The sequence below is a fragment of the Microbacterium sp. RURRCA19A genome (assembly GCF_900156455.1).
In the GTDB taxonomy this organism is placed as follows: domain Bacteria; phylum Actinomycetota; class Actinomycetes; order Actinomycetales; family Microbacteriaceae; genus Microbacterium.
This window is the reverse complement of sequence record NZ_FTNQ01000003.1, coordinates 167,661-223,741: the sequence shown is the minus strand read 5'-3', so window position 1 is coordinate 223,741 and position 56,081 is coordinate 167,661. Positions and strand designations below refer to the sequence as shown.

At 70.2% G+C, this 56,081-nt stretch carries 53 protein-coding genes and 2 tRNA genes (2 of these 55 cut by a window edge); 37 read left to right on the top strand and 18 right to left on the bottom strand.

The window, feature by feature from the left end; all coding sequences use genetic code 11:
• Positions 1 to 459, top strand: partial view of a DUF3027 domain-containing protein gene (locus BW982_RS13450; RefSeq protein WP_076494083.1) — the 3' portion only. 168 nt of this gene lie to the left of the window's left edge; the window shows 459 of its 627 coding nt (coding positions 169-627); its start codon lies off the left edge, out of view; the stop codon is at positions 457 to 459.
• Between the two features lie 144 nt (positions 460 to 603).
• On the opposite strand, the gene serC is transcribed toward BW982_RS13450, so the two are convergent.
• Positions 604 to 1,725 carry a phosphoserine transaminase gene (gene serC / locus BW982_RS13445; RefSeq protein WP_076494082.1) on the bottom strand — a complete coding sequence of 374 codons (1,122 nt, stop codon included), beginning with the start codon at positions 1,723 to 1,725 and terminating at the stop codon, positions 604 to 606.
• Positions 1,726 to 1,821: 96 nt separating this feature from the next.
• On the opposite strand from serC, the gene BW982_RS13440 reads away from it, so the two are divergent.
• The 8 genes from BW982_RS13440 to BW982_RS13405 all read left to right on the top strand — a co-directional run bounded on the left by BW982_RS13440 (position 1,822) and on the right by BW982_RS13405 (position 11,875).
• Positions 1,822 to 2,520: an iron-dependent transcriptional repressor DtxR gene (locus BW982_RS13440; protein WP_076494080.1), complete on the top strand. Its 699-nt coding sequence runs from the start codon at positions 1,822 to 1,824 to the stop codon at positions 2,518 to 2,520.
• A gap of 355 nt (positions 2,521 to 2,875) precedes the next feature.
• The gene (locus BW982_RS13435) at positions 2,876 to 3,667 is read left to right on the top strand and encodes a M23 family metallopeptidase (protein WP_254845600.1); all 792 of its coding nucleotides are present in this window, start codon (positions 2,876 to 2,878) and stop codon (positions 3,665 to 3,667) included.
• Positions 3,668 to 4,008: 341 nt separating this feature from the next.
• Positions 4,009 to 4,506, top strand: coding sequence for an HNH endonuclease (locus BW982_RS13430; protein ID WP_076494077.1), 498 nt, complete (start codon positions 4,009 to 4,011; stop codon positions 4,504 to 4,506).
• 71 nt (positions 4,507 to 4,577) lie between these two features.
• The gene (locus BW982_RS13425; protein ID WP_076494075.1) at positions 4,578 to 5,135 is read left to right on the top strand and encodes a cysteine hydrolase family protein; all 558 of its coding nucleotides are present in this window, start codon (positions 4,578 to 4,580) and stop codon (positions 5,133 to 5,135) included.
• An 84-nt stretch (positions 5,136 to 5,219) separates the two neighbouring features.
• Positions 5,220 to 5,951, top strand: a complete 732-nt coding sequence (locus tag BW982_RS13420) for a hypothetical protein (protein ID WP_254845599.1) — start codon at positions 5,220 to 5,222, stop codon at positions 5,949 to 5,951.
• Positions 5,951 to 7,495, top strand: coding sequence for a DNA polymerase Y family protein (locus BW982_RS13415; protein WP_076494073.1), 1,545 nt, complete (start codon positions 5,951 to 5,953; stop codon positions 7,493 to 7,495). The genes BW982_RS13420 and BW982_RS13415 overlap by 1 nt, the downstream gene beginning before the upstream one ends.
• A 39-nt stretch (positions 7,496 to 7,534) precedes the next feature.
• The gene (locus BW982_RS13410) at positions 7,535 to 10,969 is read left to right on the top strand and encodes an error-prone DNA polymerase (RefSeq protein ID WP_076494071.1); all 3,435 of its coding nucleotides are present in this window, start codon (positions 7,535 to 7,537) and stop codon (positions 10,967 to 10,969) included.
• A 66-nt stretch (positions 10,970 to 11,035) separates the two neighbouring features.
• A complete protein-coding gene (locus tag BW982_RS13405; RefSeq protein ID WP_076494070.1) occupies positions 11,036 to 11,875 on the top strand; it encodes a DUF2510 domain-containing protein in 840 nt (279 codons plus the stop codon).
• Positions 11,876 to 11,887: 12 nt separating this feature from the next.
• Here BW982_RS13405 and coaBC read toward each other — a convergent pair whose 3' ends face one another.
• Complete coding sequence (gene coaBC, locus BW982_RS13400; RefSeq protein WP_076494068.1) at positions 11,888 to 13,090, bottom strand: bifunctional phosphopantothenoylcysteine decarboxylase/phosphopantothenate--cysteine ligase CoaBC; 1,203 nt, start codon at positions 13,088 to 13,090, stop codon at positions 11,888 to 11,890.
• Between the two features lie 67 nt (positions 13,091 to 13,157).
• Here coaBC and BW982_RS13395 point away from each other — a divergent pair, with 67 nt between their 5' ends.
• From BW982_RS13395 to BW982_RS13340, 12 genes are all read left to right on the top strand, one after another.
• Positions 13,158 to 13,892 (top strand): NRDE family protein, encoded by a 735-nt coding sequence (locus tag BW982_RS13395; protein WP_076494067.1) that lies wholly within the window; start codon positions 13,158 to 13,160, stop codon positions 13,890 to 13,892.
• 16 nt (positions 13,893 to 13,908) lie between these two features.
• Positions 13,909 to 13,984, top strand: a tRNA-Arg gene (locus tag BW982_RS13390).
• A gap of 34 nt (positions 13,985 to 14,018) precedes the next feature.
• Positions 14,019 to 14,882: a DUF4436 family protein gene (locus tag BW982_RS13385; protein WP_076494065.1), complete on the top strand. Its 864-nt coding sequence runs from the start codon at positions 14,019 to 14,021 to the stop codon at positions 14,880 to 14,882.
• 120 nt (positions 14,883 to 15,002) lie between these two features.
• Positions 15,003 to 15,740 carry an enoyl-CoA hydratase/isomerase family protein gene (locus BW982_RS13380; protein WP_076494063.1) on the top strand — a complete coding sequence of 246 codons (738 nt, stop codon included), beginning with the start codon at positions 15,003 to 15,005 and terminating at the stop codon, positions 15,738 to 15,740.
• The gene (locus BW982_RS13375) at positions 15,737 to 16,579 is read left to right on the top strand and encodes a 3-hydroxyacyl-CoA dehydrogenase family protein (protein WP_076494061.1); all 843 of its coding nucleotides are present in this window, start codon (positions 15,737 to 15,739) and stop codon (positions 16,577 to 16,579) included. The genes BW982_RS13380 and BW982_RS13375 overlap by 4 nt, the downstream gene beginning before the upstream one ends.
• Positions 16,579 to 18,648, top strand: coding sequence for a phenylacetic acid degradation bifunctional protein PaaZ (paaZ, locus tag BW982_RS13370; protein ID WP_083696695.1), 2,070 nt, complete (start codon positions 16,579 to 16,581; stop codon positions 18,646 to 18,648). Before BW982_RS13375 ends, paaZ begins: the two co-directional genes overlap by 1 nt.
• Entirely contained in the window at positions 18,645 to 19,601 is a 957-nt protein-coding gene (paaA, locus tag BW982_RS13365) for a 1,2-phenylacetyl-CoA epoxidase subunit PaaA (protein ID WP_076494058.1), read from the top strand. The genes paaZ and paaA overlap by 4 nt, the downstream gene beginning before the upstream one ends.
• Positions 19,601 to 19,906: a 1,2-phenylacetyl-CoA epoxidase subunit PaaB gene (gene paaB, locus BW982_RS13360; RefSeq protein ID WP_076494057.1), complete on the top strand. Its 306-nt coding sequence runs from the start codon at positions 19,601 to 19,603 to the stop codon at positions 19,904 to 19,906. The genes paaA and paaB overlap by 1 nt, the downstream gene beginning before the upstream one ends.
• Positions 19,903 to 20,730: a 1,2-phenylacetyl-CoA epoxidase subunit PaaC gene (gene paaC, locus BW982_RS13355; protein ID WP_076494055.1), complete on the top strand. Its 828-nt coding sequence runs from the start codon at positions 19,903 to 19,905 to the stop codon at positions 20,728 to 20,730. Before paaB ends, paaC begins: the two co-directional genes overlap by 4 nt.
• Positions 20,724 to 21,203 (top strand): 1,2-phenylacetyl-CoA epoxidase subunit PaaD, encoded by a 480-nt coding sequence (paaD, locus tag BW982_RS13350; protein WP_076494054.1) that lies wholly within the window; start codon positions 20,724 to 20,726, stop codon positions 21,201 to 21,203. The genes paaC and paaD overlap by 7 nt, the downstream gene beginning before the upstream one ends.
• The gene (gene paaE, locus BW982_RS13345; protein WP_076494052.1) at positions 21,203 to 22,324 is read left to right on the top strand and encodes a 1,2-phenylacetyl-CoA epoxidase subunit PaaE; all 1,122 of its coding nucleotides are present in this window, start codon (positions 21,203 to 21,205) and stop codon (positions 22,322 to 22,324) included. Before paaD ends, paaE begins: the two co-directional genes overlap by 1 nt.
• Complete coding sequence (locus tag BW982_RS13340) at positions 22,321 to 23,091, top strand: enoyl-CoA hydratase/isomerase family protein (protein ID WP_076494050.1); 771 nt, start codon at positions 22,321 to 22,323, stop codon at positions 23,089 to 23,091. The genes paaE and BW982_RS13340 overlap by 4 nt, the downstream gene beginning before the upstream one ends.
• 61 nt (positions 23,092 to 23,152) lie before the next feature.
• On the opposite strand, the gene BW982_RS13335 is transcribed toward BW982_RS13340, so the two are convergent.
• On the bottom strand, positions 23,153 to 23,437 hold the full coding sequence (locus BW982_RS13335; RefSeq protein ID WP_022879049.1) for a (Fe-S)-cluster assembly protein: 285 nt from the start codon (positions 23,435 to 23,437) through the stop codon (positions 23,153 to 23,155).
• 117 nt (positions 23,438 to 23,554) lie between these two features.
• A complete protein-coding gene (locus BW982_RS13330) occupies positions 23,555 to 24,406 on the bottom strand; it encodes a response regulator transcription factor (RefSeq protein ID WP_076494049.1) in 852 nt (283 codons plus the stop codon).
• A gap of 139 nt (positions 24,407 to 24,545) precedes the next feature.
• On the opposite strand from BW982_RS13330, the gene BW982_RS13325 reads away from it, so the two are divergent.
• Complete coding sequence (locus tag BW982_RS13325) at positions 24,546 to 24,896, top strand: DUF485 domain-containing protein (protein WP_076494047.1); 351 nt, start codon at positions 24,546 to 24,548, stop codon at positions 24,894 to 24,896.
• Entirely contained in the window at positions 24,893 to 26,509 is a 1,617-nt protein-coding gene (locus BW982_RS13320) for a solute symporter family protein (protein WP_175611106.1), read from the top strand. Before BW982_RS13325 ends, BW982_RS13320 begins: the two co-directional genes overlap by 4 nt.
• 88 nt (positions 26,510 to 26,597) lie before the next feature.
• Here the strand turns inward: BW982_RS13320 and BW982_RS13315 are convergent, their stop codons facing one another.
• Positions 26,598 to 27,125, bottom strand: coding sequence for a methylated-DNA--[protein]-cysteine S-methyltransferase (locus BW982_RS13315; protein WP_076494046.1), 528 nt, complete (start codon positions 27,123 to 27,125; stop codon positions 26,598 to 26,600).
• A gap of 200 nt (positions 27,126 to 27,325) precedes the next feature.
• On the opposite strand from BW982_RS13315, the gene BW982_RS13310 reads away from it, so the two are divergent.
• Positions 27,326 to 31,033 carry an AAA family ATPase gene (locus BW982_RS13310; protein ID WP_076494044.1) on the top strand — a complete coding sequence of 1,236 codons (3,708 nt, stop codon included), beginning with the start codon at positions 27,326 to 27,328 and terminating at the stop codon, positions 31,031 to 31,033.
• Positions 31,030 to 31,266: a hypothetical protein gene (locus tag BW982_RS13305; RefSeq protein ID WP_076494043.1), complete on the top strand. Its 237-nt coding sequence runs from the start codon at positions 31,030 to 31,032 to the stop codon at positions 31,264 to 31,266. The genes BW982_RS13310 and BW982_RS13305 overlap by 4 nt, the downstream gene beginning before the upstream one ends.
• 164 nt (positions 31,267 to 31,430) lie before the next feature.
• Here the strand turns inward: BW982_RS13305 and mscL are convergent, their stop codons facing one another.
• Genes mscL through BW982_RS13290 form a run of 3 tightly spaced genes read right to left on the bottom strand, consistent with a single transcriptional unit; the run spans position 31,431 to position 32,783 of the window.
• Positions 31,431 to 31,847 carry a large conductance mechanosensitive channel protein MscL gene (gene mscL, locus BW982_RS13300; protein ID WP_076494041.1) on the bottom strand — a complete coding sequence of 139 codons (417 nt, stop codon included), beginning with the start codon at positions 31,845 to 31,847 and terminating at the stop codon, positions 31,431 to 31,433.
• A gap of 42 nt (positions 31,848 to 31,889) precedes the next feature.
• A complete protein-coding gene (locus BW982_RS13295) occupies positions 31,890 to 32,168 on the bottom strand; it encodes an FmdB family zinc ribbon protein (protein WP_076494040.1) in 279 nt (92 codons plus the stop codon).
• 18 nt (positions 32,169 to 32,186) lie between these two features.
• A complete protein-coding gene (locus BW982_RS13290) occupies positions 32,187 to 32,783 on the bottom strand; it encodes a 5-formyltetrahydrofolate cyclo-ligase (protein ID WP_076494038.1) in 597 nt (198 codons plus the stop codon).
• A 66-nt stretch (positions 32,784 to 32,849) separates the two neighbouring features.
• On the opposite strand from BW982_RS13290, the gene galU reads away from it, so the two are divergent.
• The 4 genes from galU (at position 32,850) to BW982_RS13270 (ending at position 35,757) form a co-directional block, all read left to right on the top strand.
• Positions 32,850 to 33,740: a UTP--glucose-1-phosphate uridylyltransferase GalU gene (gene galU / locus BW982_RS13285; protein ID WP_076494036.1), complete on the top strand. Its 891-nt coding sequence runs from the start codon at positions 32,850 to 32,852 to the stop codon at positions 33,738 to 33,740.
• 14 nt (positions 33,741 to 33,754) lie between these two features.
• On the top strand, positions 33,755 to 34,378 hold the full coding sequence (locus BW982_RS13280; protein ID WP_076494035.1) for a GNAT family N-acetyltransferase: 624 nt from the start codon (positions 33,755 to 33,757) through the stop codon (positions 34,376 to 34,378).
• Positions 34,379 to 34,556: 178 nt separating this feature from the next.
• Positions 34,557 to 35,603, top strand: a complete 1,047-nt coding sequence (locus BW982_RS13275) for a hypothetical protein (protein WP_076494033.1) — start codon at positions 34,557 to 34,559, stop codon at positions 35,601 to 35,603.
• A gap of 78 nt (positions 35,604 to 35,681) precedes the next feature.
• A tRNA-Ala gene (locus tag BW982_RS13270) sits at positions 35,682 to 35,757 on the top strand.
• Positions 35,758 to 35,926: 169 nt separating this feature from the next.
• Here BW982_RS13270 and BW982_RS13265 read toward each other — a convergent pair.
• Positions 35,927 to 36,529 carry a TetR family transcriptional regulator gene (locus BW982_RS13265; RefSeq protein WP_076494032.1) on the bottom strand — a complete coding sequence of 201 codons (603 nt, stop codon included), beginning with the start codon at positions 36,527 to 36,529 and terminating at the stop codon, positions 35,927 to 35,929.
• Between the two features lie 73 nt (positions 36,530 to 36,602).
• Between BW982_RS13265 and BW982_RS13260 the strand changes: the two genes are divergently transcribed.
• Positions 36,603 to 37,538, top strand: coding sequence for an aldo/keto reductase (locus BW982_RS13260; protein ID WP_076494030.1), 936 nt, complete (start codon positions 36,603 to 36,605; stop codon positions 37,536 to 37,538).
• Between the two features lie 150 nt (positions 37,539 to 37,688).
• On the opposite strand, the gene BW982_RS13255 is transcribed toward BW982_RS13260, so the two are convergent.
• Positions 37,689 to 39,719 (bottom strand): alpha-L-arabinofuranosidase C-terminal domain-containing protein, encoded by a 2,031-nt coding sequence (locus BW982_RS13255; RefSeq protein ID WP_076494029.1) that lies wholly within the window; start codon positions 39,717 to 39,719, stop codon positions 37,689 to 37,691.
• A 178-nt stretch (positions 39,720 to 39,897) separates the two neighbouring features.
• Here BW982_RS13255 and BW982_RS13250 point away from each other — a divergent pair, with 178 nt between their 5' ends.
• Positions 39,898 to 40,833 carry an alpha/beta hydrolase gene (locus tag BW982_RS13250; RefSeq protein ID WP_076494027.1) on the top strand — a complete coding sequence of 312 codons (936 nt, stop codon included), beginning with the start codon at positions 39,898 to 39,900 and terminating at the stop codon, positions 40,831 to 40,833.
• Between the two features lie 61 nt (positions 40,834 to 40,894).
• Here the strand turns inward: BW982_RS13250 and BW982_RS13245 are convergent, their stop codons facing one another.
• Positions 40,895 to 41,845: a LacI family DNA-binding transcriptional regulator gene (locus tag BW982_RS13245; protein WP_083696694.1), complete on the bottom strand. Its 951-nt coding sequence runs from the start codon at positions 41,843 to 41,845 to the stop codon at positions 40,895 to 40,897.
• 199 nt (positions 41,846 to 42,044) lie between these two features.
• On the opposite strand from BW982_RS13245, the gene BW982_RS13240 reads away from it, so the two are divergent.
• Positions 42,045 to 43,364, top strand: a complete 1,320-nt coding sequence (locus BW982_RS13240; protein ID WP_083696693.1) for an MFS transporter — start codon at positions 42,045 to 42,047, stop codon at positions 43,362 to 43,364.
• A gap of 37 nt (positions 43,365 to 43,401) precedes the next feature.
• The gene (locus tag BW982_RS13235; protein WP_076494024.1) at positions 43,402 to 45,459 is read left to right on the top strand and encodes an alpha-L-arabinofuranosidase C-terminal domain-containing protein; all 2,058 of its coding nucleotides are present in this window, start codon (positions 43,402 to 43,404) and stop codon (positions 45,457 to 45,459) included.
• Between the two features lie 173 nt (positions 45,460 to 45,632).
• Here the strand turns inward: BW982_RS13235 and BW982_RS13230 are convergent, their stop codons facing one another.
• The 5 genes from BW982_RS13230 to BW982_RS13210 all read right to left on the bottom strand — a co-directional run bounded on the left by BW982_RS13230 (position 45,633) and on the right by BW982_RS13210 (position 51,119).
• The gene (locus BW982_RS13230) at positions 45,633 to 46,370 is read right to left on the bottom strand and encodes a TetR/AcrR family transcriptional regulator (RefSeq protein ID WP_139327452.1); all 738 of its coding nucleotides are present in this window, start codon (positions 46,368 to 46,370) and stop codon (positions 45,633 to 45,635) included.
• Positions 46,371 to 46,399: 29 nt separating this feature from the next.
• Positions 46,400 to 47,686 (bottom strand): ABC transporter permease, encoded by a 1,287-nt coding sequence (locus tag BW982_RS13225; RefSeq protein WP_083696692.1) that lies wholly within the window; start codon positions 47,684 to 47,686, stop codon positions 46,400 to 46,402.
• Positions 47,686 to 48,456 (bottom strand): ABC transporter ATP-binding protein, encoded by a 771-nt coding sequence (locus BW982_RS13220; protein ID WP_076494020.1) that lies wholly within the window; start codon positions 48,454 to 48,456, stop codon positions 47,686 to 47,688. The genes BW982_RS13225 and BW982_RS13220 overlap by 1 nt, the downstream gene beginning before the upstream one ends.
• Positions 48,453 to 49,499: a permuted SH3 domain-containing protein gene (locus BW982_RS13215; protein ID WP_076494018.1), complete on the bottom strand. Its 1,047-nt coding sequence runs from the start codon at positions 49,497 to 49,499 to the stop codon at positions 48,453 to 48,455. The genes BW982_RS13220 and BW982_RS13215 overlap by 4 nt, the downstream gene beginning before the upstream one ends.
• 120 nt (positions 49,500 to 49,619) lie before the next feature.
• Entirely contained in the window at positions 49,620 to 51,119 is a 1,500-nt protein-coding gene (locus tag BW982_RS13210) for an amino acid permease (protein ID WP_076494016.1), read from the bottom strand.
• A 161-nt stretch (positions 51,120 to 51,280) separates the two neighbouring features.
• On the opposite strand from BW982_RS13210, the gene BW982_RS13205 reads away from it, so the two are divergent.
• From BW982_RS13205 to BW982_RS13195, 3 genes are read left to right on the top strand one after another with little or no spacing between them, the layout of a single operon-like run.
• Entirely contained in the window at positions 51,281 to 51,628 is a 348-nt protein-coding gene (locus BW982_RS13205; protein ID WP_076494015.1) for a histone-like nucleoid-structuring protein Lsr2, read from the top strand.
• A gap of 52 nt (positions 51,629 to 51,680) precedes the next feature.
• The gene (gene budA, locus BW982_RS13200) at positions 51,681 to 52,397 is read left to right on the top strand and encodes an acetolactate decarboxylase (RefSeq protein WP_254845598.1); all 717 of its coding nucleotides are present in this window, start codon (positions 51,681 to 51,683) and stop codon (positions 52,395 to 52,397) included.
• The gene (locus BW982_RS13195; protein ID WP_254845597.1) at positions 52,390 to 52,818 is read left to right on the top strand and encodes a histone-like nucleoid-structuring protein Lsr2; all 429 of its coding nucleotides are present in this window, start codon (positions 52,390 to 52,392) and stop codon (positions 52,816 to 52,818) included. Before budA ends, BW982_RS13195 begins: the two co-directional genes overlap by 8 nt.
• Before the next feature lie 57 nt (positions 52,819 to 52,875).
• Here the strand turns inward: BW982_RS13195 and BW982_RS13190 are convergent, their stop codons facing one another.
• Entirely contained in the window at positions 52,876 to 53,949 is a 1,074-nt protein-coding gene (locus BW982_RS13190) for a Glu/Leu/Phe/Val dehydrogenase family protein (RefSeq protein WP_076494011.1), read from the bottom strand.
• Between the two features lie 118 nt (positions 53,950 to 54,067).
• Here BW982_RS13190 and BW982_RS13185 point away from each other — a divergent pair, with 118 nt between their 5' ends.
• A complete protein-coding gene (locus BW982_RS13185; RefSeq protein ID WP_076494010.1) occupies positions 54,068 to 54,544 on the top strand; it encodes a YbaK/EbsC family protein in 477 nt (158 codons plus the stop codon).
• A 99-nt stretch (positions 54,545 to 54,643) separates the two neighbouring features.
• Here the strand turns inward: BW982_RS13185 and BW982_RS13180 are convergent, their stop codons facing one another.
• A protein-coding gene (locus BW982_RS13180) for a glycogen debranching N-terminal domain-containing protein (RefSeq protein WP_076494008.1) crosses the window boundary here: on the bottom strand, positions 54,644 to 56,081 show its 3' portion. The gene runs 515 nt beyond the window's last position; only the last 1,438 of its 1,953 coding nucleotides appear in the window; the start codon falls outside the window, past its right edge; the stop codon is at positions 54,644 to 54,646.

The following is a 56,081-nucleotide window of genomic DNA, read 5'->3' as shown; positions in this document are numbered from 1 at the left end:
GGCTACCCCGGGTGGTACTGGACGGTGACGGTCGCCCTCGTCGAGGACTCCGAGCCGACCGTGCTCGAGGCCGAGCTCCTGCCCGGCGACGGTGCGCTGCTGGCGCCCGACTGGGTGCCGTGGGCCCAGCGTCTGGCCGAGTACCAGGCCGCCCAGGTTGCTGCGGCGGCGGCGGGCGTCGAGTCCGACGACGACCTCGACGACGACGCTGACCTCGACGACGACGCCGATCTCGATGACGACACCGACGACGAGGACGACGCCGACGACGACCAGCCGAAGGCGCGGCTGCACGCGGGCGACCTCGACGGCGTCGACATCGATGAACTGGACGACTCGGCCGACGCCACGGACGACGAAGCCGAGTACGACGACGACTCCGAGGACGACGACCCCGACGAGGACGACGACCCCGACGCGGACGACGACTTCGACGACGAGCACGAACGCAGCTACTGACGCGACGTGCGCTCGGACGTTCCCTGGCCGATGCGGCCGCGGGGGACGGCGCCGTGCGTCGCGCGCCTCGGATCGCTCCGGAAGTGACCTTCGAACGACGGAAGCCGCCCCGCGCGAGTCGGGACGGCTTCGGTCGAGAAGGGCTCAGGCCCCGGGAAGGTGTTCGATCGTGTAGTCGATCGCGCCGATGAGACGCCGCACGTCCTCGGGCTCGATCGAGACGAACGTCGCGATGCGGAGCTGGTTGCGGCCGAGCTTGCGGTAGGGCTCGGTGTCGACGATCCCGTTCGCGCGCAGGCTCTTCGCGATCGCGGCGGCGTCGATCGATTCGTCGAAGTCGATCGTGACGACGACGGGCGAGCGATCGGCGGGATCCGCGACGAACGGCGTCGCGACGTCGCTCGCCTCGGCCCACGTGTACAGCGCGGACGACGACTCCGCCGTGCGTGCGGCGGCCCACGACAGGCCGCCGTTCTCGAGGATCCAGCCGAGCTGCTCGTCCAGGAGCAGGAGCGTCGCCAGCGCCGGGGTGTTGAGGGTCTGCTGCAACCGGGAGTTGTCGACCGCGTTCTTGAGGCTCAGGAACTCGGGGATGTACCGATCCGACGCTGCGATCCGCTCGATGCGCTCGATCGCCGCCGGTGAGACGGCGGCGTACCAGAGGCCGCCGTCCGAGCCGAGGTTCTTCTGCGGGGCGAAGTAGTAGACGTCGGCCTCGGCGACGTCGAAGTCGATCCCACCGGCCGCGCTGGTGGCGTCGATGACGGTGAGGGCCCCGGCATCCCCGTGCACACGGGTGATGGGAGCGGCCACGCCGGTCGAAGTCTCGTTGTGGGGCCACGCGTAGACGTCGACGCCCTCGACGGCGTCGAAGGCGGCACGGGTGCCGGGTTCGGCGCGTCGCACGTCGGGGGCCTGCAGCCAGGGAGCCGCGGCCGCGGCGGCGAACTTGCCGCCGAATTCGCCCGACACGAGGTTCTGGCTGCGGTTCTCGATGAGACCGAAGGCGGCGGCATCCCAGAACGCGGTCGATCCGCCGTTGCCGAGGATGATCTCGTACCCCTCGGGCAGGCGGAACAGCTCGGCGAGCCGCTCGCGCGTGCTGGCCACGAGGTTCTTCACGGGAGCCTGACGGTGCGAGGTTCCGAGGATGGTGGCCCCGCGGGTGACGAGCGCTTCGAGCTGCGCACCGCGCACCTTCGAGGGGCCGCACCCGAAGCGGCCGTCGGCGGGCAGGAGGTCGGTGGGAAGGTCCACGTGCGGCATGGGTCGATTCTAGGGCGGGGGTCGGTCGCTCCCGGCGCGTGTGTCGGAGGGGGTCGATAGGCTGGGAACACCGCTACGACGCACGAGGACTGCTGAATGACCGATCTCATCGACACCACCGAGATGTACCTGCGCACGATCCTCGAGCTCGAGGAAGAGAACATCGTGCCGCTGCGCGCGCGCATCTCTGAACGGCTCGGACACTCCGGACCCACCGTCTCGCAGACCGTGGGGCGCATGGAGCGCGACGGCCTCGTCGTCGTGTCCGAAGACCGCCGGCTCGAGCTCACGGGCGACGGTCGGCAGAAGGCCGTCGACGTCATGCGCAAGCACCGTCTCGCCGAGCGCCTGTTGAGCGATGTCATCGGCCTCGACTGGGCCTACGTGCATGACGAGGCCTGCCGCTGGGAGCACGTCATGAGCGAGCAGGTCGAGCGCCGGCTCGTCGAGCTGCTCGGCCACCCCACCGAGTCCCCCTACGGCAACCCCATCCCGGGCCTCGACCAACTGGGAGACGTGGCGGGTGCGACTTTCGAAGAGGGCGTCGTGGGTCTCGTGCGGAAACTGACGGATGCCGGCGAGCCGATCTCCGGTACCGTCCGACGTCTCGCCGAGCCGGCGCAGGTCGACCCGGAACTCCTCCAGCAGCTCAAGGCCGCGGGAGTGCTGCCCGGTGCGCGGGGAAGCTACCGCTTCAACGAGGGGTACGTGCTCGTCGAGATGGACGGCGTCGACGAAGGGCTCGAGCTTCCCGTCGAGGTCGCCTCGCACATCTTCCTCGTCGACGAGGTCTGATCGCGGCGTCGACCGAGGTCGTACCCCGGACATCGTCTGTACACCACGTCGCTAGGCGTGACAGTTTCGTTATCTTCGGGTAGCCTCTGAGGGTCCACAGGCGAGAAGCCCGCCGTCGGACCCCTCGCGGTTTGCCTCACCGGCTCGTCGTCCGCAGAGGGTGAAGCCCGCACATCGTGCCCCCAGATCGAGTGCTGACGAGCCAGCGTGACAACGCAGAGGCGCCGGAGGAAATTTGGCTGAACACACCGATCCCGTTGCGGACCTGCCCGAGGTCCCTGCGGCGGGTCAGACTCGAAAGAGCGCGCGTGCCGCGGTCTCCCGACCCGCTCGCCGCACCCCGCAGACGCCCGCCGTGGTCTCCTCGACCGTGGCCCGTCCCGCGCCCACTCCTCGCTCCTCGTCGTTCCGGCGAGGGAAGAAGCCGTTGCGCAGTGCCGTGATCCTGTCGATGGTCGCCGGCCTCGTCGCTACCGTCGCGATCCCCGCGTACGCGGCGTCGATCCCGGCCGCCGAGACGATGACGCTGCAGGAGATGTCGGCTGCCGACAACCAGTCCCTCGTCGTCGCATCGAACGCGAACGCCGAGACCCTGGACCGCAGCAGCTACTCGGCCACCACGGCCGAAGAGATCCAGAAGAAGAAGGATCAGGAGGCCGCCGCCGCGGCCGCCGCCGAGCGTGCTCGACAGCTCGCCGCCAGCGCGAACGTCGCCGTCTCCTCGATCAACCTCAATATGACCGCGCCCGGTTCGGGCGAGGTGCGCTGGCCGATCACGAACTACGTCCTGGGCCGCGGCCTGTGGGACTCCGGCTACCACCAGGGCGTCGACCTCCTCGCCCCCCAGGGGCAGCCGATCTTCGCCGCCGCCGCGGGCGTCGTGAGCGTGTCGTCCGAGAGCTACGGCGGCTACGGCGTAGGCATCGTGATCGAGCACGTCATCAACGGCCAGAAGGTGTCCACGACCTACGGTCACATGACGTACGGCAGCCGGCAGGTCCAGGCGGGTCAGACCGTCGCCGCGGGCCAGCTCATCGGCCTCGTCGGTTCGACCGGCAGCTCGACGGCCAACCACCTGCACTTCGAGGTGCACATCAACGGTTCCGTGGTCGACCCGTACGCCTGGCTCCAGCAGAACGCGAGCTGATCGCCGATCTCCTCAGACGGCGTGCCGGAGACGATCGTTCTCCGACACGCCGTCTGTCGTTTCCCTGTGGAGCGGACCCCGGGCGTGTCGCGGTGGGTTAGCCTGTTCGCGACGTCGGGAGAACCGAAGGGAACGCTGATGGACACCATGCCTCGCATCCGCACCATGGATGCGCTCGGGCTGCTCGTCCTTCGGCATCGTGTGAGCGGATGCCGCGGGCTCACCGCGACTTCCAGGGCGCTGTCTGCTTAGACAGCGCCTTTTTTCATGCCCCTGCGCCTCTTCCCCTGTCGCGAGTCGAACATCCGAGAAGCCGTCTCGGCCATTCGAGAGGAAACGGAATGCGCACACTGGTGCTGAACGCGGGCTATGAGCCGCTCGCCGTCGTGTCGTTCAAGCGGGCCCTGGTGCTCGTGATGAACGAGAAGGCCACCGTCGTCGAACGCGTGGACGGTGATCCCGTCTGGGCGGCGGCCGGCACGTACGATCGCCCCGCGGTGATCATCCTCACGCGCTATGTGCGCGTCCCGGGCGCCCGCCGCGTTCCGGTGACCCGGCGGGGGGTGCTGCGTCGTGACGGGCACCGTTGCGGTTACTGCGGGAAGGCCGCGTCGACCATCGACCACGTGCTTCCCCGCTCGCGCGGCGGAAAGGACACCTGGGAGAACCTCGTGGCCTGCTGCCTGCGGTGCAACAACGTGAAGGGCGATCGCACGCCCCAGGAGATGATGTGGGAACTGCGTCTGATCCCGGGGCCTCCGCACGGGTCGTCGTGGACGGTGCGCGGTGTCGACAAGTCGGATCCTCGGTGGGAGCCCTATCTCGCGCTCGCCGCGTGACGGCGGTTTCCTGACGCAGGTCGTCCGCATCGCTCCGCCCGCGGCATCCCGGTCGGTGGTGTGATGGAGCCATGACTCGTGCTCTTCTCGTGATCGACATGCAGCGTGGTTTCGACGACCTCGGATTCTGGGGTCCGACGGCCAATCCGGACTGCGAGGCCCACGTCGGTGCGCTCGTGGACCGGTGGACGGCCGACGGGGAGCCCGTCGTCGTCGTACGCCACGACTCGCGGTCGGAGGGGTCGCCGCTGCACCCCGCGTCGCCGGGGAACGCCCTCGTCGATGTCGTCGCCGCGGTCGAGCCGGCACTCCTCATCACCAAGGACGTCAATTCGGCGTTCTACGGCGACCCCGACCTGCACGCGTGGCTGGGGGAGCGTGGCATCCGGGAGCTCGTGATCTGCGGCATCCAGACGAACATGTGCGTGGAGACGACCGCACGGATGGGCGGGAACCTCGGCTACGACGTGACGGTCGTGCTGGATGCCACGCGCACCTTCGATCTGTCCGCCGAGGTGCCGGGGTTGGGGACGGTGACCCGCACGGCGGGGGAGCTGATGGCGGACACCGCGCTGGTGCTGCAGCAGGGCGGATTCGCCCGGATCGCGCGGACCGCCGACCTGGTCTGAGCCTCCGGGGACGATGTCGGAGGGTGATCGTATCTTCGAATCACAGGGATTGAGAGCGTAGAACGCATGTTCTAACCTGTGGGAGTGAGGGCGATCGTGCGAGACCAGGCGGAGGCCGTTCCCGACATCCACGCGCTCCGAGATCGCCTCGAGCGGATGCAGGGGCGTCGCATGGACGCACCGGTGCTGCCGACGCATCCCGCCTTCACGTCGCTCCTTCCCGGTGGGGGGTTGCGGTCGGGGTCGGCGTACGCGATCGCGCGATCGATGTCGTTGCTGTTGGCGCTCATGGCCCGTCCGTCGCAAGACGGCGCATGGTGCGGTGTCGTCGGCATGCCCGAGCTCGGGGCGGAGGCGGCCGAGAAGTACGGCCTCGATCTCGACCGGCTGGTGTTCATCCCCGACCCGGGGCCGCGCTGGTTGGCGGTGACGGCCACGATCGCCGAGGTGCTGCCCGTCGTGGCGGTGCGGCCTCCGGCCGGAGCGAACACCGCCCGTGCCGGAGCCGAAGCCACCCGTCTCGCGGCGCGGCTCCGCGATCGGGGCACCGTCCTGCTGGTGCAAGGCCCCTGGCCGCAGGCGGAGGCGGTGATCGATGTCGCCGATCCGCGGTGGGCGGGGCTCGGGCAGGGGCACGGCTACCTCGCGGGACGCGAGCTGACCGTGTCGGTCAGCAGCAAGCGCACCCCCACGGCGCGTCGGGCCCGCATGCTGCTCCCCGCCGCCGATGGATCGATCGAACTGCTCGGTGCCCCGACCGAGAGGCTCGTCCCACGCGAGCGGACCGAATACCGGCCGCAGCGGGTCGCGGGATGATGCGCGAGCCCACCCGCAGCCTGGTGCTGTGGCTCCCCGACTGGCCGGTCGTGGCGTATCGCCGCGAGGCCGTCCGACCGCCGCGGGCCGATGCCCCTCTCGCGGTGTTCGAGAACAACACCGTCGTGGCCTGCTCCGCCGCGGCCCGTGCCCAGGGCGTGCGCAGAGGTCAGCGGCGCCGTGACGCTCAAGCCTTGTGCCCGTCCGTCCTCGTCGTCGCGGCCGACTCCGTACGTGACGCACGAGTGTTCGCTCCCGTGGTGGCCCTCGTGGAGGAGCACGCCCCGGGGGTGCAGATCGTGCGCCCCGGACTCTGCGCCCTCCGCGCGCGCGGGCCGGCACGCTACTACGGAGGCGAAGAAGAGGCGGCGCGCATGCTCGTGCGACTCCTGGTATCCGAAGGGTTCGCCGACGCGCGGGCGAGCGTGGCCGACGGGGTCTTCACCGCCGAACATGCCGCGCGCATCACCCGAGCCGACGAGCCCGTCCGGGTGGTCCCCGGCGGGCAGGCCGCGGGGTTCCTCGCCCCGCTCCCGGTGACCGCGCTCGACGACGTCGACCTCGCGAGTCTGCTGGCGCGCCTCGGAGTGCATACCCTGGGCGAGTTCGCCGCGATGCCGGTCGAACGCGTCCGCGAACGTTTCGCCGAGCGGGGTGCACGGCTGCACGCCCTCGCCTCCGGGCGCGACTCGCAGCCGGTGCAGCCCCGCACGCCTCCGCCCGAACTGCACCGCGAGGTCGCCTTCGAGCCGCCGCTCGAACTCGCCGATCAGATCGCCTTCGGCATGCGCGTCGCCGCCGAGGAGTTCATCGCGCGCCTCGGGGAGCAGAACCTCGTGTGCACCGAGCTCCGCGTGGTGCTCTCGGGTGAACGCGGGGAGCGCAGCGAGCGCGTCTGGCTGCACCCCGGATCGTTCGATGCCGCCGGCGTGGTCGATCGCGTGCGCTGGCAGCTCGCGGAAGACGGCCGGGGCATCTTCGGCAGCGGTGTGGCCGGGGTGTCCATCGAGCCCGAAGCCGTCGACGACGCGGCGCACCACGCCAAGGGTCTCTTCGGCGCCGGTCCCGACGAGCGGGTGCACCACGCCCTCTCGCGGGTGCAGGCCATGCTCGGTCACCGCGCCGTCGTCACCCCCGTCATCGGCGGGGGACGCTGGCTGGCCGAGCGGCAGGTGCTGGTGCCCTGGGGGGATCGTGCGATCACAGCGAAAGACCGTGCTCGGCCGTGGCCGGGGAGTCTTCCCGACCCGCTGCCGGCGACCGTGTACCCCGAACCGCGCCTCGTGGAGGTCACCGACATCGCGGGAGCGTCGGTCACGGTGGGGGAGCGCGATGCGCTGAGTGCCCCGCCGGCGATCCTCGAGGCCGGCGGGCGCCGGGTGCGGATCCGCGAGTGGGCGGGGCCGTGGCCGATCAGTGAACGCGGATGGGATCCGCTGCGGCGACGGCACGCCCACCGGTTCCAAGTCGTCGACGCCGACGGCGGTGCATGGCTGCTCGTCGTCGAAGACGGCGAATGGCGGGCGGAGGGGCGTTATGACTGAGCGCCGACGGGCCCGCCCGCGGCGGACGGGAGAGCGCTGATGGGCTTTCACAATCCGCCGGTGAAATGGTCCGAGCTCGAGCGGGCGCTCAGTGGCGAGCGACGGCCGGCCTCGGCGCCGCCGAACGCGGACGGCGGCGACAGCCCCGCCTGGTCGCACAAGCGCGGCCCCTACGTCCCTCCGACGATCGAGCGCCCCGCCGATGCCGTCCCGTACGCCGAACTGCACGCGCACTCGTCGTACTCCTTCCTCGACGGGGCGTCGTCACCCGAAGAGCTCGTCGAAGAGGCCGAGAAGCTGGGTCTCCACGCGCTCGCTCTCACCGACCACGACGGTTTCTACGGCATCGTCCGATTCGCCGAAGCGGCGGAGGTCCGTGCCGTGCGCACCGTCTTCGGTGCCGAGCTCTCGCTCGAGCTCCCGGGGCCCCAGAACGGCCAGCCCGACCCCGCCGGTTCCCACCTGCTCGTCCTCGCCCGCGGCGAAGAGGGATACCACCGGCTCGCCGCGGCCATCACTCACGCGCAGCTCACCGGCGGCGAGAAGGGCCGACCGGTCTACGACCTCACCGATCTGGCCGAACGTGCCGGCGGCCCCGCGGATCCGCAGTGGGCGATCCTCACCGGATGCCGGAAGGGGATGGTGCGGCAGGGCTTGGCATCCGAGGGCCCGGCGGGAGCCGCCCGCGCACTCGATCGTCTGGTCGACCTGTTCGGTCCCGCCGCCGTGCACGTCGAACTCATGGACCACGGCGGTCCGCTCGACTCGGCCCACAACGACCTGCTCGCCGCGCTCGCGGTCGAGCGGGGGCTCGCCGTTCTCGCCACGAACAACGTCCATTACGCCGCCCCGAAGAAGGAGCTGCTGGCCGCGGCCGTCGCCGCCGTGCGCGCGAACCGCAGTCTCGACGAACTCGACGGGTGGCTGCCCGCGCACGCCGGTGCGCACCTGCGCTCGGGAGCCGAGATGGCCGCGCGGTTCGCCCGCTACCCGGGAGCGGTGGCGCGCACCGTCTCGCTCGCCGACGAGCTCGCGTTCCCTCTGCGTCGGGCGAAGCCGGCTCTTCCGAAGCAGGCCGTCCCCGAGGGGCACACGCCGATGTCGTGGCTGCGGCACCTGGTGTGGGAGGCGGTGCCCCGCAAGTACCCGCGCCTCTCGGCCGACGATCGGCGGCGCATCGAGCGCGAGCTCGAAGTGATCGAGATGAAGGACTTCCCGGGGTACTTCCTGATCGTGCACGGGATCGTGGCCGAGGCGCGGCGGCGCGGCATCCTGTGCCAGGGGCGGGGTTCTGCGGCCAACAGCGCCGTCTGCTACCTGCTCGACATCACCGCGGTCGACTCGATCTTCTACCGGCTGCCGTTCGAACGCTTCCTGTCGAGCCTGCGCGACGAAGAGCCCGACATCGACGTCGACTTCGACTCCGACCGGCGCGAAGAGATCATCCAGTGGGTGTACGAGACCTACGGCCGCGACCGGGCGGCGCAGGTGGCGAACGTCATCCAGTACCGTCCCAAGAACGCCGTCCGCGACATGGCCCGCGCCCTGGGGCATTCACCCGGCCAACAGGACGCCTGGTCGAAGCAGGTCGAACGGTGGGGAGCGACGCTCGAGAGCGGCGCCGATCACGACATCCCCGACGAGGTCATCGAGTTCGCGGCCGAGCTGCTCAAGGCGCCGCGGCACCTCGGCATCCATTCCGGCGGCATGGTGCTCACCGACCGGCCGGTGGGGGAAGTCGTGCCGATCGAGCACGCCCGCATGGAGAACCGCACGGTGATCCAGTGGGACAAGGACGATGCCGCCTGGATGGGGTTGGTGAAGTTCGACCTGCTGGGACTCGGCATGCTCGCGGCGTTGCAGTACTGCTTCGACCTGATCCGGGATGCCACGGGTGAGAGCTGGGAGCTGTCGACGCTGCCGAAGGAAGAGAAGGCCGTGTACGACATGCTGTGCCGCGCCGACTCGATCGGGGTGTTCCAGGTCGAGTCCCGCGCACAGATGGGGCTGCTGCCACGCCTGCAGCCCCGGCGTTTCTACGACCTCGTGGTGCAGATCGCGCTGATCCGACCGGGGCCCATCCAGGGGGGTGCCGTGCATCCGTTCGTGCGGCGGAAGCTCGGGCAGGAGCCGATCACCTACGTGCACGAGAACCTCCGGCCGGTCCTCGAGCGCACCATGGGCGTGCCGGTGTTCCAGGAGCAGCTCATGCAGATGGCCGTCGCCGTCGGCAACTGCACCGCCGAGGACGCCGACCTGCTCCGACGCGCGATGGGGTCGAAGCGCGGGCTCGAGCGCATCGATTCGCTGCGCGAGAAGCTCTACGCCGGGATGGCTCAGAACGGGCTCGTGGGCGCGGTGGCCGATGAGCTGTACGCGAAGATCCAGGCGTTCGCGAACTTCGGGTTCGCCGAATCGCACTCGCTCTCGTTCGCGCTGCTGGTCTACGCCAGCTCGTGGATCAAGCTGCACTATCCGGCGGCGTTTCTCGCGGGGCTGCTGCGCGCGCAACCGATGGGGTTCTATTCGCCCGCGACGCTGACCGCCGACGCCCGCCGCCACGGGGTGCGGGTGCGTCGCCCCGACCTGCTGCGATCGGGCGTCGAGGCCGGGCTCGAGCCGCTCGACGACGAGACCGGGGTGCCGGATGCCGACCGCCGCCGTCCCGCGACCGGGCTCGACGCGTGTGCGCGCGCCGACCAGCCCCCGACGGGGGACTTCGACCGCTCGGCTCCCGACGAGACCGAGGCGCACCGGCGGGACGGGGCGTTCGCGGTGCGGATGGGCCTCGCCGGGGTCACCGGGATCGGGGCGAAGGTCGCCGAACGCATCGTCGCCGAACGGGAGAGCGGCGGTGCGTACCGCGACCTGCGCGATCTGGTGCGCCGCACGGGGCTCGTGACCGCTCAGCTCGAGGCGCTCGCGACGGCCGGGGCGTTCGAGTGCCTCGGGCACTCGCGACGCGAGGCGATCTGGTTGTCGGGGTCGGCGGCGCAGGACCGGCCCGAGTTCCTGCCGGATTCGGTGGCCTTCGTGCAGCCTCCGCTGTTCACCGATCCGTCGAGCTACGAGGTGCTCGCCGCCGATCTGTGGGCGACCGGGCTCTCCACCGACGACCATCCGCTCACGCACTTCCGTTCCGCCCTCGATGCGCGCGGTGTCCTCACCTCGCGCGAGCTCCGCACGGCCGAGACCGACCGTCGCGTCGAGGTGGCGGGCCTGGTCACGCATCGGCAACGGCCGGCGACGGCATCCGGGATCACGTTCCTCAACCTCGAAGACGAACACGGACTCATGAACATCGTGTGCTCGGTGGGGGTGTGGAACCGGTATCGACGGATCGTGCGGGAATCGCCCGCGCTCATCGTGCGGGGCATGCTCGAGAGGTCGGTCGAGGGGGTCACGAACGTGGTCGCCGACGGCTTCACCGACCTCCGCGTGGGGGTGGCCCACGCGTCGCGGGACTTCCGATGACGAGGGGGGCCCTCACTAGACTCGGGGGACACGCACGCCATGCCGATGCATCACAGGGGGAACGACATGACCGATACGCCCACTCCGGCCGACGGCTGGTACCCCGACCCGGCCGGCGGCGGCGGGCTCCGCCGGTGGAACGGCACGGCGTGGACCGACGAGGTGCGACCCGCCACCGCCGCCCCCGAGGCCCCCGCGGCGCCGTCGGCACCGGAAGCGATGCCTGCCGTGACGAGCGCAGCCCCTGAGGCGCCGGCCACGCCCAGCGCCCCCGCCTACCCGTCCGCCCCCGCCTACCCCGGCGCGGCGACACCGCCCGCGCCCGCCGCCCCCGCCTACCCCGCCGCCCCCGCCTACCCGGCCGCCCCCGCCTACGCGGCGGCTCCCGCGGCTCCCGCCCCTTCCCGCGCCGACATCTCCACGAACACGGTCTGGATCTGGCTCGCCGTCGCGCTTCCGCTGCTGTCCGTCGTGGCGTTGTTCCTCTTCGACTGGACGACCTACGTCCAGGAGTCGATCTACGCCTCGGCCTACCCCGAGCAGGCGCCCTATCTGGCGTCGTCGTCGCTGGCGGTGACGGCCGGTACGACCGCTTTCAGCTTCGTCGTCATCGCCCTGACGGTGCTGTTCTCGTTCCTCGACTGGCGTCAGCTGCGGGCCCGTGGCATCCAGAAGCCCTTCCACTGGGCGTGGAGCTTCACCGTGCTCGCCATCTCGAGCGTCGGTGTCTACGTCATCGGACGCGCGGTGGTCCTGCGGCGACAGACCGGCAAGGGACTGGGTCCGGTGTGGGGGTGGATCGCGGTGACGCTCGTGACGATCATCGCCGCGTCGATCTGGGTCGTGATGCTGTTCAACGCGATCATCCCGATCATCGAACAGTTGCAGTACACCAGCGGGTACTGACCCGGCGCGAGGTCAGCGTCCTCGCGCCGCCAGGACCGCGTCGAGGAGGGCGTGGGCGGTATCGTCCTTCGACCCGGAGGCCGTCGCCACGACCTCGCCGTCGTGCCCCACGATCGTGAGGGCGTTGTCGGCGGACTCGAAGCCGCGTGTCCACCCCACGGCGTTCGCGGCGAGCAGGTCGACGCCCTTGCGCGCGGCTTTCGCCCGTGCGCGCTCGACGAGTTCCTCCTCGCTGTCGACGGTCTCGGCGGCGAACGCCACGATCGTCTGTCCGGGGCGGCGGGCGGCGACCAGGCCCGCGACCACGTCACGGTTCTCGACCAGCTCGAGCGTGAGCGCACCGGGGGACTCCTGCTTGCGGAGCTTGTGCTCCGACACCGCGGCGACGGAGTAGTCGGCGACCGCCGCGGCCATGACGATGACGTCGGCGTCGGGGGCGGTGGCATCCATCGCCCGTCCGAGCTCGTCCGCGGTGCCCACCGCGATCACGTCGACGCGCGGATCGGGGCGGACGTCGGCGTCGAGGTGAGCGGCGACGAGCGTCACGGTCGCGCCGCGGTCGGCGGCGGCGCGGGCGATCGCGACGCCCTGTCGTCCGCTGGAGCGGTTGCCGAGGAACCGGACCGGGTCGATCGGCTCGCGGGTTCCGCCGGCGCTGACCAGCACCGAGAGACCGGTCAGATCCCGTGGGCGCTCCACGAGCGCGAGGGCGGCCGCGACGATCTCCTCCGGTTCCGACATGCGCCCCGGGCCGCTGTCGCCTCCGGTGAGCGCCCCGTCCGCCGGTCCGACGACATGAACGCCGCGCGCGCGGAGCACGTCCATGTTGTGCACCGTGGCGGGATGCCGCCACATCTCGGTGTGCATCGCGGGCGCGACCACGACCGGGGCCGTCGTGGCGAGCAGCGTCGTGCCGAGGAGATCGGACGCGAGCCCCGCCGTCATCGACGCGAGCGTGTTCGCGGTGGCCGGGGCGACGATCACCAGGTCGGCGGACTGTCCGAGCGACACGTGCCGCACCCGCGCGACGTCGTCGTGCACCGACGTCGTCACCGGGTTGCGGCTGATCGCCTCCCATGTCGGCAGCCCGACGAAGCGCAGGGCGTCGTCGGTGGGCACGACGTGGACGTCGTGTCCCGCCTTCACCAGCAGTCGGACGACTCCGACGGTCTTGTAGGCGGCGATGCCCCCGGTGACTCCCACGACGACGAACATGGGGCCAGTCTTCCAGGTCGATGCCGCACCCGCCCGCCGCGGCACCCGCGCGGGTAGCGTGGACGGAATGTGCACCGTGGTCGTCGATGTCCCGCGCGAGAGCGGTCAGCCCGTCCGGGTGCTGGCCGTCCGGGACGAGGAGCGGCAGCGTCCCTGGCGGGGTCTCGGACCATGGTGGCCCGGGCAACCGGGCGTGCACGGTGTCCGCGACGACCGTGCGGGCGGTGCGTGGCTCGCCGTCGATCCCGAGGCCCGACGGCTGGCGGTGCTGCTGAATCGCGAGGACCTGTCGCAGCGCTCCGACGCCGAGGTCGTCAGTCGCGGCGGCATCCCGCTGCAGTCCGTCGCCGGGACGCTCCCGCCCGCTCCGCCGACCCGCGGGTTCAATCTCGTGGAGGTGGATGCCGACGGCGCCACGGTCGTGGAATGGGACGGACTCGCCGTCCGGCGCACCCGGCTCGCCCCCGGCACGCACATGATCGCCCACCACGCGCCCGACGATCGGGCGACGCCCCGCATCGGCCGCTGGCTCGACGACTTCCGCCGGGCGGGGATCGTCGCCGGCGACGAGTGGTGGGGGCCGTGGCTCGAGGTGGTCGCGGCATCCACGGCCGATCCGTCCTCCTCGGTGCTGCGGCGCGACGCGCACGACGGGCTCGTGCTCGAATCCCTCCTCGTGTGCGCCGTCGCGGTGGGTCCCGACGGTGTCGACGCACGCGAAGCCGTGCTGTCGGAACCGGGCGAGTGGGACGACGCCCTCGCCGGGCGTCTGCGCGCGGGCATGCCGGTCGGCCCGCAGTAGGCTGGAGGGCAGTCCCGCCTCCGTAGCTCAGGGGATAGAGCGCCGCACTCCTAACGCGGGCGTCGCAGGTTCGAATCCTGTCGGGGGCACCAGATCGTTCCTCCTCCCTCTGCCACACTGACTTGCGTGAGCACGCCCGTCCGGTCCCGTCGTCGTTCCCTCCTCTGGATCGTCGGGAGCGTCGCGGCGTTCGTCGCGCTGTACGCCACGGTCGTCGCGCTCTACGCCGGGAGCGGCGACGTCGTCGGCAGCGGCGGGGAGGAGCCGTCGGGCGACACCGTCGTGCTGTCGCTCACGCCGGAGAAGATGGATGCCACGACCAACCGGCTCGCCGTGTCGGTGGTGCCCACTCAGGGCGAGGGCGGAACCGTCACCGACGGGCTGCAGGCGTTGCGGCCGTTCGGCGTGCTGGTCTCCGCCGTGGCGGGGTCGAAGGCGACGAAGTACGACGACGGCGACCTCATCTCGCCGATCGACGTCTCGCTGGTCATGGACGGTCAGATCGAGAGGTGGCCGTTCGATCGGTACACCGTGCGGTCGGTCATGACGGCCATCGAAGACGACGCCGACGGTGAGTCCACGCCCCTGTCGACCGTCGTGCAGCCGTCGAAGCGCGGCATCCCGGGGTGGGACATCGCGGTCGTGGAGACGCCGTTGGGGCAGGGGATCAACGCGGTCGACGTCACGGTCAGCCGTTCGGGCTCGACGATCGCCTTCGGCATCGTGCTGCTCTCGCTCATGGTGGTCATCCCGGCGCTCGTGCTCGTGGTCGCGATCATCGTCCTGCGGGGGCGACGCAAGGTCGAGGTGACCGTGATGGGGTGGATGGGTGCGATGCTGTTCGCGACGATCCCGCTGCGCAACTTCCTCCCGGGTTCCCCGCCGATCGGTTCGTGGATCGATTACCTGATCGTGTTGTGGGTGCTCGCCGCCCTGGTCGCGGGGCTCGTGATCTTCGTCGTCGCGTGGGTGCGGCGCGGTCCCGCCTGAGCGGTCCGGTTCCGGTCGCCGTTGCCCGGGTGGCATCCCCGTGGCATGATTACTGAACGATCGGTCTGCAAATCACGCGGGCGAGGGACACGACCGCGACGGCGCGGTGAGGAGGCGGCGATGACGGCTGCGATCGGTGTCGACCACGCTGACGACCGCGTCGTCGTCACCCTCGACCGCCCCGACGTCCGCAACGCGATCGACCAGGACATGATCGACGCGCTGCACGCGGTGTGCGGCGACCTCGAACGCCGTCCGCGCGTCCTCGTCCTCACGGGCGCGGGCGGAGTGTTCGCCGCGGGGGCGGACATCCGGCAGCTGCGCGAGCGCTCCGGCGACGACGCCCGTCGCGGGATCAATGCGACCGCGTTCGATCGCATCCGTCATCTCCCGATGCCCGTGATCGCCGTGGTCGACGGGTGGGCGCTCGGCGGCGGAGCCGAGCTCGCCTACGCCGCGGACATCCGTATCGCCACGCCCCGCGCACGGTTCGGCAATCCCGAGCCCGGCCTCGGGATCATCGCCGCCGCCGGTGCCGCATGGCGCCTGCCCGAGATCGTCGGCCACGCGCGGGCCAGCGAGCTGCTGCTGACCGGACGACTGATCGACGCGGTCGAGGCGCAGGCGTGGGGCCTGGTGTCGAGTGTGCACGAGCCCGACGAGGTGATGACCGCCGCCCACGCGCTCGTCGACCGGATCGTCCGGAGTTCTCCGCGCGCCGTGCAGCTGACCAAGCGCGCCCTGCTGGCCGAACGCGCCGCCCACCCGGCGCTCGACGGCGAACTGCAGGCGGAGCTGTTCGACAGCCGCGACAAGCGCGAACGCATGACGGCGTTCCTCGACGGGCGACGGGCATGAGCGCCGCCCCCTCGGTCGTCGGCGTCCTCGGCGGGGGACGCATGGGCGCGGGGATCGCGCACGCGTTCCTGCTCGCCGGCTCCCGCGTGCACGTGGTCGAACGCGACGTCGCGACCGCGGACGCCGCGGTGGCCCGGGTGCGCGCCGATCTCGACCGGTCCGCCGCTCGCGGAAGACGGGTTCCGGATGCCGACGCGCTCACGGTCGGCGTCGATCCGGCCGCGTTCGCCGACGCCGCCCTGGTCGTCGAGGCCGTACCCGAGGACCGCGCGCGGAAGGAAGAGGCCCTGACCCGCATCGAGGCCGTCGCGGCGGACGACGCGGTCGTGGCATCCAATACCTCGTCCATCTCCATCGATGCCCTGGCTGCCGGGCTGCGGTCGCCGGAGCGCTTCCTCGGTCTGCATTTCTTCAACCCCGTGCCGGCCTCGGCGCTCGTGGAGATCGTGCGCGGCACGCGGACGGCGGGGGCGACCGTGGCGCGGGCGACGCGCTGGGTCGAGGCCATCGGGAAGACCGCGGTGGTCGTCCGGGACGCCCCCGGTTTCGCCTCGAGCCGCCTGGGGGTGGCGCTCGGCCTGGAGGCGATCCGCATGCTCGAGGAGGGAGTCGCCTCCGCGGAGGACATCGATCGCGCCGTGGAGCTCGGGTACCGGCATCCGGTCGGTCCCCTCCGAACGACCGACCTCGTGGGTCTCGATGTGCGGCTCGGCATCGCGGAGGAACTGGAGCGCTCGCTCGGGCCGCGCTTCGCTCCGCCCGCGCTGCTGCGACGGCTGGTGGACGAGGGGCGGCTGGGTCGGAAGACGGGTCGCGGATTCTACGAATGGAGTGAATGATGTCGTTTCTCCCGAGCTACGTGCGGGATGCCTGGTGGCTGCCGGAGCCCGATCCCGACGCGGCCGTGGTGCGCGACGCCTCGACGGGGGAGGAGATCGTGCGTGTCACGACGCGCGGCCTCGACCTCGCCGGCGTCGTGGAGCACGCCCGGCGCGTCGGGCAGCCGCGACTGGGCGCACTGACCTTCCCGCAGCGGGCGATGGTGCTGAAGAACCTCGCGATCGCGCTGAACGATCGGCGAGAGGAGCTGTACGCGCTGTCGATGCGGGCCGGTTCCACGCGACGCGACTCGCTCAGCGACATCGACGGCGGGATCGGCGTCCTTTTCACGTACTCCTCGAAGGCGCGGCGTGAGCTTCCCGCCGGCACGGTCGTCCTCGACGGTCCCGTCGAGCCGCTGTCGAAGGACGGCTCCTTCCTCGGGCGTCACGTGTACACGCGTCTCGCGGGTGTCGCCCTACAGATCAACGCGTTCAACTTCCCCGTGTGGGGCGCCCTCGAGAAGTTCGCTCCGGCCTTCCTCGCCGGTCTCCCCACGATCGTCAAGCCCGCCACCCCGACCGCGTACATCGCCGAGGCGTGGGTGCGGATCGCCGCGGACACCGGGCTGTTGCCGCCCGGGGCGCTGCAACTGGTCAGCGGTGGCATCCCGGGCCTGCTCGACCTGCTCGACCTGGGTGACACCGTCGGGTTCACCGGCAGCGCCTCGACCGCCGAGCGCCTGAGGGTCGGCGTCCGCCCGAGCGTGCGGTTCACCGCCGAGACGGACTCGATCAACGCCTCGATCCTCGGTCCCGACGCGCTCCCGGGCACCCCCGAGTTCGACGCGTACATCCGACAACTGTTGACGGAGCTCACGACCAAGGCGGGACAGAAGTGCACCGCCATCCGCCGGGCGATCGTGCCGGCGGGGCTCACGGATGCCGTCGCCCAGGCGCTCCGCGAGAAGATCGGGGCGCGCGTCGTCGTGGGCGATCCGCGCGCGGACGGGGTCACGATGGGGCCCGTCGTCTCGCTCGCCCAGCGCGACGAGGTCCGGCGCCAGGTCGATCTGCTGCGCGCGGCGGGCGGACGGATCGTCGTGGGCGACACGGCCGTGCCCGAGGTGCGCCGCGCGGACGGCACGACCGGGCCGGCGGAGGACGGCGCCTTCCTCTCTCCCGTGGTCCTGGCGTTCGCGGATGCCACGATCCCGGCGGTCCACGAGCTCGAGGCGTTCGGGCCGGTCGCCAGCATCGTCGAGTACGGCGACGTCGCCGAGGCCGCCGACATCGTGGCGCGCGGCGGCGGGTCGCTCGTGACCAGCGTCGCGACGCACGACCCCGGTGTCGCGACCGAACTGCTCACCCGCATGGGCGCGATGAACGGGCGCGTGCTGTTCCTCGATCGTGACGACGCGCGCACCTCGACGGGGCACGGCGCCCCCGTCCCGCACCTCGTGCACGGCGGTCCCGGTCGCGCGGGAGGCGGGGAGGAACTCGGCGGCATCCGGTCCGTGCTCCACTACATGCAACGCACCGCGGTGCAGGGGTCGCCGCGCATGCTGACCGCGCTCACCGGGGTGTGGCATCCCGGTGCCGATGTCGACGCCTCGGGCACCCACCCGTTCCGCAAACCGCTGTCCGATCTCCGGATCGGCGATGCCGTCATGTCGGAGGAGCGGACCGTCACCCTCGCGGACATCGAGATGTTCGCCCGCTTCACGGGCGACACGTTCTACGCGCACATGGACGAGACGGCCGCCGCCGCCAACCCGTTCTTCCCGGGACGCGTGGCCCACGGCTACCTCCTCGTGTCGTGGGCGGCGGGACTCTTCGTCGATCCGGCACCGGGTCCGGTGCTCGCCAACTCGGGACTCGAGAATCTGCGGTTCGTCACCCCGGTCTCGCCGGGAGATCGGATCCGCGTCGCCCTGACCGCGAAGCAGATCACCCCGCGCGAGACCGACGACTACGGCGAGGTGCGCTGGGACGCGGTCATTCGCAACCAGGACGACGCCGTTGTGGCGCAGTACGACGTGCTCACCCTCGTCGCGAAGACATGGCAGCCCCAGGAGGTGCTCGTATGACCACGGTCACGGACGTTCCCGTCTCCGACATCGACGGCGAGGAGCTCTTCGACGCCGTCATCGCGGCCGACGGTCGCATCGAACCGCGCGATTGGATGCCGGAGGCGTACCGCCGCACGTTGATCCGTCAGATCTCGCAGCACGCGCACTCCGAGATCATCGGCATGCAGCCGGAGGGGGCATGGATCACCCGGGCGCCGAGCCTGAAGCGCAAGGCGATCCTGCTGGCCAAAGTGCAGGACGAAGCCGGTCACGGGCTGTACCTCTACTCGGCGGCCCAGACCCTCGGGATCACGCGGGAGGAGATGACCCGACAGCTCATCGACGGCGCAGCGCGTTACTCGTCGATCTTCACCTACCCCACACCCACCTGGGCCGACGTCGGGGCGATCGGCTGGCTCGTGGACGGCGCGGCGATCTGCAACCAGGTGCCGTTGTGCCGGGCGTCGTACGGTCCATACGCCCGCGCGATGGTGCGCATCTGCAAGGAGGAGTCGTTCCACCAGCGCCAGGGGTTCGAGATCCTCCTCACGCTCATGCAGGGCACCGACGCGCAGCGGAGGATGGCGCAGGACGCCGTGGACCGCTGGTACTGGCCGAGCCTGATGATGTTCGGTCCCCCCGACGACGATTCGCCGAACTCGGCCCGGTCGATGGCGTGGAACATCAAGCGATTCAGCAATGACGAGCTCCGCCGGCGGTTCGTCTCGATGCTCGTTCCGCAGGCGGAGGTGCTCGGTGTCACCCTGCCCGATCCCGAGCTGCGGTGGAACCGCGAGACGGGTTCCTACGACATGGGCGAGATCGACTGGGCGGAGTTCCAGGAGGTGCTCGCCGGTCGCGGTGCGCTGCACGCGACGCGTGTGCAGCACCGTCGCAGCGCCCACGAGGACGGCGCTTGGGTCCGCGAGGCCGCCGCCGCCTACGCCGCGAAGAAGCGGGAGGCCGCCTGATGGCCGCACCGGGAAGCTCGCCCGACGAGACCTGGCCGCTGTGGGAGGTGTTCGTCCGGGCGGCGCGCGGACTCAGCCACGTGCACGTCGGTTCGCTGCACGCCCCCGACGCCGAACTGGCGGTCCGCAACGCGCGTGACCTCTATACGCGCCGCGGCGAGGGCGTGTCCGTCTGGGTCGTGCCCTCGGAGGCCGTGACCACGAGCGACCCCGGGGCCAAGGGCGCGTTCTTCGAGTCGCCGGCGGGCAAGAACTTCCGACACGCGGTCTACTACACGGCCGCCGAGGGGGTGCCGCACCTGTGAGCGCCGCCCCCGAACCGCACGGGATCGTCTCCGTCGACGGCCTCGACCTCGCCGCCGAATTCGCCGGGGGAGAGGCCCGCGCCGTGGCGCCCGACGTCGCCGCGTACGCCCTCCGCTTAGGGGACGACGCGCTGATCCTCGCGCAGAACCTCTGCGGCTGGATCGCGCGGGCTCCCGAACTCGAGGAGGACGTGGCCCTCGGGAACATCGCGCTCGACCTGCTCGGTCACGCGCGCTCCCTGCTGCGCTACGCCGGCAGCCACGATGGACGCAGCGAGGACGACCTGGCCTACTTCCGCGACGAGGGCGAGTTCCGCAGCGCCTGGCTGTTCGAACTCCCACCCGGCGACTTCGCCCTCACCATCGCGCGGCAGCTGCTCGCCTCGACCTATCTCCTGGAGCTGTACCGGGAGCTCGTGGCATCCGTCGACCCGGTCCTCTCCGCCGTGGCGGGCAAAGCCGTCAAGGAGGTCGACTACCACCGCGATCACGCCGTGCAGTGGACGCTGCGGTTGGCCGGCGGGACCATCGAGTCGCGCCGACGGCTGGAGATCGCGCTCGCCGCGACGTGGCCGTTCCTCGACGAGCTGTTCCGCGACGAGCCGCTGCACCGGCACCTCGCCGGTGTCGCCGTGCGACCCTCGACGCTGCGCACCCCCGTCGAAGCCGCCCTGCGCGCGGTGCTCGCGGAGGAGGAGGTCCCCGTTCCCGACGTCGCACCGTCCTCCGCGGGAGGGAGGGCGGGCCTCCACCATCCGGCGCTGGGTCCGCTCCTCGCCGAGATGCAGGTGCTCGCGCGTCGGCACCCGGGGGCGAAATGGTGACCGCGGCCGCCGCGCGCGAGATCGTCGCCGCCGTCCGCGACCCCGAGGTGCCCGTGCTCACGATCGAGGATCTGGGCGTGCTGCGCGACGTGCGGGTCGACGGCGAACGGGTCGTCGTCACCATCACCCCCACGTACTCGGGCTGCCCCGCCGTCGATGCGATCCGCGACGACATCCTGCTCGCGCTCACCTCCGCGGGGGTCGACCGCGCCGTCGTCCGCACCACGCTCACGCCCGCGTGGACCACGGACTGGCTGAGCGACGACGGTCGCCGCAAGCTCACCGCGTACGGCATCGCCCCGCCGACCGGCCGATCGGTCGCCGGCCCCGTCCGCGTGCGGCTCAGCGTGCCCTGCCCGCGGTGCGGGTCACTCGACACCCGCGAGATCTCGCGGTTCGGTTCGACCGCGTGCAAGGCGCTCTGGGAGTGCCGGGCCTGCCTCGAGCCCTTCGACCATTTCAAGGCCCTCTGATGACGACGACGGATGCCACTTCCACCCGCGCGCGCTTCCACCGGCTGCGCGTGGTCGAGGTGCGTCCGCTGACCGCGACGGCGATCGAGGTCGCCTTCGCGGTCCCGGAAGCGCTGGCCGACGTGTTCGCCGCCGCGCCGGGACAGTACGTCGCCCTGCGCGCCGTCGTAGCGGGCGAGGAGCTCCGGCGTTCGTATTCGCTGTGCCGGCCCCCGTCACCGGGACGTCTCTCGGTGGGGATCAAGCGCGACCCCGACGGCCGCTTCTCGACCTGGGCGCATGAGAACCTCCGCATCGGTGACGAGATCGAGGTCATGAGCCCCGGAGGGTCGTTCGTGTCGCGGGCCGCCCGCCCCGGGGGACACGTCGTCGCCGTCGCCGCCGGGTCCGGGATCACGCCCGTCCTCGCGGTCGCCACCGCCCTGTTGGATGCCGACGCGGAGTCCCGGGTCACGATCGTCTACGCCAACCGTTCGTCCACCGACGTGATGTTCGTCGACGACCTCGCCGACCTCAAGGACCGCTACCCCGCGAGACTCACGCTGCATCACGTCCTGACCCGGGAGGAGCGTGCGGCGCCCGTCTTCTCGGGACGCCTCGACGAAGAACGGATCCGCCTGATCCTGTCCCGCCTGATCGACCCGGCATCCGTCGACGAGTGGTTCCTGTGCGGACCGTTCGCGCTCGTCGAGACGTGCCGCACCGTGCTGGCCGAGGTCGGGGTCCCGCGCGACCGCATCCGATTCGAACTGTTCACCGCGGGTGACGGCGACGCGCCCGCGCTGACGGGGGGAGGGCGAGCGATCCGTGTGCGCGCCGACGAGCCCGTCCGACGCATCTCGTTCACCCTCGACGGGCAGTCCACCCGCGTCGACAGCCCCGTCGCGGCTCACGAGACGATCCTGGCCGCGGCGCTCCGGGCACGCCCCGACGTGCCGTTCGCCTGCGCGGGAGGCGTGTGCGGCACCTGCCGCGCCCGGCTCGTCGAGGGATCGGTGACCATGACGGAGAACTACGCACTCGAGCCGGACGAGATCGATCGCGGGTACGTGCTGACGTGTCAGTCGCATCCCACCTCGGACGAGGTCCGGGTGGACTACGACGGGGGAGGGGCCCGATGATCGCCTACGGCTTCGCCGACGACGTGGCCGAGATCGTGCTCGACGCGCCGCAGCGCCGCAACGCCCTCGGCCTCGCCGACCTGCACGATCTCGCCGCGGCCTTCGCGCGCGCGGAAGAGGACGGTGCGCGAGCGGTGCTGCTGCGCGGGGAGGGGAAGGCGTTCTGCGCCGGCCGCGACATCGCCGGGGTCGATCCCGCCACCGACGACGTGTCCGGATACCTCGACGGGGCGCTCGAACCGCTCCTGCACCGGATCGCCGCGTTCCCCGCGCCGACCTTCGCCGTCGCGCACGGGGCGTGCCTCGGCGTCGGGCTGGGGCTCCTCGTCGCCACGGACGTCGTGTACGTCGCCGAGGACGCCCGCATCGGCTCGCCGTTCGCCGCGCTCGGCGCGACCCTCGACTCGGGCGGCCACGCGCTGTTCGCCGAGCGGCTCGGCATCCACGCCACCCTCGACCTCGTCTACACGGGGCGGATGCTCACGGGCACCGAGGCGGTGCGCGCCGGGCTCTTCTCGCGCGTCTTCCCCGCCGACGAGGTGCGGGATGCCACGATGTCGGCCGCGCGGCGGGCTGGGGCGGGTCCCACGGCGGCGTTCGTGGCGAGCAAGCGCCTCCTCGCCCGGTGGCGCGACGAACGGCTCGGGCTGTGGGACGTGGTGGCGGCCGAGACCCGGGCGCAGACCGCGCTCGCGGCGACGGACGACTACCGCGAGGGCTTCGCGGCGTTCCAGGCGAAACGTTCGCCGGAGTTCCGGGGGCGGTGACGCGTCCGCGGCCGGACACGACGATGCCTCGGCGCGCGGCCGGGGCATCGTCGAACAGGACTCAGGCCTGCGTGGTCACCGCGAACTGGACGGAACCCTGCCCGTCCAACTGTGCATCGAGCACGCGGTCGTCGAGCACCTGAGCGGCGTCGGCGTCGAGGAAGACCCGGGCGCCGGAGTTCTCCACCACGGCGTCCTCGGGCTCGGGTCCGTCGACGACGGACAGCCGGAACTGCGACTCCGGCGAGCCGGCACCCTCGATGCGCACACCGCCCTGGGCGGCGTCGGGCAGCTGGGCGGCGATGGTCTTGACGGCGGTGGTGGCCTCTTCGGTGAGCGTCAGCATGGGTGACTCTCCTTCTGTGTCGACGTCAGGGGCCAGCCACGATGCCGAGAATCGGGCGCGTTCTCAAGCTCTCGGCGCCGTTGCCAGGGGATTCCCACGGGGCGCTCAGGGGGCGGCTCAGGGCAGCAGGCCCACCCGACGGGCGCGGGCAACGGCGGCGTGCCGCGTCGACGCGTCCAGTTTCGACATCGCCGAGGCGAGGTACGACTTCACGGTGGTCTCGCGGAGAGCCAGGGATGCCGCGATCTCGCCGTTGGTCGCACCGACGGCGGCGCACGAGAGCACGTCGAGCTCTCGTCGGGACAGGTGGATGCCGGCTTCCTCCGGGGCGACCGCGGCATCGCCGGAGAGGGCGGCGAGCCGGGATTCGAGCTCCTCCAGCCGCCGACGCACGTGGTCGTCGTCGACGATCGCGGCGATGCTGCGCAACTGCGCGTAGCTCTGCCGGATCTCTTCCCGCGCCCCCGCGCTCAGCCCGTCGTCGCCGGGGGTCGCGGCGGCGAGGCGCCGGTCGACCTCGTCGCGGACGCGCAGCTCTGTGCCGAGTTCGCCGGCGATGTCGAACGCCGGGCGTGCCTCGCGGTCGCCGAGCGGGGCCTGCGCCCACGATCCGCAGTACAGGACGCCGCGGGCGCTGCCGCGCACCAGGACGGGGACGGCGAACAGGGTCGCGATGCCCTCGCCGAGGATCGCGCGATCGTAGTCGTGCGTGATGGTGCGGGCCGTGCGGTAGTCCAGGGCCAGCCGCGGGCGCCGTTCGACGAGCGCCCGGCCGCCGAGCCCCCGCTCGGCATGGACGACGAGTCCTTCGATGCTGCGCGTGCGGGCACCGACGACCGTCGAGACGTGAACGGCTCCGTCGTGCTCGAGGCCGCCGAAGGCGACGGGGAAGTGCGTGCGACGGGCGAGCTCGGTCACGGCGTGCGACACGAGCGTCGCGTCGTCGCGGAGTGCGGCCGGTGCTCCCACGAACTACCTACTTCCGGCGATGACGGCTTCGTCGCCGCCTTTCGTAGCGTCGACCCTACCATCGGGAAGGTTCTCCGACCCGGTGTTTTCCCCCCGTCCGGTGCTGCGTGGCACCGGTCTCATGAGGCAAGGAGGCCACATGACGGATAGAAGGATCGACGGCGCCCCCGGCGGCGTCGACTACATCGCGGTCGAGGAGTCCGCCCCGTTCCGGGAGCTGAAGCGGCGTCAGCGCAGCTTCGTGTTCCCCATGGCCGTGGCGTTCCTCGTCTGGTACTTCGTGTACGTGCTGCTGTCGTCGTTCGCGCCCGGCTTCATGGCCCAGCCGGTGTTCGGCGCCATCACGGTGGGTCTGGTGTTCGGACTCGGCCAGTTCGTCACGACGTTTGCCATCACGATGGGCTACGTGGCCTACGCCAACCGGCGCCTGGATCCCGGCGCCGAGCACCTCCGTGTGGAGCTCGAGCGGGCCGAGCGGGGTGAGTCGTGAACGAGATCTTCGGTACGGTCCACGCAGCCGTGCAGACGGTGGAGAACAATCCCATCCTCAACATCTCGATCTTCGGCGCCTTCGTGGCGGTGACGCTGTTCATCGTCATCCGCGCCAGCCGCAACAGCAAGACCGCGGCGGACTACTACGCCGCGGGTCGCTCGTTCACGGGACCGCAGAACGGGTTCGCCATCGCCGGCGACTACCTCTCGGCGGCGTCGTTCCTCGGGATCTGCGGGGCCATCGCGATCAATGGATACGACGGCTTCCTGTACTCGGTGGGTTTCCTGGTGGCGTGGCTCGTGGCCCTGCTGCTCGTCGCCGAACTCATGCGCAACACGGGCAAGTTCACGATGGCGGACGTCCTGTCGTTCCGCTTGAAGGAACGACCCGTGCGGATGGCGGCGGCGATCACGACGTTGGCGGTGTGCTTCTTCTACCTGCTCGCTCAGATGGCCGGGGCCAGCGGCCTCGTCTCGCTGCTGCTCGGAATCACCGAGCGCGTGGGGCAGTCCATCGTCGTGGCGGTCGTCGGCATCCTGATGATCGTCTACGTGCTGATCGGCGGGATGAAGGGCACCACCTGGGTGCAGATCGTGAAGGCGTTCCTCCTGATCGGAGGCGCCGTGGTGATGACCATCTGGGTTCTCGCGATCAACGGGTTCAACCTCAACACGCTGCTCGAGAGCGCGGTCGCCGCGTCGCCGAAGGGCGAGGCGATCCTCGGACCGGGCCTGCAGTACGGCGCGAACCCGTGGGACTTCATCTCGCTCGCGCTCGCGCTGGTGCTCGGAACGGCGGGTCTCCCGCACGTGCTCATGCGCTTCTACACCGTGCCCACCGCCAAGGAGGCGCGTCGATCGGTGGTCTGGGCGATCTGGCTGATCGGCCTGTTCTACCTGTTGACGCTGGTGCTCGGCTACGGCGCCGGTGCCCTGGTCGGTCCCGAGGCGATCCTGGCCGCGCCCGGCGGGGTGAACGCGGCGGCGCCGCTGCTGGCCCTCGCGCTCGGCGGCCCGATCCTGCTGGGGTTCATCTCGGCGGTGGCGTTCGCGACGATCCTCGCGGTCGTGGCGGGGCTCACGATCACGGCGGCGGCGTCCTTCGCGCACGACATCTATGCGAACGTCGTCAAGAAGGGCGACGTTCCGCCGGACGGCGAGGTCAAGGTCGCGCGTCGGACGGTCGTCGTCATCGGTGTCCTCGCGATCGTCGGCGGCATCGGCGTGCAGGGTCAGAACGTCGCGTTCCTCGTGGCGCTGGCTTTCGCCGTCGCCGCGTCGGCGAACCTGCCCACGATTCTGTACTCGCTCTTCTGGCGCCGGTTCACCACGCGCGGTGCCGTGTGGAGCATGTACGGAGGCCTGGGGTCGGCGCTGGTGCTGATCTTCCTGTCGCCGGTGTTCTGGGGCACGCCGACCAGCGTGTTCGCGAACGCGGGGGTGGCGATCTGGCCGCTGAACAACCCGGGGATCGTGTCGATCCCGCTCGGGTTCCTCCTCGGCTGGCTCGGCTCGATCACCTCGACGCGCGCGGAGGATCCGCGCAAGGCCGCCGAGATGGACGTGCGCTCGCTCACCGGCTTCGGCGCCGAGAAGGCGTCGAGCCACTGACGGTGGTCCTCGTCGCCCGGTCCGCACTCGTGCCGGGCCGCGCGACGAGGCGCGCGCGCCGACGACGCGCCTCGTCGGGCCGTGCGCGCTACGCCGGGGATCGCAATCGATCGGCGACGCCGTTCTCGAGATCGAGCAGGAAGTGCTTCACCTCGGGGTGACCGCCGTACTCACCGATGGATCCGTCGGCGCGCACCACGCGATGGACGGGGACGACGATCGAGAACGGCGTGTTCGCGCAGGCCGTGCCCACCGCGCGCGCGGCTCCGGGCGAGCCCGCCATGATCGCGACCTCGCCGTACGAGGCGACCTCGCCGTACGGGATGCGTCGTGTCGCCTCCAGGGCTGCCCGCGTGAAGCCGCCGACCAGGCGCCAGTCGAGCGGGATCTCGAAGCTCCGACGCCGGCCGTCGAAGTACTCGTCCAACTGATCCAGCGCGTCCCGCGCCGCAGTGGGATCGGGATCCGGGACGACGCCGAGGCGGTGCGCGATCTCGGCGCGTGCGATGTCGAGCCCGTCGTGCGCGACATCGAGATGGACGAGAGCGTGGTCGACGAAGGTCAAGAGGATCGGGGCGAACGGGGCGTCGTAGACGGCGCTGGTGGCTGTGCTCATTTCCTCATCCTCATCACGTGCCCTCGTCCTCGCCGCGTCGCGGGCCTGATCCGTGGACGGTCCGTCGATTTCTCCGGCGGGGGAGGAAGGGCCGATCCGCCCGGCGTGTCGCGCAATCCCGCGAAACTCGGGCCCGCTGCGCGCCTTCTGCGGATGCCCGGCTTAGTCTGGCAGGTGTGTGGCGAGCTGAGGACGGCGTCGTGACGGGCGCCGAAGGCGACGTTCCGACGTCGATCGATCCGGGCGAGCTGCGACTGTCGGAGCCCGGCATCGTGGTTCGTCACGTCGCCGACCCCGAGCGCGACCGCATCCGCGCGGAGGCCGCCGCCCTCGGCGGTCGTTCCACGCTCCTGCGGTTCGACGACGCGGTCGACGCGGGCATCGACATCACCAAGGCCCATCCGGGCTCCCTGCCGCAGTTCATCACCGGCCGCGCCACCCTGCTGTCCAACCTGTTCCGCGACGAGGTGGCCCTGCGCACCGCGCGGATCGCCGCCGAGCGCATCACGGCGAAGAACGTCGAACTGCGCACCGCGCGCGGTCTCGAGCCGGTGCACCTGGCCGTGGGCCTCGCCGCGTGGAAGATCGGGGGAGTGGAGTGGTCCGCGCCCGTGCTGCTGCGGCCGCTCGCCATCCGTCGCCACAACGGCGATTTCGAGCTCAAGCTCCACGGGGCCTTCGTGATGAATCCCGAGTTGGCCCGGGCGTTCCGTACGCACCTCGGCATCTCTGTCGACAGCACGGCCCTCGCGAGCCTGGCGTACGACCAGGGGGTGTTCAAGCCGCAACCGGTCATCGACCACCTCCGTCGACTGACGACGCACGTCCCGACGTTCGTCGTCCACCCGCGTCTGGTCATCTCGTCGTTCGCCGACGTCGGCTCGGGCATGGCGCGCGCCGCGGAGCATCTCGACGATCCGCTGCTCAACGCCCTGGCCGGGCACCCCGACGACCGCGCCCGCATCACGGTGCGCCGTGCCGATCCGGTCGTCACGAGCCCCGACGAACGCACCCCCGCGGCCGACACCCTCCTCCTCGACGCGGACGCCGAGCAGGAGCGGGTCCTCGCCCGGATCGCCGCGGGTCATTCGCTCGCGGTGCACACGCTCCCCGGGACGGGCGGCACGCAGACCGTCATCAACGCGATCGGCCAGTGCGTGCACGCGGGCAAGCGTGTCCTGGTCGTCAGCGCCCGCCGCTCGACGCTCGACGGCATCCGTCACCGTCTGGCCGGTGTCGGTCTGACCGGGCTCGCCGTGTCGCCGACCCATGTGCGCCGCGACCTCATCCGTGCGATCGGCCGCAACGAGAAGGCTGCACAGCCCAAGGTCTCCGAGATCGACGACGCGCTGGTGCGCCTGCGCACCGTGCTGCGGGACTACCGGTCCGCCGTCACCGAGCCGCACCTGGCTCTGGGCGTGTCGACCCTGGACGTGCTGCGCGCCTTGACCGCCCTGGCATCCGTCTCGCCGCCGCCGTCGACGACGGCCCGGTTCGACCTCGCGACGCTCGAGCGTCTCGCGGGGCGCCGCGACGCCGCGGCGAAAGCCCTGGCCACCGCCGCGCGGCTGGGAGAGTTCCGTTTCGGCCCCGACGATTCGCCCTGGTACGGCGTGAGCTTCACGCGGACCGAGGACGCCCGTGCCGCGCACGACCTGGCCGGGAAGCTGCACGCGCAGGACGTCCCGCGCCTGCTGGAGCGCGGGTACGAACTCATCGCGCAGACGCGCATGCGGCCGTTCCAGACGGTCTCCGAGCTCGGCGCGTACCTGAAGCTGCTGCAGGGCATTCGGGAGTCCCTGGATCGCTTCAGTCCGACCGTGTTCGAACGTCCGCTGGGTGAACTCATCGACGCGCACTCGCCCCGCCGCGATTCGTCCGCGATGAGCGGCCCGAACCGTCGACGCCTGCGGCGCCTGTCGAAGGAGTACGTGCGCCCCGGCGTCCACGTGCCCGACATGTACGAGGCGCTCGTGCGCATCCAGCAGCAGCGCACCGAGTGGCAGCGCGTCGTCGATGCGGGCGTCACGCCCGAGGTCCCGCTCGGACTCGCGGACGTGCACGTCGGCTGGCAGCGGGTCGACGCGATGCTCGGCGAACTCGACCAGATCCTCGGGCGCCAGGGTTCCGACCGGCTCGCGACGCTCCCGGTGCAGATCCTCGTGCGCACGCTCGCGGGCCTCGCGGCCGAGTCGACGTTCTTCGACAACCTCGTCGAGCGCGCGCAGCTGCGCGGCGAACTCGCCCGGCTCGGCCTCGAGCAGCTTCTGGTCGAGCTGTCGGTGCGCCACGTTCCGGAAGACCGGGTGGGGAACGAGCTCGAGTTCGCGTGGTGGCAGTCGGCGCTCGAACACCTGCTGCGGACGGATCGCGCGCTGCTCGGCGCCAACACCGCCGTCGTCGATCGACTCGAGCGCGACTTCCGTCTGGTCGACGAGGCGCACGCCGCGGCTGCGGGTCCGGTGCTCGCGGCCGAGCTCGCGAAGCAGTGGCGCATCGGCATCGTCGATCACCCGGATGAGGCGGCCGCGCTGAAGACCTCCCTGAAGGACGGCCTGCACACCGCGCAGGAGATCTCGGAGGCCGCTCCTACGCTCCTGCGCACGCTGGCGCCGGTGTGGCTGGCATCCCCGTACGAGGTTCCCGACGTCCCCACCGATCTCGCCTTCGACACGGTGATCATCGCGGATGCCGCGGCCCTGTGTCTCGCGGAGGCGGCGCCGGCGCTGCTCCGCGCCCGCCAGATCGTGCTGTTCGGCGATCCCGTCGTGCAGAAGCCGACGCCGTTCCGGGTCAGCGCGTCGCTCGCGCCCGCCGTGGACGACGAGGCCGACGACGTCCCGTTCGACGGTGTGTCGGTGTTCGAGCGGATCGCGGAACTCCTCCCGGTCGAGACGCTCACGCGCAGCTACCGCGCGGGCGGCGAAGACCTCGCGCAGCTCGTCAACGATGCGTTCTACGGCGGCGAGATCGTGTCGCTGCCCTGGGCCGGCTCGTTCCTCGGTCGCGGCAGCCTGAGCGTCGACTACGTCGAGAACGGCGTCGGCGCGCCCGACCCGGTCAGCGGCGCCGTCGAGAGCCCGGATGCCGAGGTCGCCCGCGTCGTGACCCTGGTGGTCGAGCACGCGGTGAACCGCGCCTCCGAGTCGCTCATGGTCGTCACGGCCAGTCGGCGGCATGCCGAGCGTGTGCGCGCGGCCGTCGAGGCGGCGCTCGCCGGACGTTCCGACGTCGCCGCCTTCATCTCGCGGGATGCCGCCGAACCCTTCGCCGTGCTGACGCTCGAGGAGTCCGTGGCCGAGAGCCGCGACCGCGTGGTGTTCTCGCTCGGATTCGGGCTCACCCGGCACGGCCGCGTGCTGAGCGATTTCGGCGATCTCTCGACGCCGGACGGTGAACGACTGCTCACCGTCGGCATGACGCGCGCGCGGCGGTCGATGGTGATCGTGTCGTCGATCCGCCCGTCGGCGTTCGATGACGGGCGCCTCGAGCACGGCGCCGCGACCCTCATGGGGATCCTCGGCAACCTGGCCGGCCGCGGTCGTGACGCGCGCCTGGAAGACCTGGCGGACCCGCTCACCCGCGCGCTCGCGCGCGAGCTGCGCCGTCTCGGCATCGAGGTGGACCTCGACTACCGCGGGCTTCTGCCGCTCGTCGCGCGTCATCGCGGCAAGGCGGTCGTCGCCGAGAGCGATCCCGAGACGATCGGGGAGTCGCTGCGCGAGACCCTGCGGCTGCGCCCGCAGATCCTGCGTCGCCTGGGCTGGCACTACGTGCGGGTGCACGCGTTCGATCTGTACAGCGACCCCGCGGGAGTGGCATCCCGGATCGCGGAACTCCTCGGCGCCGCACCGGACGACTCCGGCGAGCCCGGCACCTCCACCGAGCCCCTCGACCTGAACGGATGAGCGCGGTGGCCCCGACCCCGGATGCCACCGAACCCGACGCCGCGGCCCCCGCGGGCGAGCGTCAGCCCATCGTCCGGGTCCGCGGCGCGCGGCGTGCGCGCCTGCTCCCGGCGCCGGGGACGAGCGCGGAACCGGCTCCCGCGGACGACCGCACCCGGGAGCGCCCCTCGGCCCCCGCGGCATCCGGTCCCAATGACGCGCAGCTCCTGCGCGACATCCCCCCGCACTACTGACGCCCGCGCGGGAGGATCCGACGCGCTCCCGGCACAGCTGCGCTCCCGGCACGGGTGCGGGTGGATGCCGCTGCGGCACACGCGAGAAACGCCTCCCGCGGCGGGAAACGGCGTGTCGTGCCGTTTCCCGCCGCGAGAAGCGTTTCTCGGTGGGGTGTGCCGGCTCAGCCGCGCGGCTGGCGCTCCAGCAGGTCGCGGATCTGCACGAGCAGTTCCTGCTCGGTGGGGAGCTTGGGCTCGTCGGCCTTCTCGACCACGCCCGCGCGGGCGGCGGCGCGCGCCTTCCAGCGGTTCATCGGGAAGACGAAGACGAAGTACACGACCAGCGCGACGGCGAAGAAGCTGATCACGGCGGTGATGAGGGTGCCGAGGGGGAAGGTGACCGTCTGACCGTAGAGTCCGGTGATGCTCGGTCCGAGCTGACCGTTCTCATCCGGCACGTAGAAGATCTCGACCAGCGGGTTGATGATGGCACTGACGATGGCGTTGACCACTGCGGTGAAGGCGGCACCGATGACGACCGCGACCGCGAGGTCGATCACATTCCCGCGGAGGATGAACTCCTTGAATCCCTGGATCATGACGTGGCTCCCTTTCCGCCGCGTCGCAGGATTCGGCGAAGGTCAGGATGCCGGGGTGGACGCGGTCTTCGTCGACTCCGACGACGATGATGTCGAAGATCCGCTCGACGAACCGGATGCCGCGCCGGAGGACGCCCCATTCGACCCGCGCGAGTCCGTGCGGTAGAAGCCCGAGCCGTTGAACGTCACGCCGATCGAGCCGTACTGCTTGCGCAGCTCCCCGCCGCATTCGGGGCATTCGGTCAGCGCGGCGTCCGAGAAGGACTGGACCGCGTCGAAGCGGTGACCGCACTGCTTGCAGGCATAGGCGTAGGTGGGCATTGGCGTTCCTTCGGGTGTTCAGGCTGCGGAGCGGTCGATCGCGACCGTGCGCGTGGGAGTCACGATGCCGGAGACGGGCTGGTCGTGCACGTCGCGCGGCACGTCGTCGACGAACTCGGAATCGAAGATGACGGCGTACACCGGCGGGCACTTCTCCATCGATCCGATGGTCTTGTCGAAGTAGCCGCGGCCCCAGCCGAGGCGCATCCCGTGTCGGTCGACGGCTGCCGCGGGGATGACCAGCAGGTCGACGTCGTTCACGGCGATCGGGCCGAGTACGTCGCCGACCGGCTCGGGGAGGCCGAAGAGTCCCTCCGCGATCTCGGCATCCGGAGTGGCCACCGCCCAGTCGAGCAACCCGTCCTCGCGGGTGATGGGAAGAAGCACCCGGATGCCACGCGCCACCGCGTCGGCGACGAAGGCGTGCGTCCCGGGTTCGGTCGTCGTGGACAGGAAGCACGAGATGCTCCGCGCGCCCAGCCGCTCGACGAGGGCGTCGAGCTGCTCCTTGACGCCGGCTTCGGCGATCTCCCGCCCGTGGGCGGAGACGGTCTGGCGTCGTTCGCGCAGATCCGCGCGCAGCGCGCGCTTGGCCTGCTCGATGCTGTCGGGCATGCAGTAAGTGTACGTGCGTGCGCAATCGGTAACAGCGCTGTCGCATGGCACCAGTAGGGTATGCCCATGCCTAACAAGCCCTTCAAGGCCGTGATCCCGGCCGCTGGACTCGGTACTCGCTTCCTTCCTGCCACCAAGGCGATGCCGAAGGAGATGCTTCCGGTCGTCGACAAGCCCGCCATCCAGTACGTCGTCGAAGAGGCGACCGCGGCGGGCATCACTGACGTACTGATCATCATCGGTCGCAACAAGAACAACATCGCCAACCACTTCGACTCGATGCCCGAGCTCGAGACGAAGCTGCGCGAGAAGGGCGACCACGACAAGCTCGCCAAGGTCGAGCACTCGTCCGACCTCGCCGACGTCCACATGGTGCGTCAGGGCGAGCCGAAGGGCCTCGGACACGCGGTGCTCCGTGCCCGCAGCCACGTCGGCGACCACCCCTTCGCGGTCCTCCTCGGCGACGACCTCATCGACGAGCGCGACCCGCTGCTCGAGCAGATGCTCGCCGAGTACACCAAGCGCAACGCGACGGTCATCGCCCTGATGGAGGTCGACCCCGCGCACATCCACCTGTACGGCGTCGCCGCGGTCGAGCCCACCGAAGACGACGGCGTCGTCAAGGTCACCCAGCTGGTCGAGAAGCCCAAGGCGGAGGACGCCCCCTCCAACCTCGCCATCATCGGCCGCTACGTCCTCGGCCCCGACGTGTTCGACATCCTCGAGCACACCGAGCCCGGCAAGGGCGGCGAGATCCAGCTGACCGACGCACTCGAAGAGCTCGCGAACGGCGGCGGCGACGGTGGCGGCGTGTACGGCGTCGTGTTCCGCGGACGTCGTTACGACACCGGTGACCGCGTCGACTACATCAAGGCGATCGTCCAGCTCGCCTCCGACCGCGAAGACCTGGGCCCGGCCCTGCGTCCGTGGTTCAAGGAGTTCGCGGCGGGTCTCTGACCCGACGGGATGCCATGGATCTCTCCGTCCCACGACGGCACGGCGAGGTGTCGGTCCGTCTCATTCGCAACCGTGACGCGCGCGTCCTCCAGCAGCAGCTGATCGACAACCGCTCCTGGCTGCGGCCGTGGGAGGCGACGAGCCCTGACGGGCCTGTCTCGTTCGACATGCGACTGGGCATTCGGCGTCTGCTGCAGCAGTATCGCGACGGCCTCGGCGTCCCCTTCGTCATGGAGTGGGACGACGAGGTCGCCGGCCAGCTGAACGTGTGGGGGGTCTCGCGCGGGTCGCTGGCGTCGGCGACGATCGGCTACTGGGTCGCCGAGGAATTCGCCGGTCGCAACATCACGACGATCAGCGTCGCTCTGGCGACCGACGTGTGCTTCACCGAGCTGAATCTGCACCGGGTCGAGATCTGCATCCGGCCGGAGAATCACGCGAGCCTGCGCGTGGTCGAGAAGCTCGGATTCCGTTACGAGGGACTGCGGCGCCGGTACATCCACATCGACGGCGATTGGCGCGACCACTACGCCTTCGCGCTCGTGCGCGAGGAGGTTCCGCACGGCGTCCTGGACCGCTGGGAGCGTGGTCAGGTGCCGCCCGACGCGGCCGTCGTCCCTCCGTCCGACCGGCTGTAGCGATCCGCGAGGTCCGGGCGCCGTGGTCCCGGTGGTGCCTGACGCCGGGACTGCACCCGCCTGACGAAACGGCGTCGCGCTGCCGTGGGCTCGTCGGGCGAATGAAGTCTCGTTATCACACGGTGCGACACGCGGAGGGATGCCGAGGTGTGACCTCGTCGTGACCTACCGTTATGCCATGGGTGGACAGGTTCTCGGCGGCGGGGTGATCGTCTTCGTCGCGGTCGCGCTGTGGTTGGTGTACCTGCTGCCGTCGTGGCAGAGCCGGCACCGTTTCACGTCGGCGGAGCGCAACGCGGTTCGACTGAACCAGGCGCTCCGTGTTCTCGCGGAGACGGCGGAGACGCCCCGCGAAGTGCACCTCGAGCTCACGGCCCGCACCGCCCACCAACAGCAGAAGATCGCGCGCCAAGTGCAGGCGCAGAAGGCCCAGACCGATCTCGCCGAGGCGAAGGCCCGGCTCGAGGTCGCGCGCCTGGAGGCCGCTCGCGACCGCGATCTCGTGAAGGAGCAGCGTGCTGCCGCCGTCGAACTGGCCCGTGCCGAGCGCGCGGCTGCGGTCGAGGTCGCCAAGGCCGAGCGGGCCGCAGCCCTGGAGAAGACGCGCGCCGAGCAGGCCGCGGCCATCGAGCGTGCACATGCGGAACGTGCCGCCGCCGTCGCCCGACCCGAGCTCCGACGCGCTCGTGCGCGTCGTCGTTTCCGCTTGGCGACCACGGTGTTCGCGGCACTGGGCCTCGCGGCCGTGGTAGCCGGCGGCATCCAGGTGTTCTTCGGGGCGCCTCCGGTGTTGTTGATCGTCGGGGGAGCGGCTGTCGTGCTCGCCCTCGTGGTGTTGCAGCGGTTGTCCCGCGTCGCAGCACGGGCGACGGCTCGGCCGGTCGCGGTTCCCGTCGCGCGTCCGGCGGTCGCCGTCCAGGACTTCGCTGCGGCCGTCCCCGCGGGCCGACCGACATGGACTCCGCGGGAGCTTCCGCGCCCGCTGGTCGCCTCGGCCGGCTCACGCGCAGCGGCGGTCGTCGACGAGCAGCTCGCCCGTGAGGCGCTGCGCACCGCGGCCCGCGAGCAGGTCGCGCGCGAGATCGCCGAGGCGCAGGCGCCGACACCGATCGAGGTCGCCCGTCCCGCTGCCGCGTCGCCCTACGCGTCGATGGGCTACGTCGACGACGCCGAGATCGAGGGCCACGTGCGCCGTCTCCTCGAGCGCCGGGCATCGGGTCAGTAGGCGCTCGGCGCGGCACGCCCGGGAGGTCGCCCGGGTCGGTCGGAGCCAGGGGTGCGTGATAGTGTTGTGGAGTTGTCCGGGCCTGTGGCGCAGTTGGTAGCGCGCCTCGTTCGCATCGAGGAGGTCAGGGGTTCGAATCCCCTCAGGTCCACCACATCGTTCTCTCGAGAACACACGACGTCGTAGAGGCCAGGCGCTTCCCCTTCGGGGGAGGCGCTGTCGTTTGTTTCTCCGAGATTCCAGAGCACCCGGCTCACACCGGGGGCGGTCGACTCGTCATCCGATCCGAGATGGCACCTCGCGTCGACCTCAGACGCTTCCGCCTACCCCAGGTCGCGCAACTGATCGAAAGCGGTACGTAGGAACTCGGTAGGGGGGGTCTGTTCGCCGGGCTTCGCCCAGGCCTGCATGGCGATGTCGAAGCAGACGAGACTGGCCTGCACGATCGTCGCGGCACGGTATTCACGGTCGTCACCACGGAGTCGATCGGCCACGACCGGCGTGAGGAGATTCGCCCAGGAGAGGTGCTTTTCGATGTTCTTGGCGCGGAGCGACGATGTGCTCATGAGGACCTGCATCGACCGCTTGTCTTGCTCGACGTGTCGGGGCGCGATGGCGAGGAGCGCTTCATAGGAGGCTTGGAGCGACGTCCATACTGATTCATCCGCGGGACGTGTCGCGAGATTATCGCGAACGACGTGGCCCCAACGGAAGGCGTCGCCGAGTGCGGCATCCTCTTTGGTCGGGAAGTAGCGGTTGAAGCTCCGCGCTGAGATGCCGACTTCGGCGGCGATCTGTTCAACCGTGACGTTGTCGAACCCGTGCTCTGCGAAGAGCTCGAGCGCGACTTCGGTGATCCGTGATCGAACGGCATCCCGAGCGATCTCGCGAAGGCCGCGTCCCCCGGATTCTGCTGGTGAACTCACAAGACGAGCATACTCCGCCGTATGTGTCTGAATCAGACAAATTAGGCGTATAGTGCCACGCGGAGGTTACATCATGGAAATGCGCACGCTAGGAACCACGGGGTTGACTGTCGCCGAGATCGGCTACGGGGCGATGGGCACGGCGGTCGGGTACGGGGCAACCGACGACGCGGAATCCGCGACCGCGATTCGCAAGGCTCACGAACTCGGCGTCACGATGTTCGACACCGCGGAGATGTACGGGTGGGGCGAGGGCGAGAGACTTCTCGGTCACGCACTCGCACCGATCCGCGACGACGTCGTGATTGCGACCAAGTTCGGCTTCACGCCGAACTTCGCCCCGAACTCGGAACTCGGGCATGTGCGTGAAGTCGTCGACGGCAGCCTGGCCCGCCTCGGTGTCGACACGATCGACGTGTTGTACCAGCACGTCAAGGATCCGAACGTCCGGATCGAAGACGTCGTGGGAGTGATGGCCGAATACGTGCAGGCCGGGAAGGTGAAGTATCTCGGCCTCTCGAACACAGACGAGGAGAGCATCCGTCGAGCGCACGCGGTGCATCCCATCACTGTGCTGCAGGCCGAGTACTCGATCTTCGAACGCCGGGTCGAAGCCCTCTTCCCGGTGCTCGAAGAACTCGGGATCGGTCTGGTCGCCTACTCCCCGCTCGCGCGCGGGTTCCTCAGCGGTGCCGTCAAGCCGCGCGCGGAGTACGACACCGACGACTTCCGCCAGCGCATCCCGTGGTGGGCGCCAGACGTGTACGACCGCAACCTCGAGATCGTCGAACGGCTGACCGAGATTGCCCGCACGAAGGGTGCGACCCTGTCGCAGCTCTCCATCGCGTGGCTGCTCGCACAGAAGGAGTACATCGTCCCCATCCCCGGGTCGCGAAACCCCGACCGTGTTGCGGAGAACATCGCTGCAGCTCACCTCGCACTCACCCGGGAAGACCTGATCGTCATCAACGAGATCGCGCCCACCGGCGGCATCGTCACCTCGACGTGACACCGAGAGCCCCAGCGGCGACCGATCTGCCACATCCGAATCGTGCGCCGCTGAGGGAGTGCGCTCGGCACCGCGGGATCGCGTCGATCGGGGGCCGAGACGAAGGGCGTGACCGGACCTGAGGTCCGATCACGCCCTTCTATCGGGGTATCAGCCGTTGTCGGGCCGCTCCGGCCCTTGTTCCTTCAGGCTGACTCGCGCCACGGATGCAGGCTGCAGCGTCAGCTCGACGGCGCCGCGCCGGATCTCGATCTCCTCGTCCCGTCGCTGCAGCGGCGAGGACGAGGATGTGACCGATGAAATGCGGGTACGCGCGTGGGGGGCTGCTGACAGATGAACGACCTCGGCGTGCGTCGCCGTGTGCGAGCTGAAACGGAGGGTGACGGTACGGGGTCGGTCGGTCGTGTTCACGATCTTGACGAACGCGAGCTCGTCGTCGCCGGTGGCAGAGGCGAACACCCCTTCTCCGTCGACGTCGGCGGTCAACGCGAACGCGCCCACGGCCTCGCCGAACAGCCGCTGGATCTCGTAGTTCACGGTCGGCTGGACGAGCAGCTGAGTGAACTCGATCATGTTGTGCCGCCACTGCTTGGCGTCGTTGAGAGCGAACAGGGGCGCGTAGCAGGTCATTTCGACCAGGTCCGCGTTACGCTCCACCCCCGTGAGGAAAGCGGCCTCGGCGACCGCACTCTCCCACGAGTTCGAGGTGTCGCGGCCGAACATCTGCGACAGCGAGTAGGCAGGGTGCGCGGCGTACTCGCCGACCATCACGCGAGCACCGGTGCGCGGGTAGGAGTCGTAGCGCGTGCTCTGATCGATGAACCACGACGGCTTGGCGTAGGAGTGCTCGTCGAGGATCACGTTCGATCGGTTCGTGGCGTGCGCCCAGCTCCCCTCGAAGGGCTTGCCCTTCGGGAAAGGGCCGCTCGCCAGGATGTAGCGCATCCCCGGGCGGACGGCCTCGAGTGCGTCGAGAATGGCGTCGAAGTGGCGGTGGTACTGGTCGCCGTGGTTCTCGTTGCCGATGCCGACATAGTTCAGCCGGAACGGCTCCGGGTGTCCGGCCGCCGCGCGCAGCGCTGCCCAGGGGCTCTCGGCCGGGTCTCCGGTCGCCCAGTCGATGAGATCCACGGCATCTTGGACGACCTTCTTGAACTCGGCGCTGTGCGTCGCCACGCACTCCCGCGACCGGTACTGGCAGGCGAGGCCCGCCCAGACGACGGGCACCGGCTCCATGTCGAGGTCCTCGCAGAGCAGGAAGTACTCGTAGAACCCGATCTGGTTGCTCTGGCTGTAGTCGCCGTCGGGTCGGCTCTCCGCCCAGAGGTTGAACTTCGGCGTGCGGTCGTGCAGGGGGCCGACGGTCTGCTTCCAGTCGTACTGGTTGCCGTCGCCCACGCCCTCCACGATGCATCCGCCCGGGAATCGCAAGAAGCCGGGGGAGAGGTCGACGAGCGACTGGACCAGATCGCGGCGCAGCCGCCCCTGGCTCCACCGGGGATCGCCGGCACCCCAGTGGTCCTCGGCGATCAGCGAGACATCGTCGAGGTCGATCTCTCCGTTCCCGGTCGCCACGATCTGCAGGCCGTACAAGCCGGTGCGCGGGGGCGTCAGCGCGGCGGTCGCCGTCGACCAGCCGTCTCCGTCCGGGACCACGACCTCGGATCCCGTGACCACGGTTCCGTTCCCGTCCACGAGCGCGAGGGAGAGCTGACCCCGGAACCGGGCGGTTCGCACCAACGCGGAGAACTGCATCGCCACACCCGCACGTCCACCCATGGAGGGCCCCGGGCCGGGGTAGCCGTTGTTCGTCAACGTCGCCCGCTCGCGCACGGACAGCCGCGCGTAGTTCGCGCCGGCCGTCGCCCCGCCCTCGCTGAGCGCCGACAGGGTTCCGCCCGTCGTGGACCAGTGACGCAGTGCGTCGGTCACCGGCTTCGGCTTGAGCTTGAACGCGACGAGCGTCAACTGGCTGTACCCGCCGGAGCGATTGAGGTAGCCGCCTTCGAAGCTCCAGTTGTTCACGACGTTGGCGTTGAGACCCCCGTCCGCGGCGAAGTTGATGTCTTCGAGGAACAGGCCGTAGAGCGTCTTGCTCACGGGCGCGGCGTTCGCTCGACGCGACACCACGATCTGCGTATCCGGTCGAGTCGTCGTCGTGGGGGAGACGGTCGTCGTCATGTCACTCCTTTGTGCTGCATCGCTCTCATATCGAGGAGGCGCTTATGCGAATAAGTAATCACACTTCCGCGACGGGTGCAAGGCGGGTAACTTATACGCACCACTTACGTGCCGATCGATCGCAGGGCGCACGAAAACAGGTGCGAGCCGCGTTCACCGGGTGCGCCGAAGGAGAGCCATGTCCCGTTCAGACTTGTGGGGTCCCTATCACCCTGAGCTTCGTGCCGTGCGCTGGTTTCCCCGCGTCGCCGTCGGCCCCCGCACCCTACGCCTCTGGCGGTTCTCTCTTCCGGCGCGACGGTCGACGCCCGAAGTGAACGCCGCGTCGGTGACGTTGCGACACGGGGCCTCCGCTCGGTTGTTCCGTCCCACGCGAGTGAGTGCGGGAGCTCCCGCGGTGCTCTGGATCCACGGTGGTGGACTCGTGATGGGATCGCCGACATTCGATGAGGCGACGAATATCTCTCTGAGTCGCGACCTCGGAGCCGTCGTGCTGGCTCCGTCCTATCGCCTCGCCCCCGAGCATCCGGCTCCCGCAGCCCTGGACGATGTCTACGCGGCCTACCTCGAGTTGATCGCCCGTGCCGACGAATGGGGGGTCGACTCCGCGCGGATCGCGATCGCCGGCGCCAGTGCGGGCGGCGGTCTCGCCGCCGCTCTCGTCCAGCGGATCCACGATGAAGGGGGTGTCCAGCCCGTCTTCCAGCTGCTGGTGTATCCGATGCTCGACGACCGCACGACTCTGCGCACCGACCAGGACAGTCCGCGCCTTCGCGTGTGGACTCCCCAGGCCAACCACTTCGGATGGCGTTCCTACCTCGCGCGCGAGCCGGGGGGCGCGGATGTCCCGGCGGGCATCGTGCCGGCGCGCCGGGAGGACCTTTCCGGGCTGCCGCCGGCGTGGATCGGCGTCGGCTCGCTCGACCTCTTCCATGACGAGGACGCCGTCTATGCCGAGCGACTGTGCGCCGCCGGGGTGTCCTGTGAGTTCGAGGTCGTTCCCGGGGCTGTGCACGGATTCGACGGGATGTTCCCCCGGACGGACGCGGTCCGTGCGTTCTATGCCTCGTGGGTGAGGGCGCTCCGCCAGGCGTTTTCAACGCCCGGTCGCTGAGATCGTCCGGTCCCGGGGATGCCGCACGCCCGGGGCCGGAGCTCGTGTCGGGCAGGGTGCATCAGTCCGCGGAGGGCCGCGCGACGGAGTTGCGTTCCACCAACCAGACGTTGAGCGGATCGATGACGTCCTCGGTGGTCAGCGGTGTTCCCTGAAGGACGGAGCGGATCAGCGGCTCGAGGGAGCGCACGCGCCACCCGACCGATGTCAGAGGGGGCGAGCTCGACGCGCCGGCTGCGGTTGCGTCGTAGCCGATGACGGACAGGTCGTCGGGGATCCGAAGACCCGCCGCGCGCGCGCCCGCGAGGAGCGAGAGCGCGACCTCGTCATTGTTGGCGCAGACCGCCGTCACGCCGGCGGCCTTCCACCCGAGGATCACTTCGGCCGCGGCATCGACGTCACGCGGAAGCGGTCGGGAGACGATCGGCGCGAGCCCGAGCTCCTCGGCTCGTCTCGCGGCTGATGCCTCGCGCAGGTCGGATTGGGAGCGCAGTTCGGGTTCCGGAGAACCCGCGAAGCCGATGCGACGGTGGCCTGCGGCGACCAGGTGATCGACCTGGAGTTCGCTGCCGGGATCGGTGGAGGAGTCGAGGCCCGCTACGTCCGTGGCGCGATCATCGAACGCGGGGAACAGCGAGAAGGTGCGGCGGGGGGTGAGCGCCTTCGTCATCGCGGTCAGGGAGTCGTCGCCCATGTGCTCGAAATGGACGGCCATGACGACGCCCTGCGAGGCGAAGGCGATGGTGAGGTCACCCAACAGGGTGATCACCGGCTCGCTGAGGGGGAGTGGGGGCACGATGCAGACGACCACGGAGCTTTGTCCGGTGACGAGATCCCGGGCGGCGAGATTGGGGCGATAGTCCAGTTCTTCTGCCGCCTGCCACACGGCCCGTTTGGTCTCTTCGGGGATCGTGTGCTTCTTCACGTCGTTCAGGACGTAGCTCACCGTTGCCTGCGACACGTTGGCGCGCCGCGCGACGTCGGTCATGGTCGGCGGACGTTTGGGACCCATGTTCCGAGGATAGCGAGACCGGGGAGGGTCTTCGGAGAGGGTGTTGCGTCGACGCAGGGTCGCCGTTACAGTTCCACTGATGCGAATAAGTGATTCGCATCAGCGATGGTCGCGTTCCCGCGGATGCCGACCGTGAAAGCACACCCTCACCACAGCCACGAGCCACCCCAACGCCCTTTCTTCTCACCCAAGGACACTGATGTCTGATCTCCGAGCCAACGATGGCCCCGCACTTCCCGAACCCCTGCTCGCCCCCACTCACGTCACCCCCGCCGCGGCTGCCACCCACCCGGGTGGCCCTGCGTACAAGTCGCCCTGGCGCGTCGGCGCCGCCGTCCTGATCGGCGGGCCGCTGTGGCTCGGTCCCTTCGTCGCGGGAATGACGGTGTTCATCCCCGCTCAGCTCGAACAGATCGCACCGGATCAGAAGGTCGGGCTGGTCGCCCTCATCTCCACGATCGGGGCCGTCGTGGCCTTCGTGTCGAACATCTTCTTCGGCGCGCTGTCCGATCGGACGCGGTCACGATTCGGCCGTCGCGCCCCCTGGATGATCTTCGGCTCGATCGTCGCGGGCCTTCTGATGGTCTCGATGAGCTTCGTCACGACCCTGACGGCCCTCATCGTCGTGTGGACCGCATTCACGTTCTTCCTGAACGCGATCGTGGCCACGATGGTCACGCTGATCCCCGATCGCGTGTCGCCCGCACGCCGAGGCACCTACTCCGCCCTCTACGGCACGGGCGTGCTCATCGGCGGTGGCGGTGGCGGGATCATCGCCGCCAGCTTCGTGCAGAACGTCTCGACCGGCTACATCATCCTCGGCATCGCGGTGCTGTTGTCGGGTCCGGTGGTGACGTTGATCTCGCCCGACCGTTCCAACAAGGACCAGCCCCGCGAGACGCTCTCGGCCAAGAACATCCTCTCCACCTTCAGCTTCCCTCGGCAGGGTGCGCGTGACTTCTACCTCGCCTTGATCGGCAAGCTCGCCATCGTCATCGCGGTCTACATGATCACGGGATACCAGCTGTACGTCGCGACGGACTACTTCGGGCTCGATCTGGCCGGCGCGGGAGCGCTCCTGGCGACCATGGGGCTGCTGCAGCTCGGGCTCTCGTTGGTGTTCGGCCTGATCGCCGGACCGATCTCCGACAAGCTCGGCCGCCGGAAGCTCTTCGTGATCGCCTCCGCCCTCATCGCCGGAGGTGCTGCCCTCATCCCGTTCTTCTGGGCCGACCCGATCGCGATGCTCATCTACGCCTCCGTCGGTCTGGGATTCGGTTTCGGAATCTTCAACTCGGTCGATCAGGCGCTGAACTACGACGTCCTGCCGAACGAGAACGCCGCGGCGAAGGATCTCGGCATCCTCAACATGGCCAATGGCGGTGGGCAGATCATCGGCCCCATCCTCATGGCCTCGATCGTCGGCATCACCGGCGGCTACGGAATGGGATTCGTGGGATCCGCGGTGCTGTGCGTCGTGGGTGCCGTCATCCTCTCCCGCATCAAGCGCGCACGCTGATCCACCTCTCCCCGACCGCCTCCCCGAAGAAGGAACCATGTCCCACGAGACCGCATTCGCTCCCATCGACCAGGAACAGCGCGTCGTCGACGTCACCGTCACGACCTCGCCCACCGCTCCGGCGGTCAGCCCGACGCTGTTCGGCCTGTTCCTCGAAGACATCAACTTCGGTGTCGATGGCGGACTGAACGCGAATCTCGTCAGCAACCACAGTTTCGAGGGCGTCTACCTCGAGCGCGGGGTGGCGGCGGAGGGGATGCCGGCCATCGCGCCGGCCGGGCGACGGATCGATCCTCTGCTGCACTGGACGGTCCGAGGGGGCGAGGTCTCCGCCTCCTCGGACCGAGCCGCGGTGGACGGGGGGCGTTTCGCTCGCGTCCACGCCGACGGCCGCGTCCGGATGGTGAACAACGGCTATCCGGGATCACGTCCCGGGATGGGTCTGCGGATCGGCGTCGCACTGGCGTTCACCGCAGCGATCCGCGCCGACGGATTCGACGGAACCGTCGCGGTCCGTGTGTTCTCGGCATCCGGTGATCTGGTTGCCACGACCGATGTCGAGGTGTCGGAATCCGGGTGGGCGACCGTGCGGGCCGTTCTCACTCCGGCGCAGACCGCGATCGGGTATCTCGAGATCGTGATCGACGGCGTCGGCGATATCGACATCGACGAGGTGACCCTGATTCCCGAGGACCACTGGGGCGCAGGGGATCCCCGCTGGAGCCAGGGTCTGCTGCGCCGTGACCTGGTCGAGGCCCTCCGCGATCTGAACCCGACGTTCCTCCGCTTTCCCGGCGGATGCCTGGTCGAAGGGTGTGGCGGCGACACGCACTACAAGTGGAAGCACAGCGTCGGCCCCGTCAGCGGGCGGAAATCCGAGTTCAACATGTGGGGCCAGATGCGGACGGCGGGCGACTATACGCAGTCGATGCAGGTCGGCTTCTACGAGTACTTCCTCCTCTGCGAGGACCTGGGCGTGGAGCCCATGCCGATCGTGTGGGCGGGCCTCAGCTGCCAGTTCCGCACGGATGAGGCCGTCCCCGCCGATGGCGCGGAGTTCGACGCGCTCATCCAGGACGTCATCGACATGATCGAGTGGGCGACGGGTGACCCGACGACCAATGAATGGGCGGCGCTGCGCGCCGCGGCGGGGCACCCCGAGCCTTTCGCGCTGAACATGATCGGCATCGGTAACGAGAACCACGGTGCCGACTATCTGGAGCGCTTCGATCGCATCAAGGCCGCGGTGGACGCGCACCGCCCCGGGATGCTCTCCGTGATCTCCAGCGGCGCCAACCCCGACGGGCCCGAGTTCGAGCAGTCCTGGGACCACGTGGGCGCCCGCGCCGACATCGCCGTCGATGAGCACTTCTACAAGTCGCCGGAGTGGTTCATCGAGTCGGTGGACCGCTACGACTCCTACCCGCGCGGAGGTGCCCGGGTCTTCGCCGGCGAGTACGCCGCGCACGAGCCCGCCCTCCTCATCGACGCCTCGCCCTCGGCGGCGGGTCCTGCGGCGCCCGGAACGGAGGCGGTTCAGATCCAGACGAGCGCCATCCCGGCGAACAGCTGGGAGACCGCGGTGGCCGAGGCGGCCTTCCTGACCGGTGTCGAGCGCAACGCGGAAGTCGTGGCGATGACCTGCTACGCGCCCCTGTTCAACCTCGTCGGCAGCAGCCAGTGGATGCACAACCTCATCGACTTCACTCCGCTCACGGTCGTGCCCACACCGAACTATCTGGTCCAGCAGCTCTTCGGGACGCGTCTGGGTTCTCGGATCGCGACGGTGTCGGCGGATCTCCCCGCCGATCTGTTCGTCTCGGCGTCCAGTGACGACCTCGAGACGCACACGAAGATCGTCAACGTCGGTGCCGCCCCGCAGCGGGTTCGGCTCCGCGTCGCCGGTGTTTCGTCGGGCATGGCGGAGCTGGTCGTCCTGTCCGCTGCGCCGGAGTCGACGAACACCGTCTCCGCGGATCGTGCTTCCCACCGAGCGGCGGTCGAGCCTCGCCAAGAACTCGTGCAGATCGTCGACGGACGTGCGGAGGTCGTGGTCGAACCCTGGTCCGTGGTCAGCGTCTCCACGAATCTGTGAGCGTCGAAGGAGCTCGCTGCACGATCAGCGGGCCGCGCGGTGCCCTCCGTGCGGTGCTCGGCGGGTTCGACGTTCGCTCGGCCTCGTGTAGCTCCGCCTAGCGCACGAGAGCGGCCTGGTCGGCCTCGGCCTGGTCCCGTAGCGACGGGGAGCGCAGCGGCGGGACTGTGCGGTCACCCTCCGTCGTGGTCTCCACCCTCGTGCTCCTCGAGATCCACCAGCGTTTCGAGGACCCCCCAGAACCCGAGGGCGGCGGGATGCCAGGGGACGGGCCGGCCGTCGAGTCCGGGCAGCAGCATCATCGTGTCGGTCAGGTCGGGATTGACCAGGCGTCGCTGCGCGAGTCCTTCGACCACGGACGCGCCGAGGCCCGCGAGCAGCTCTGCCGTCGCGCCGGGGCGGAACGAGAACCCGAGTGCGCTCAGAGCGCTCCCGTAGAACTGGGCCGTGCGCTCGATGAAGGCCTTCTCGGTGGTCTGGAGTGCGGCGACCAGGCGACCGCGCGTGTCCTCGTCGACGAGACTGCCGGCCGACGTGATCAGGGTGACGTGGGTCCGCCACCCGACGGACGCGCTGAAGTGCTCGAAGTTCATGCGAACCGCGACGCGGACGGCCTCCCGTAGAACGGCCACGCGGCCGCCGTGCGAGCCGAGCAGCTGCAGGTTGCCCTCGATCACCTCGTTCGCGGCGACCTGGGTCTCAGGGTAGAACATCGCGTCGTGGGCGTCGGAGACCGTCGCGAGCTCCACGAGGAGGTCGGCGAAGAATCGTTCCTTCGCAGGCCAGAGCCGGTAGAACGTGCTGCGGGGGAGGCCCGCCGTTCGGATGAGGTCTTCGATGCTCAGGTGTTCCAGGCCCCCGGGCGGGGAAGTTGGGGGACGCCCAGGGGCGACGACCGGCCCCCGAACCACGGCGCGGCGATCGCAGCCGACCTCCGCGCTCAGTAGCGGATCGCGTCGATGACCTTCACCCGCACCGCGACGAGCGCGGGCAGCAGGCCCGCGAGCGCCCCCACCGCGGTGGCTGCAGCGAGTCCGGTGATCGCGGCGTCCACGGGGAACGGCGGGAAGTCGCTGACCATCCCCTGACCGATCAGGTCGCGCAGCCACGGCGACTGGACGATGAGGATGGATGCCATCACCCCCGCGGCCCCGGCCACGACGGTGGCCACGACGCTCTCCATCATCACCGCGAAGAAGACCCGGCCTCCCGTCGCGCCGAAACTGCGTCGGATGCCGATCTCGCGTACGCGCTGCTTGACCGTGACGAGGGCGATGTTGACGAGTCCGAGCGCGCCGAGGAGCAGCACGAGCACGGCGATGCCGATCACGACCATCTTGGTCACCAGGAACGGGTCGTCGCCGTAGGTGGCCCAGTCCTGGCGGCCCACGTTCACCTGTGCGCCGTCTCCGAGCGCTGCCGTGAGGTCGCGGGTGACCAGCGTCGTGAGTTGGTCGGCCAACTCGGGCGGCACCCACATCTCGTACTGCGACTGCGGTGCTCCGCCGTACGGCGAAGCCGCTGCCGCGTCCGCTCCGCCGCGGCCGATCGCGGCATCCTGCACCGCCTGCGCCTGGTCCGCGAGCATGAACATCGACGGCTGCGTGTCCCAGGTCGGTGAGGGTGTGACGCCCACGACGACCGCGGTCGTCCCGCCCGCCGGGATCCCGGACGCAGCGCCGGGCACCGCCTGTCCGCCCAACGCCACGACGGGGTGGGTGGACAGATCGGGGCGGCCCATCCGGTCCCAGAACACCTCGTTGACGATGAGCCGCGGCGCCAACTGCTCCGCATCCGCCGGAGTGAACCACTCGCCCTCGAGCATCCGGACCCGGTGCATCTCACCGTACGGTTGGTCGACCGCCTGGGTCGGGACCTGTGCGATGCCGCTGATGAACGGCACCATCTGCGACGTCTGCTGTGCGCGCGTCGCGTAGGAGATGCCGTAGCGCTGCACGACGTCGGTCCACGCGGCATCCATCCGCGCCGGATCGATCTGGCCGTCGGACCGGAACGCCGAGACGTTCAGGCTCGCGGGGCGACCGCTCTGCCGTTCGCTCATCTCCTGGTTCGCCTGCTGCACGATCGCGCCGAGAGCGACGACGGTCGTCAGCGAACACACCGCGACGGCCACTCCGATGAGCGACAGCAGGACGCGGGTGCGGTGGACCCGCACCTCCTGCCACGCCTCGAGCAGCGAGCCGACCAGACTCGACACCGCGCGCATCAGTCCGTCCCCTCGGGGGCGGCGTCGACGGCATCGGCCGGCGCCATCTCGCGCACCTCGCGTCGCGTGCGCGGTTCGAGCGTCGGATCGTCGACCGGGGTGAGGATGCCGCGATCGAGGCGGAAGTGCCGACGGGCGCGGCGCGCGATCATCGGGTCATGCGTGATGATGACCTGGGCCGCGCCCGTGCGCTCGGCGACGTCGTCGATGAGCTCCATCACGCTCTGCCCGGTGTCGAGGTCGAGGGCGCCGGTGGGTTCGTCCGCGAGGATCAACCGCGGACCGCGCACGAGCGACCGTGCGATCGCGACGCGCTGCTGCTCACCGCCGGACAGGCGGTCGGGCATGCTGTGGAGGCGGTGTCCGAGGCCCACGAGGTCCAGCATCTCGGCCGCGATCTTCGTGCGCCGCCAGAACGTCCGGCCGCTGGAGTACAGCAACGGCATCGTGACGTTCTCGAGCGCGGTGCGCCCCTGCAGCAGGTTGAACTGCTGGAAGACGAATCCGATCGCCGCGCCCCGCAACCGGTCGCGGCGCGCCGTCGACAGGCGGCGGACAGGCGCGCCGTCGAATGTGATCTCGCCGCTCGTGGGCAGGTCCAGAAGGCCCAGGAGATTCAGCAGCGTGGACTTCCCCGAGCCCGAGCGGCCCACGATCGACACGTGGTCGCCCGGCTCGATCGTGAGGTCCACTCCCGACAGGATCGTCAGCGCCGGTTGGTCCGGCGGGAGGACCGTGCGAGTGACCTCACGCAGCTCCAGCAGGCTCACGGCTGCGGGGTCGATTCGCAGTACATCGATCCGTCGGGGTACGTCGTACAGCCGTCCGGAGCGGTCGCCATCGCCCCCGGGGCGAACTCGAGGATCTCCTCGCCCTCGGTGAGGCCGTCGGTGATCTGCACCTGCGTGCCGTCGGTGAGACCGAGGGCCACCGCGCGCTCCTCGGCCGCCCCGTCGGGGGTCGAGACCCACACGGTGCCGCTCTGCGCGGCCCCGCGGACGGCGGTGGTGGGAATCACGAGCACGTTCTCGGCGGTGCCGCCCGAGATCGTCATCTGCGCCGCGAGGCCGGCGAACACCGTGACGTCACCCGGGACGGCGCACGTCGCCGTGGTGGCGGATCCGGCCGTGCTCCCGGATGCCGCGGCCCCGCCCGTCGACGAGGCGGCGTCGTCCTGTGAGCTGCCGGCGAGAGGGGTCGTGATCCGGAGGTTCGTGCAGGTGAACGCGGCCGGGCCGCCGGTGATGGTCACCGACGCGTCACCCGGACGGTTGAGGAGACGGTACTGCTGGGCGGGCTCGAGGCTGCCCGAGACCGAGAACGTCGGGGGAGCGACGTTCCCGGCGGCGGTCCCGATCGCCAGTTCCTCCCCCGCGATGACGGACAGCGAGCTGAGGGTCCCCGCGATGGGGGCCTCGACGTCTTCGTAGCGGAAGATCGCGGGCTTCGGCTTGCCCTCGGCATCCACGCTGTCGGCCGGATCCCGCTCGATGGGCACCTTGACGTTGAAGACCACGTCTCCGGCGGCGACCGTCGCACCCTGGGCGATGAAGATCTTGTTGACCGTACCCGCCGCCGTGGATCTCAGCGGCACCGCCGGGTCGGCCGACACTGTCGCCGTGATCACCACGTCGTTGGTGATCGTGCCCGATGTCACGGGCACGCGCGGCTCCACGATGGTCCCCGTCGGCTGCGCCGGGTCGGCCTCGGCCGGGCCGTCGGGGAAGAACGCCAGTTTGATCAGCGCGGTGGCGATGATCGCCACCAGAAGCATGCGCAGGATCGGAAAGACCCACGTTCGTGCGATCCCCATGAAGCCCCCCGGAACACGATGGTCGTTTTCCCCCACCCTGGGCGACGGATGCGACGGCTCCCGACCGGACCCGACCCGTGCCACGGCAGGGACGGAGGCGTGGCACGGGTCTTCGAGGCGCTACCGCTTCGGCGGGGCGACCACCCGGGGCTTCGACGGATCGAGGAAGTCTCCCGTGCCGATGCGGGCGTGTCGACGCGAGTAGGCGAAATACACGACGAAGCCGAGCGCCAGCCAGATCAGGAACCGCAACCACGTCTCGACCGACAGGTTGAGCATCAGATACGTGCAGATGAGGGCAGAGAGGATCGGGAGCACAGGGCTCAGGGGCACGCGAAATCCGCGCTTCAGATCGGGGCGCGTGCGCCGGAGCACGATGACGCCCACCGAGACGAGCACGAAGGCCGACAGCGTGCCGATGTTGACCATCTCCTCCAGCACCCCCACCGGGGTCACTCCCGCGACGACCGCGACGATGAGCGTCACGACGATTGAGATCACCCAGGGGGTGCGGAACCGGGGGTGCACCTTCGCCAGGCGCTGGGGGAGCAGCCCGTCGCGTGACATGGCGAAGATGATGCGGGTCGCGCCGATGAGGAGGGTCAGCACGACCGTCGTGAGCCCCGCGACCGCGCCGGCGGAGATGACCGTCGCCATCCACCCCTGCCCGTGGTACACGAAGGCGTTGGCGAGGGCGGCGGCGGGGTCGAGGTCGCGGTACGACACCATGCCCGTCACGACCAGGGCGACGGCGCAGTAGAGGATCGTGCAGATCACGAGCGACGCGATGATGCCGATGGGCATGTCGCGCTGCGGCTTCTTCGTCTCCTCCGCGGTCGTGGCCACGACGTCGAACCCGATGTAGGCGAAGAACACCAGCGCCGCGCCCGCGAGGATGCCTCCGACGCCGAACGTCGCGGGTTCGAGGCCGGACAGGAACTGCAGCAGCGGCTGCGTGAGCCCCGAGGCAGCCTCGGTCGGTTCGCTCGCGGGGATGAAGGGCTGGTAGTTCGCCGGGTTGACGAACATGAGGCCCGCGACGATGACGAACAGCACGATGAAGAGCTTCACCGCCACGAGGACCAGGTTGACGCGCAGCGACTCCTTGATGCCGAGCGTCATCAGACCGCCCAGGACCAGGACGAGCAGAACGGCGGGAAGGTCGATCGCGCCACCGTAGGAGACCTCAGGGGGAAGGACGATGCCCAGCTGGCCCAGGAAGGCGCCGAGGTAGGCGCTCCACCCCTGAGCCACCACGCTCGCCCCGAGGAACATCTCCAGGATCAGGTCCCACCCGATGATCCACGCGAACAGCTCCCCCAGTGAGGCGTACGAGAACGTGTACGCCGAGCCCGACACAGGAACGGTGGACGCGAACTCGGCGTAACACATCGCGGCGAGTCCACAGGCGATCGCCGCCACGACGAAGCTGAGGACGATCGCCGGTCCGGCGACTTCGTGCGCGGCGCGTCCGGTCAGCGTGAAGATACCGGCGCCGATGACGACGCCGACCCCGAAGACCGTGAGGTCGAGGGCGCTGAGGGACTTCTTCAGCCGGAACTCCGGCTCGTCGGTATCGGCGATGGACTGCTCCACCGACTTCGTGCGGAAAAGACTCACGCGGCACTTCCTTCGTCGGGGCGTTCCAGGAGCGAACGCCACCCCGGGAGGATAGTGCGTTCTCCGGGTTCGGACCATCGCTGGCTCCGGCGGCGGCCGTGCGCTATCACATCCGAGATCTTCGCGGGCGGAATAGGTGAAAGGTGTATTATTCACTCACCATGGCAATTAAGCACATCACGCATCTGGTTGACGATCTCGATGGAAGCGTCCTCGAAGAGGGCGACGGAAAGCAGATCACTTTCTCGGTCGAGGGTCGTTCCTACGAAATCGATCTCTCTGACCGCAACGCCGACAAGTTCTATGCGGCCGTCGCGCCGTTCGTCGATGCGGCGCGCCCGGTCGGTCGATCGAACTCCACCCCCCGTCGTGCGCGTTCTTCGCGCCGGGCCAGCGATATCGATCTCGCTGCCGTGCGTGAATGGGCCCGCGCGAACGGACACACCGTGAGTGACCGGGGTCGAATCCCGGCAACGGTCCTTGACGCCTACAGCGCCGCCAATTCCTGAGGATCCGAACCCGTTCCCCCCGGGACGTCTCGCCGCGCTGAATTCGGGTGCGGTGACGCAGTTCGCCGTGCTCGACGCGCTCCTCGGCGGCATCTATTCGTCCGGTGCCCTCGTGTCCGACGTGCTCCGATGGGGTGACACCGGCATCGGTTGCTGCGAGGGTCTCGGCGGCGAAGTCCTCGTGATCGACGGCGAAGCGTTCGAATGCACGGTGGATCGGGCGCCGCGGCGCATGCGCGACGACGAGATGCTCCCCTTCGTCGACGTGTGCACGTTCGGAGAGCCTGCGAGGGAAGCGGTCGCGGGCGTCGACCTCGACGGGCTGACCGCGGCCGTCGAGGCGCGACTGCTCAGCCGCAATCTCTTCCACGCCGTGCGGATCGACGGTGTGATGGCACGGGTCCGCACCCGCGTCACCGCCCGGCAGGAGCCGCCGCTCCGGCCCCTGGCGGAGGTCGCCGCGGAGCAGGTGGAGACCGAGACCGCGCGCCGCGCGGGCACCATCGTGGGATTCTGGATGCCGAGTGTCTATCAGGGCGTCACGGTCGCGGGCCTGCACCTGCATTTCCTCAGCGAAGACCGTCGAGTGGGCGGTCATGTGCTGGACGTGACGATCGACGACGCACTTCTGAGCGTTTCCGCATTCGCGCACTTCTCGCTTCGGCTTCCCCTCGACGAGGATTTCCTGTCGCGCGACCTGTCGCACGGCGAAGATCACCGCATCACCGCGATCGAGGGCGGGGCAGGACGTTCTTCCGTGAATGACTGACCGCTTCGGTGGGGTTATTCATCGGGTGAAGTCGCCCACCTTTCACGGAATACGTGCACGCTCCGGTCCTACAATCTCAAGCATGGCGAAAAAGCAGATCACGCAACTCATCGACGATCTCGACGGATCGGTCATCGACGACGGAACCACGATTCATTTCTCGGTCGAGGGTCGCGCGTATGAAATCGATCTCTCCCCGGAGAATGCCACGAAGCTCCGCGCCGCCTTCGAGCCGTTCGTGTCCGCGGGTCGTGCGCTCGGTTCCGTTCCCGCCGCTGCTCGGCGCGCGACGAAGACCCGTTCCGGCTCCGCGCGCGACCTCGGCGACGTGCGCACCTGGGCGGAAGAGAACGGCTATTCCATCAATACCCGCGGTCGCATCTCGGCGACGATTCTCGAGGCCTACGACGCGGCACACTGACCACAGCGAAGAACCCCGGATGCCACGGCCTCCGGGGTTCTTCGCTGCAACGGGGGATCAGACCAGGGCGTTCGCCGCCGCGCCCACGCGCAGGCGCTCGGCGGCCAGGCCCTCCGCCGCGGCGAGCGGCGTCACCCCGCGCGCATCCGCCTCGTCGAAGACACGGCGGAGCGTGTCGCCGATCCCGGCGACGCGGCCCATGATCTCTTCGCGCGAGCCGAGACGCTTGGCCTCGAGGTCGAGGTAGATCACGCCGCCGGCGTTCACGACGAAGTCGGGGGAGTAGAGCACGCCGCGGGCCGCGAGCCGGTCGGCTCCGGAACGGTCGGCGAGCGGGTTGTTGGCCGGACCGCACACGGCGCGCGCGTCGAGCGCCTCGATGACGTCGTCGGTGAGGACGCCGCCGATCCCCGCGGGTACGAACACGTCCGCGGGCACCAGGTGCACCTCGCCCGGCTCGACCCAGGCGGCGCCCAACTCGGCAGCCAGGGCGCGCTTGGCGGGATTGACGTCCGTGACGGTGAGCACGGCGCCCTCGGCGGCGAGGCGCGCGGCCAGTCGGCCGCCCACCTGACCCAGACCCGCGACGGTGATGCGGCGACCGGCGACGTCGCCCGAGCCGACGGCGCGCTCGAGTGTGGCCACCAGCGAGGAGTAGACCCCGAGGCTGGTCGGGCCCGCCGGTTCCCCCGACCCGCCGACCGCGTCGGGGAGGCCGACGACGTGCGCGGTGCGCTCGCTGACGACGAGCATGTCCTCCGTCGTGGAGCCAACGTCCTCCGCGGTCCGGTACAGGCCGCCCAGGCTCTCGACGGCGTCGCCGAGGTCGAGGAACGCGGCGCGACGACGATCGGCGTCCAGCACCGAGCCCTCGGGGAGGCCGATGACGGACTTGCCGCCGCCGGCGTCGAGACCGGCCGCGGCGTTCTTCAACGTCATCGCGGCCGACAGCCGGAGCGCGTCACCCAGGGCGTCGCTCCAGCGCGGGTAGGTCCACAGGCGCGCGCCGCCGAGGGCGGAGCCGAGGACGGAGGAGTGGAGGGCGACGGCGATGAACAGGCCGCTGCGGCGTCCCGTCACCACCTCCACGCGCTCATGGGCGAAATCGGGCAGGGGAAGGGCGTTGGTCATCGCGTTCCTTTGGTCGGTCGCCTTGTGGGCGGCTCTGTCATGGATGCCGCGGCGTTGCGGCATCCCCTCCCATTCTGACCCGCCGGGGCGGTGGGGGCGAGCACCCTAAGCTGGCGCGATGAGCGAGTCTCTTTCCGCCCGCAATCGTCTGGTCGCCGCCGCGCTGGAGCGCGCGGGGATCACCGCCGGAATCGTGGTGCTGCCCGCCGCCGCGCACACCGCTGTCCTCGCGGCGGAGGCGCTCGACATCGAGGTCGGAGCGATCGCCAACAGCCTCGTGTTCTGGAGCGACGACGAGCCGTTGCTCGTGATGACCAGCGGTGCGCACCGCGTCGACACGGCCGCACTCGCTGCACGGCTCGGGCGCGGCGGCATCCGTCGGGCGACGCCCGAGCAGGTCCTGGCGGCGACGGGTCAGCCGATCGGCGGGGTCGCCCCGACCGGACACCCGGCGCCGCTCACGACGATCGTGGACGAAGATCTCGCGGCGTACCCGCGGATCTGGGCCGCAGGGGGAACCCCGCAGACGGTGTTCCCCCTGACCTTCGACGAGCTGGTGCGGCTGACCGACGGCACGGTCGCACCCGTCGCCTGAAGCCCGGGCGTCGCGCGCCGACGCCCCGCGAGGCGACCGAGCGTCCACGACACGCGGGTCTGCCGGAGCGGCATCCGCGTGTGCTGGACACCGAACGCGTCAGTCGGTGGCGGCCACGACCGTGAGGCACACCACGGCGGCCGCGGCCGACCACGCCTGCGGACGGCAGGCCGCGGGGTAGGGCGTCGGCGCCGTGGTCTCCGAGCGGGGGTCACCGGAGTGCAGCTCGGGCACGCGGTACGCGAATCCCTCGGCGGCATCCAGCAGCTCGTCGACGATCGCGCGGGCCGGGGTGAGCAGACCCGCGCGCCGCAGACCGTGGACGGCGATCGCGGTGTCGTGCACCCACACGCTGCCCCCGTGATACGACAGCGGCCAGTAGCCCGCCGCATCGGTGGACATCGTCCGGATGCCGTACCCGCTCGACATCGACGGCCGCCGCAGCAGTTCCGCGATGTGCGCCTCGTCGTCGGCATCCAGGATTCCCGTGCCGATCAGATGACCGATGTTGCTCGTGAGGGTGTCGACCGGCCGCTTCTCGCGGTCGAGGGCGACGGCCGGATACCGGCCCTCGGGGGTCTCGATCCAGTAGGCGGCGGCGAAGCGCGTCTTCAGGTCGGCCGCCCACTCGCGCCAGAAGTCGATGTCGGCGGCATCCTGCTCGCCGCCGAACTCTGCGAGCAGGTCGGCACCGGCGAGAGCCGCCTCGTACGCGTACGCCTGTACCTCGCACAGCGCGATCGGGCCGTCGGCGAGGGTGCCGTCCCGCCACTGGATCGAGTCCCCGGAGTCCTTCCAGCCCTGGTTCGCCAGGCCCGTCCCGAGGCGGTCGATGTAGTCGAGGAAACCGTCGCCGTCGCTGTCGCCGCTGTCGCGGATCCAGCCGAGCGCACCGCGGAGTGCGGGGAGCAGCGCGCGGACCTCGGTGTCGGGGAGGCCGGCGCGCCACGCGTCGGCGAGCAGGCAGATCCACAGGGGAGTGGAGTCGACGCTGCCGTAGTAGCGCGGCGGCAGGGAGATGCCCTCGCTCGGGATCTCGAGTGACGACGCGCGCAGCTCGTGCAGGATCTTGCCGGGCTCCTGCGCCGTCTGCGGATCGTCGAGCGTGCCCTGGAGCCGGGCGAGCACGCGGAGGGTGGATGCCGCGATGTCGCGGTCCAGGGGCAGTGCGAGACGCGCCGCCCACAGCGAATCGCGGCCGAAGAGCGTGAAGAACCACGGTGCACCGGCGGCGAAGAACTCATCCGCGGGATCGTCGGGGAGGACGAGACGGAGGGCGTCCAGGTCGCCGAGCGCGGTCGTGAGCCACCGGGCGAGGCGGGGGTCGTGGGCCCCGGCGGCGACGGCCGCCACGTCCCAGCGGGCGGGAGCATCGGCGCCGCCGACGACCAGCGTGTCGTCGCGCAGGGCGAGATCCCACGTCACGGTGACCTCGCCGAACGCGGGGATCTCGACCGCCCAGCTCGCCTCGACGGACTCCGGACCGGATGCCACCTCGGCCCCGGCCGCGGTGAGCTCCAGCCCCTGCGGGCCGGCG

Coding starts and splice junctions, on each gene's coding strand:
- BW982_RS13395 (WP_076494067.1), top strand. CDS start 13,158: ATGTGCACCGTGGTCGTCGATGTCCCGCGCGAGAGCGGTCAGCCCGTC.
- BW982_RS13195 (WP_254845597.1), top strand. CDS start 52,390: ATGACTGACCGCTTCGGTGGGGTTATTCATCGGGTGAAGTCGCCCACC.
- coaBC (WP_076494068.1), bottom strand. CDS start 13,090: ATGTTCGTCGTCGTGGGAGTCACCGGGGGCATCGCCGCCTACAAGACC.
- paaZ (WP_083696695.1), top strand. CDS start 16,579: ATGTCGTTTCTCCCGAGCTACGTGCGGGATGCCTGGTGGCTGCCGGAG.
- mscL (WP_076494041.1), bottom strand. CDS start 31,847: ATGATCCAGGGATTCAAGGAGTTCATCCTCCGCGGGAATGTGATCGAC.
- BW982_RS13415 (WP_076494073.1), top strand. CDS start 5,951: ATGCGCGAGCCCACCCGCAGCCTGGTGCTGTGGCTCCCCGACTGGCCG.
- BW982_RS13275 (WP_076494033.1), top strand. CDS start 34,557: ATGGGTGGACAGGTTCTCGGCGGCGGGGTGATCGTCTTCGTCGCGGTC.
- BW982_RS13295 (WP_076494040.1), bottom strand. CDS start 32,168: ATGCCCACCTACGCCTATGCCTGCAAGCAGTGCGGTCACCGCTTCGAC.
- BW982_RS13185 (WP_076494010.1), top strand. CDS start 54,068: ATGAGCGAGTCTCTTTCCGCCCGCAATCGTCTGGTCGCCGCCGCGCTG.
- BW982_RS13290 (WP_076494038.1), bottom strand. CDS start 32,783: ATGCCCGACAGCATCGAGCAGGCCAAGCGCGCGCTGCGCGCGGATCTG.
- paaB (WP_076494057.1), top strand. CDS start 19,601: ATGGCCGCACCGGGAAGCTCGCCCGACGAGACCTGGCCGCTGTGGGAG.
- BW982_RS13215 (WP_076494018.1), bottom strand. CDS start 49,499: ATGGGGATCGCACGAACGTGGGTCTTTCCGATCCTGCGCATGCTTCTG.
- BW982_RS13225 (WP_083696692.1), bottom strand. CDS start 47,686: ATGCGCGCGGTGTCGAGTCTGGTCGGCTCGCTGCTCGAGGCGTGGCAG.
- BW982_RS13205 (WP_076494015.1), top strand. CDS start 51,281: ATGGCAATTAAGCACATCACGCATCTGGTTGACGATCTCGATGGAAGC.
- BW982_RS13305 (WP_076494043.1), top strand. CDS start 31,030: ATGAGCGCGGTGGCCCCGACCCCGGATGCCACCGAACCCGACGCCGCG.
- BW982_RS13430 (WP_076494077.1), top strand. CDS start 4,009: ATGCGCACACTGGTGCTGAACGCGGGCTATGAGCCGCTCGCCGTCGTG.
- BW982_RS13280 (WP_076494035.1), top strand. CDS start 33,755: ATGGATCTCTCCGTCCCACGACGGCACGGCGAGGTGTCGGTCCGTCTC.
- BW982_RS13235 (WP_076494024.1), top strand. CDS start 43,402: ATGTCCCACGAGACCGCATTCGCTCCCATCGACCAGGAACAGCGCGTC.
- galU (WP_076494036.1), top strand. CDS start 32,850: ATGCCTAACAAGCCCTTCAAGGCCGTGATCCCGGCCGCTGGACTCGGT.
- paaA (WP_076494058.1), top strand. CDS start 18,645: ATGACCACGGTCACGGACGTTCCCGTCTCCGACATCGACGGCGAGGAG.
- BW982_RS13425 (WP_076494075.1), top strand. CDS start 4,578: ATGACTCGTGCTCTTCTCGTGATCGACATGCAGCGTGGTTTCGACGAC.
- paaE (WP_076494052.1), top strand. CDS start 21,203: ATGACGACGACGGATGCCACTTCCACCCGCGCGCGCTTCCACCGGCTG.
- serC (WP_076494082.1), bottom strand. CDS start 1,725: ATGCCGCACGTGGACCTTCCCACCGACCTCCTGCCCGCCGACGGCCGC.
- BW982_RS13380 (WP_076494063.1), top strand. CDS start 15,003: ATGACGGCTGCGATCGGTGTCGACCACGCTGACGACCGCGTCGTCGTC.
- BW982_RS13405 (WP_076494070.1), top strand. CDS start 11,036: ATGACCGATACGCCCACTCCGGCCGACGGCTGGTACCCCGACCCGGCC.
- paaD (WP_076494054.1), top strand. CDS start 20,724: ATGGTGACCGCGGCCGCCGCGCGCGAGATCGTCGCCGCCGTCCGCGAC.
- BW982_RS13190 (WP_076494011.1), bottom strand. CDS start 53,949: ATGACCAACGCCCTTCCCCTGCCCGATTTCGCCCATGAGCGCGTGGAG.
- BW982_RS13245 (WP_083696694.1), bottom strand. CDS start 41,845: ATGGGTCCCAAACGTCCGCCGACCATGACCGACGTCGCGCGGCGCGCC.
- BW982_RS13340 (WP_076494050.1), top strand. CDS start 22,321: ATGATCGCCTACGGCTTCGCCGACGACGTGGCCGAGATCGTGCTCGAC.
- BW982_RS13440 (WP_076494080.1), top strand. CDS start 1,822: ATGACCGATCTCATCGACACCACCGAGATGTACCTGCGCACGATCCTC.
- BW982_RS13240 (WP_083696693.1), top strand. CDS start 42,045: ATGTCTGATCTCCGAGCCAACGATGGCCCCGCACTTCCCGAACCCCTG.
- BW982_RS13325 (WP_076494047.1), top strand. CDS start 24,546: ATGACGGATAGAAGGATCGACGGCGCCCCCGGCGGCGTCGACTACATC.
- BW982_RS13375 (WP_076494061.1), top strand. CDS start 15,737: ATGAGCGCCGCCCCCTCGGTCGTCGGCGTCCTCGGCGGGGGACGCATG.
- BW982_RS13315 (WP_076494046.1), bottom strand. CDS start 27,125: ATGAGCACAGCCACCAGCGCCGTCTACGACGCCCCGTTCGCCCCGATC.
- BW982_RS13335 (WP_022879049.1), bottom strand. CDS start 23,437: ATGCTGACGCTCACCGAAGAGGCCACCACCGCCGTCAAGACCATCGCC.
- BW982_RS13255 (WP_076494029.1), bottom strand. CDS start 39,719: ATGACGACGACCGTCTCCCCCACGACGACGACTCGACCGGATACGCAG.
- BW982_RS13250 (WP_076494027.1), top strand. CDS start 39,898: ATGTCCCGTTCAGACTTGTGGGGTCCCTATCACCCTGAGCTTCGTGCC.
- BW982_RS13410 (WP_076494071.1), top strand. CDS start 7,535: ATGGGCTTTCACAATCCGCCGGTGAAATGGTCCGAGCTCGAGCGGGCG.
- BW982_RS13260 (WP_076494030.1), top strand. CDS start 36,603: ATGGAAATGCGCACGCTAGGAACCACGGGGTTGACTGTCGCCGAGATC.